The sequence below is a fragment of the Lacibacter sp. H407 genome (assembly GCF_037892605.1).
Taxonomy (GTDB): domain Bacteria; phylum Bacteroidota; class Bacteroidia; order Chitinophagales; family Chitinophagaceae; genus Lacibacter.
In genome coordinates this window covers 2,768,231-2,825,901 of the sequence record NZ_JBBKTU010000001.1, presented here as the reverse complement: position 1 = coordinate 2,825,901, position 57,671 = coordinate 2,768,231, and the positions used below count along the sequence as shown (strand labels likewise).

Below are 57,671 nucleotides of genomic sequence, written 5' to 3'. Positions count from 1 at the left end.
TTTCAACAGACTTTTATCTTTCAGCACAATCGTTTTACAACTGTAAACAGCAAAGTCACCTTGTTTCCATTGCAGTTGCTGCGGCTGCGGAATCAATGCCGCTTTCGGTTGCAGATCGTACACATATGGATAAATGATGTGCTTCCACAAAAGATAGGCATTGCCCATCAGATGCAAGCCATCATTGCTTAACTCGGGTTTCAGTTTTCCGTTTTCGTTACTGAATGGAGTATGCAGATCAACATACTGGTATTGGTGAGCAGCTGCATTCACTTTTAACTGCTCATTTACCTGCTGAATGAGTGCTGTATTTTTTGTGTGGCCGCCAAACTTACCGTACAATTCATTCACCGGTAAAATACTCTGCACATACAATTTTGTTTTGGGCGATTGTTGTTTTATGTAATCAGCGATCAGCAACATATTCTTCAATACACTATCGGCACTGGTACCTCTTGCCAGATCGTTTGTACCAATCAGCAAGAATATTTTTGCTGGCTTTCGGTTTGTTACAACAGGCAAACGATGCAAAACACCGGAAGTAATATCGCCGCTGATGCCCTGGTTCTTCATCCGCAGATCATTGAACAGTTGTGCCCACTCAGAACCATCGGTAATGCTGTTGCCCAAGAAAATAATCTCATCTTTCGTTTGCGGCATCGCTTGAAAAAACGAAACCCGTTGATGATAGTAAGTTGAAAACAAACTATCATGAAGAACCGGAAGCTTTGCCTGTGCACTTGCATTTGAAAACAGCAACAAAATGAATACGGGCAATACAAATCGTTTACACATTCAATGATGTTCTTTTATTTAAAACTGTTAACAGTATAGGTATATGATTTGCCTTTGACGGTTTTAACCTGCAGCTGTTTGTTTCCGTAACGGATTTTACAATTACGTCCCGTCTTCGAGAGAACGGTGCAGGAAATAAGTTTACCTTCTTTCCATTCCATACTCACATCAAAACCACCTCTGGCACATAAGCCTTTAATACTACCGGCACTCCATGCGGCAGGCAGAGCAGGTAACAATTCCATTTCCTCATCATTGCTTTGTAGTAACATTTCTGCAAGTCCGGCTGTTGCACCAAAATTTCCATCGATCTGGAATGGCGGATGTGCACAGAATAAATTCGGATAAGTTCCGCCTCCACTCATTTTAATTCCATCAGCTCCTGCAACAGGTTTTACCAATTGCTTAAACAATTGCAAGGCATGCTCACCATCGTGTAAGCGTGCCCAAAAATTTATTTTCCATGCCATACTCCAACCTGTGCCGGCATCACCACGTTGCAATAATGTTTGTTTCACTGCTTCAGCCAATGCAGGCGTTTTGTTGACTGAAATTTCATCGTAGGGATGCAAGCCGTATAAATGTGATACATGACGATGATTCGGCTCTGCATCTTCCCAATCATTTACCCATTCGTTGAGATCGCCTTTAGCGCCGATTTGATTTGGTGCTAATTGTTTCACTGTTTCATTTAATTCAGTTCGCCATTTTGTATCAACATTCAACACAGAAGATGCAGTGATACAAGCATTGAATAATTCCCTGCATATCTGCATATCCATTGTTGGACCCATGCAGGTATTCCCAACAAAACCATTCGGCATTTTATATGCATGCTCGGGAGAATTAGATGGCGCTGTTACCAACCATCCATGTGTTGGTTCTTTAATTAAAATCGATTGTAAAAACTGTGCAGCACCTTTTAACACAGGATAATATTTTTTTAAGAAAGCAGTGTCCTTGGTGAAACGATAATGTTCCCAGATATGTTCAACCAACCAGGCACCACCTGTTAAGGTCGATCCCCATGCTGCACCTTCGCCGGGTGAAGTAAAGAACCAGGGATTGCTGATCACATGCGCCACCCAACCTTTTGCATTGTAATAGGCTTTTGCGGTTTTTGTTCCATTCTGCACCAATGAAGATGTGAAGCGATGAATCGGTTCGGCCAATGCACCTAAGTTTGTTAATTCAGATGGCCAGTAATTCATCTGTATATTAATATTGAGATGATAATCACCGTTCCAGGGTGTCTGGTATTCTAGTGCCCACAGCCCTTGCAGATTCGCAGGCAACAAACCGGGACGGGAGGAACTGATGAGCAGGTATCTTCCGAAATTAAAATACAACACAGGCAATTGCAGATCTTCTTCACCTTTATTGTAATTGATGAGACGTTGATTTGTACTTGTTGCAGTGGCAATTTTGCTATCCGGCATATTCCAACGGCAACGGTTAAACCATTTTTTATAAGCTGCAGTACTCTTCTGTTGCGCTGTAGCAAAACTCAATGGTTTTGTTTTATCAAGATATTGAAACGCTTTATCAACTACATCTGTTGAAGACAGATCACCAGTCGCATCATTGTAATTGGTAGCCGAAGTAATTTTGATCCAACATTCGGTTGCATTTTCAACCACAAGTTCGTTTCCTTCCTGTTTTATCGTTCCATCTTTCACCACAGGTTGTGCAAACGTTGCAAACTGCATTCCTTTATCACTTGCAGACGGCAACTGCCCAACCATACCAAGCGTATTCTTTTTTGTTTTGAACGTTGCATTTTCCTTCCTGTATAATGAAAGCACCACATTGAGCGATTGCTTTTTAGAAGAAGATAGTTTCACCCAGGTAATATCATTTACAAAATCAACAAAACATTCTTCAGTATAGGTTACACCATTGCGTGTAAACTGCGTGATTGCTTTTGCCTGTTCAATATCCAGCCAGCGCTTGTAATTGGTCACAGATGTTGCACTATCCTTCCAGCTGATGAACAGATCGCCCATGGTTTGATAACAACCATATTTCTCATTTGCTCCTCTGCCACGACCAGACCCCTTTCCTTTTGAGATAAAATTCTTTTGTAGCAGATCCTGCGCAGCTTTATTATCACCGGCCAACAAATAATCCTGGATAGGTTTTAGAAACTGGTATGCATTTTCAATATCTGCATCCTGAGGGCCGCCACTCCATAATGAAATTTCGTTGAGAGCAATACGTTCTTTCTTTGTGTCGCCAAACATCATGGCACCTAAACGTCCGTTACCCAACGGAAGACTTTCGGTGAAATGTGTAGCAGGTGCATCGAAACGAATGGTTACATCATTACGTTGTGCAAATAAAATATGTACACACAACGATAAACAAACAGAAAGCAGATTTTTTTTCACTGGATTTTCAATTTAAATGTTGATGCAGGCAGTTGTTCACCATTCAATAAATTTCCTTTACTGAATGGCTGCCAGCCATAATAAATATAGGCAGGCTTTTGTTTCGATTTCACTAACACCTGTTTATTTGAACTTTCCTTCGAATTCCATCGTTTGAGTAAAAAAATGTTGCCACCGGCAATTAACCGATGGCAACATAGGGAATTAAAAGTAAACTGAATGACAATCTTTTCATTGATGAGAACAATTAAAAAATTGCTGGGTTGAAGCTATTAAATAAAACTGCTCTGCAAATGCTCAACCGTATGCGCTAAATTTGCATCAGCCTGGAGATGCTCATTCAACAATTTCATACAATACCACTCCTGCCTTGGTAAATGAAACGGACCTTTAAATAAATTTCCTTTGGCTGTTTGTGCAATGCTTCCATCACGATGCAGGTAACCAAACCATTCACCGTTTTCTTTATCGTGAAAATGACTGTATGCATAATCATGCACCAGCTTGTGCCACTGTGCATATTTCTCATTGCCGGTCATCGTATAAGCAAGTAATGTTGCAATGATCACTTCGTTGTGTGGCCACCAGAATTTCATATCCTGCCAATATTCCTGTACCGGTTTGTTGTATACATCACGGAAATACAAAATACCGCCATGTTCTTTATCCCATCCACGCTCCCACATATAGTCGAGCATTTTGCAACCAAGTTCAATCAAATGTGGATCGTTGTTGCGATGTTTTGCTTCGTGCAAAATAAACCATGCACCTTCAATTGCATGACCGGGATTGAGTGTGCGTCCATCAATATGATCGATAATGCTGCCATCAGTCGCCACCTGCTCCATCACACATTTTATATCATCTTTTACAAAGTAGGTTTCAATATCACTGATCCATTTGCTGATCCATTCATCGCATCGGTCGTCACCAATGATTTCCCTTAGCTGCTGTGCAGTATTAGTCATGATCATGGGTACGCCAATTCCAATCGATGGACGTGTTCCGCAAAACTTAGATGGCAATTTTTTATCACCACTTGCATAGGCAATACATTCGCCAAATACTCTTCTTGCATTGGCGGCGGCTTCTTCACTGCCACTTGCTTTGGCATAAGCTGCGGCAGCAATTACATAAAATGTTTCGGAAAAGAAGTAACGGCGTTTACGTACCGGCTGCCCATCTCTTGCTACATGAAAGAACATTTGCCCGTCAGTATCGAAGCAATGCTTATTTAAAAACTCATAGCCGAGTTTGGCACCATCCAACCATTCTTGTTTTTGTTCAACAGTGTTATATAAGGTTGATAAGAGCCAAGTTGCTCTTCCTTGTATCCACACCGCTTTATCATCATCAATGAGTGAGCCATCTGCATCACGCATTAATAAAAAGCCACCATGTTCTGCATCGAACGAACGGGGAAACCAGAATGGAACTGTATCGTTCAGTAATTGGTTTGCATAAAAATCACGTAACGCAATTAAATCGTTTGTTGTGTAAGCCATATCTCTGTATTAGTTCAATAGAATTATCAGTTCCACTTTACAACCGTGAAAATGATCTTTGCATAATTATCTTTTTCGTAGAAAACGCCGATCTTCTTTTTAGAAATGCGTACGATATCTGAGTAAGCTGCATTATCTCTTTTACCGGTTGAATCGATGACGATACTTTTCTTCCAGGTAAAACCATCATCATAACTGATACGAAGTGTAAGATTATCCCTGCTTTTTGTATCGGCTGCATTGCAGAACGCTACAATATGTTTGCCTTTCTTCTTACCAACAGTTAAAATACTTCCCTGGCAAACAGGGTCGGGTAAGTTGTTATCGAAATAGACACTATCCCACTTGGCACCACCATCATTGCTGATAGCAATTAATCTTGCACGCACATCACCTTTCTGATTGCGGATATTCATCATTAAACGGTTGCCAGAAATTTCTGTCGCCATTGCTTCGTTACCTCCAACACGTTCAACGGTTTCACTCAGTTGAAATGTTTTACCATGATCATCGGTATAAAAACCATGCGCTTTGTAATCTTCTGCCTGTTTCAAAGGTTCTCCTGCAGAGTGGTTGGCCGCAACAAAAATCCTTCCTTTGTACACACCTGTGCTGAACTGCATCGCATGACCGGGCGTGTTGGCATAACTTCTCCAGTCATCTTTGAAATTATAATCAGCATTGGCAGTTGGTTGCATTGGCCGATGTGTCTGCTTGGTAATATTCACAGCATCGCTCCATGTTGCGCCGCCATCGGTTGATGTTTTGTACCACACTTCACGCAAACCTTTTCCTTTACGCACTTCTCCTTCGTGGTTATTACCGGTGTTGTAAAACAAAAACACTCGTCCCTGCGGATACATTGGATCCGTTAAATCAACAACCGGTGCAGGATTACCTGCCTGAAGGTTATCGTAATTCACTACAGTTTGTATTGCACTCCATGTTTTACCATCATCAGTACTGCGTTTCAATACAATATTGATATCGCCGAAATCGCCGGCATTATTTACACGACCTTCTGCAAATGCAAGCAAGGTTCCATTCTTCAACGTAACGATTGCAGGAATGCGGTAGCTCTTATGTCCATCCTTTCCGGATTCAAATACAGTAACCGGTGCAGTTTGTGCAAACACAATTGTAGTTGTGATCAACAAAACAAACACACTAAAACAAAGTCGTTTCATTTTTCTATTTTATAAACTGAGTAATATTTATTCTTCTGTTACAGTTGTCGCTTTTGGTTTTAAAAACAACAACTGCACAATTAATGCTACCAATACAATACCGGCCAGCATTGCAAAATCTCTTCCCAGGTTTCCTGCATCGGTTGATTTACCTAACCAATCAGTAATAAATGCACCGGCAAACACACCAACCATATTCATTAAACCATATGCTGTTGCCCGATACTTTGAGGAAACAAACTGGCAAAGGATCGGCATGTTGTTCGCATCGAACATGCCAAAGCCAAAACCAAAACAGAATGCTGCACCGATAACACTGAAGAGTGAATCACCAAAACCAACCAACAATAAAGAAGGAATGGTTAAACCCAAGCCAATGGCACTGGTATAAATTCTTCCACGAATATTTTTTTGCACCCAACGATCGGATAAAATACCACCGAAGATGACACCAATAAAAGACGATGCTGCAATGGTGATGGTTGATAAAGGACCCGCTTTCGACATATCGATCTGCAGACTATCGGCAAACAAAGTGGGTAACCAATTCTTTACTCCCCAGCCAGGTAAACTTGGCACTGCGAAATACAATAGGATGATCCAGAAAGAAATATTGCTGAAGAGTAATGCAAGTCCTTTTGTAATGGATGGTTTTTCTGTTTGCGTTGTTTCAACTGTTTTCACTTTTTTCTCCCGGAGAAAAAGCATTAACACCGCTGCATAACAAATACCGATCAAACCAAATGTATGAAACGCTGCTTTCCATGAGAAAGCCGATGCAATGGTTGCACCGAAACCACCTAATGCCTGTCCCATATATAAACCCGTCATGTGAATACCGATGGCGAGTGATCTTGTTTTTTCTCCGTGATAATCGGCAATGAGTGATAAACCTGCAGGTATGTACAAGGCTTCACTAACGCCCATGACTGCTCGAAGCCAATAAAGTTGTGTAAAGTTTTGTGCATAGCCCATTGCTAAGGTTACCGCACTCCAAACAAACAGACTTACTACAATCAACCATTTACGATTGATGCGATCAGCGATGATACCTGCAACCGGACTCATGATGCCATAGATCCATAAAAAGATGGCCATGAGTCGTCCAAAGTTGGCGGCTGTTTGCAGCTCAGCTATATCAAGCATCATCGATGGCTTCATGGTGCTGAGCATTTGCCTGTCCATATAATTGAGCAATGCCACTACCCAAAGCAAACCAACAACGATCCAGGGATATGATTTCGAATTACTCATTTTCCAGTTGTTGGTTTAACTGATAAAATAAGAGGAGAACGAACCCCAGCTTTTGTTTCTCCACTTGGAATGATAAAACAATCATTCCATTGAACAGCTGTTGTGGTAACAGGTGTTTCATACGGCGTCGTTCCAATCACTTGCCAGATGTTGTTTGCAATATCGTATGCCAACATTTCTTTACTGAAACCGGGATGAGCTGCTTGCAGTTTTGCTTTTCCTTCTGTTAAAAGTTGCTTCTCGTTTTCGTCTTTACTGTTGTTGATAGCGGCAATTAATTCTTCGGTGCGATGAAAGGTTGCGCCTTTATCGCCACCAAACAACAAGATTTTATTTTGATAAACAGCACCTGTACCTGCACTTAATGCATACGGCAACTGTTGTTTTTCTGTCCACTGGCTTGTTTGGATATTAAATTCAAAAACGGAGCTGTACAGATCGCTGATACCATTGTTGTTTTTCTTACGACCACCAATAAGAAACAGATCATTTCCTTTTACCAGCAATACAGTATGCGATACTGATTTGGGAAGTTGCGGCAACTGCTTCCATCCTCCTGCTGTGTTGTTAAGATCAAGTACTAAAAACTGATTGCTTGCTTCTTTTGCAGTTTCACCACCTGCTAAATAAACTTTATTATCGATAGCGGTAATTGATGCATTGGTTACTGCAAACGGAAGGTCGGGTAATGATGCTGTTGTAACAGTTGCTTTATTTATTGTAAACAGGTAAACGTTTTTGCTAAGTCCATTTTCATTTTCTCCTCCCGCAAACACAATTCCTTTTGCAGTAGTGTAGCTTGCAGCATACGCAATTGAAAAAGATAATTTTGTTTGCTGCTGTAATACAAAACGGTTTCCCTTTTTTGCATACACATACACATCATCGTAATACTTTTTCTTTCCTCCGTTCCAGGGCATTGCATCGGGAAAGTTTGCACCACCTGCAATAATTAGTTTGTTGCTATATACACCGGCAACCATTCCGGCAAAACCCAAAGCGGTTTGTCCGTTTCCGGTAACAGGAAGCTCAGCTGCAACAGTCCATTGCAGTTTCAGCTCCTGTTTTTTTTGTGCATATATGGCTGCAGTAAAAAACATGAGAGATAATGAAAGTGATATGTGCAAGCGATTCATTCTGTTTTATACATTCACTGCCCGTTGTAAGCGTGATGAGAATTTTGAGAATCCGATCTGCTCGGTATCTTTTTTAAATAATTCAAATTCTGTTGCTGTCATGTTCTTTACAGGCAAGCGAAACTCACCGCAATCAATACCCAGCAATTTCATATAAGCTTTCCCTGTTGCAATACCGCCATACTTACCTAACAATGTAATCATATCGATCGACTTTTGCTGTAATGCATTGGCTGATTTTAATTCGCCATTGTTAAATGCATCGATGAGATCGTAATACAGTGGAGCTGCATAGTTAAAGGTACTGCCTACTGATGCTTTTGTACCCAATGCCAAAGCAGGTAACATATTTTCATCTCTACCCCACAGCATATCGTACTTGCCATCTTTAAAATTCATACAGGAAAGAAAATCCATGAAGTCTTCGTGGGTGTATTTAATACCGGCGAAGTTGGGAATGAGATTGTCCACTGCTTTCAATAATTCGATCATGGAAAAACCTACTCCTGTAAGTACCGGAATATGATAATAATAGAACGGCATATCGGGAACAACCGATGCTACCTCACTGCAGGCTTTTGCCAGCATTTCAACTGAAGCCGGCTTAAAGTAAAAAGGTGCAGTAAATGAAATGGCATCAAGCCCGATTTCTTTTGCATGCAATGCAAGTTCTTTGCAATCGGCTAAACAGGTGCCGCCAAGCAAAGGCATCACAATAAAATCTGCGTCATCTTTTGCTACTGCAGCCCATGCTTCGGCCACTGCTTTCTTTTCATTCAACGATAATGAAACACCTTCACCTGTTGAACCGCAGATAAATGCACCTTTCACCTTATTTGCTTTCAGCATTACATAATAAGATGGAATGACATCAAGGTTTAACGAGCCATCCTTATGCATGGGTGTAAATGGTGCGGCAATCAAACCTTCTAAATATTGTCTGTTCATATGTTCGGTTAAGTCGAAAAAAATAGTAAAGATTTTTTAAAAACCGGAGGCAAGACTACCCCCGGGTAAACTAACTGTTGATTATGAAAATTAACGCTCTTATGTTCCGGGATAACCTGCATTTTGCTCAATGGTTGGATCCTGATTTAATGTTGTTCTGTCTATTGGCCACAACAATTTATATTCCTGTGTTGCTTTTATAAGCACACCAACTAACGGAAGATCGGTTCTGAATGCAAGCGGATCACCTGTTGCATCCTGCATGCGACGCAGATCGTACCAACGTTTTCCTTCTGCCACAAATTCTTTTCCTCTTTCTTCAAAGATGGCAATTTCATTTGCTTCAAAACTTGCGTTTGCGTATACTGGATATGGATTTGTACCATAACCACGCTGACGAACTGCATTGATCTCAACGGAAGGATCCTGTCCCTGCTTATTTTTGATCTCAGCCAAAATCAACATTGCTTCCGCCCAACGATACACCGGCACATCATCTGTAAAACTTCTGTTTGTACCATCCATTGTTCCTAAGAATTTACGAAGGTTTACAAACTTATTTGCTGTTGTTGACGTTGGTGTACGATAAAAATCAAAGAACGTTGATCTTGCACGCAGATCAGTTGCTGTATCGTACTTTGCAAACAGATCATACTTGTATTCGTAACGGATGATGGTACCACCACCGGCAACTTTCAACGGATCCGCAGCAGATGCCCCAGCCTGATCAGATGTTAAAGGTGCTCCTCCTACTGTAACAAAACTGCTCATAGGATCGGTTTGCGCATAGATGAACTGACCATAGTTATTAGCGGCTTCTCCCACCTGGTAACGCATTGCAAAGATCACTTCATTGTTTCCTTTGTTGCTGTATTTAAACACATCAGCAAAAACATTTTGTTTTGATGTGCGTGCAATTACATCTTCCACTGCAGTTCTTGCAGTTGTAAGATCAGCTGTTGTAGTTGTTGGTGCTGCTCCATCGATCTTTACTTTCGCACTCCACAGATACACTTCTGCTTTCAACATTTGTGTTGCTAATAACGACCATAATGATTTACTGAATTTACTTGTATAATTCGCATTGAAATTAGTCACTGATTTCTCTACATCAGCCTTAATAAAATCTAATGTTTCTTTTTCTGTTTTTGTTCTGGCCAGGTACGCCTGTTCTGCAGCTGTTGGAGTACTGGTTAAAACTTTTGGTTCTGTTGCCAATGGCAAACGACCATAGGTACGATACAAATGGAAATAATAAAACGCTCTCAGACCATATGCCTGACCGAGATAATATTTCTTATCAGCTTCAGGTAAAAAATCTGCTTTCTCTACGTTATAGATAAAGAGGTTTACCTGGAAGATGGGGCCATATAATCCTGCCCAACTTGAAAAACCAGGGGCAGACTCACGAAGATCCTGACGGATAATTGCTGCTGAGTTGAGTGATGATGTACCTGTTGCACCGGTGGCATCTTTAAACACTCCGCCACGAAGTTCACCCATATTGAAAAAAGTAAACTGAAAACCACGTAACTGATTGTGCAAACCAACCATTGCACCATCTACCTGTGCAGCTGTTTTCCAAAAGTTTCCGCTGGCATAGTAATCTTCCGGTGCCAGATCTAATTTTTTACAGGCGTTTACAGAAACGATCAACGCCAGCAAGAACAAACCATTTAAAATCTTTTTCATCTGTATAAATATTGAAATGAATTAAAATGTTACCTGTGCACCAAAGATGATAATACGTGGAAGCGGATAACCACCAAAGCCTGCTGCACTGTTAGCAATACTTCCTGATTCAGGAGAGTAGAGCGTTGCTTTACTTAAATAAGCTACGTTTTGCATTGTAACAGATAAATTAACGCCCTGGCTTTTGATAGCACTTGCCCATTTTACGGGTAATGCATAATTGATGTTGATCTCACGTAATGCGAGGTAATCGCCTTTTTTATAGAACATGCTTGATTCACGAAGCACATTGTTTTTGAACAACTGATCGGCCCAATAGTATGTTGGGAATTTTGCATTGGTATTTGTTGGCGACCATGTATCATGCACATCAGTAATGGTGTTGAATGTACCTTGCGCATTACCCATAAACCATGCACGTGGACCATCGTATGCAACAAATCCCAACGCATAATCGAAACGTGCACTTACAGATAATCCTTTCCAACGTGCAGCTGCAGTGAAACCTCCAGTGAAACGGGGAACAGTACGACCCATGTAAACACGGTCACGAAAATCAATCGTATCATTATTGTCAACATCCTTCCATCTTACATCACCCAATGCAATCGGGAAATAACTTGAACGTTGCGCAGGTGTAAGTGCTGCATATTTACCGGTACCTAATAAAATTTTTGCACCATTCAAATCAACACGATTTGCATAAGCATCCAGCTCGGCTTGTGTGCGGAACAATCCATCAGCAACATATGCATAAGCAACATTCGGGTCTTGTCCTTGTTGTATTCCCCCAACCCAGATCATTTTCTTTTGTGAAGGATCCCAAACCTGGAAACCACCCTGCCTGTTATTTTCTAATCCGTTATTTGGCAGTTGCAATACCTTGTTTGCATTGTATGCAAAGTTGGCTGCAAAACTTACATCCAGATCTTTTTTACGTATGATGGAATAGTTTACATCTACTTCCACACCCTGGTTCTGCATACTACCGTTGTTAGTGGTTAAACTGGTAATACCTGAAGTAGCAGGAAGATTAAAGCTGGAAATTTTATTTGAAGTGACACGCTTATAGTAAGCAATCATGAAATCAATTTTACCTAACAGGTTTCCTTCTGCACCCACTTCATAGGTTGAAGAACGTTCCCATAAAAGATCAGGGAAAGGTGGTGTGGAGAAAAGGTAACCGGTTGAAGTGTTATAACGGTTTACACTATAACCACCTTGCAAACCATACGCACTGATGCCGCTTACATTACCGTTTTGTCCATAGCTGGCACGTAGCTTCAAAGCATTGATCCATTTTACATTAAAGAAATCTTCTTTATGCACATTCCAGCCAACAGAAACACCGGGGAATGTACCCCAACGGTTGTTGATGAGTTTTGAATAACCATCGCGACGAACGGTTGCTGTAAGCAAGTACTTCGATTTGTAATCATAAGTAGCACGGCCAAAGAAAGAGAGAATGCGTTGACGTTCGTGATATGAATCAACAGAAGGTTGTGTTGTTGCATCACGACGAACATATTGCAGATCAAGAAAATCATCTGACGGTGCTTGTGAACCTGAAGCCGATACGCCATAAGCATAGGTATCATAATATTCAGAACCAGCCATCAGATCAAGATCATGATCACCAAAGCTTTTATTGTAATCGATCACTGCATTATACGTTTGACTTAATGTGCGGCCAAACGATGCAGCAGACGAACGTGTGCGGTTAATGTTGCCCGGGCTTTGCAGATAATCTTTGTTGAAACTTTCATTATAACCTTCATCATAAAACAGGTTAGCACTTGTTTTCAGCCAAAGATTTTTCAATAAATCAATTTTAAATCCTTGCGACATGGTAAACTTATCGCTGTTGTTATTACGAATAAATTTATCATCATTCACCAATGGATTTCCATCACCAAAATCACGGCCAACCAACAAGTCTCCTTTCTCATTACGGCCACGCATGGTTGGAGGTGCACCCAATGAACGTGACAGATAGTTACCTTCTGAATTGGTAACAGGATCACGCCATTTTGCATTAGCAAAGTTTAAACTGGATGTAGAAGTTAACCATGAACGTATTTTATATTCGCTGTTTAACACAAATGTGTAACGGCGATAAAATGTATTGATCGGTAAACCTTTTTCATCATACATGCCAAAGCCTGCATAATATTTCCCTTTATCATTACCTCCACTCATTGACACATTGTGATCCTGGGTTAAACTATAAGGACGCAATGCATAATCTTTGTAATTAAAGTTGTTGAAGATGAGCGTGTCTGTTCCATTAACAGGATCGATCATTGTTTGCCAACCATCGCCAAGTTTATGACGATTTGTATTATCTAATTTCATGGTGCTCCAAACGCCGAGAGAATTTAAATTACCATCAATAACGTTACCGCTTCCATCGAGAAAACGATTACCTGTACCGAATGGACCGGCGGCCGTTAATTGAGATAAACGTGATGCATCATACACACCTGAAGTTTTCACTGCATTTCTCGACCAGTAGAGATAATCTCTTGCATTTAAAAATTCGAACGGTAGATTCAGTTTGTTAATACCAACTTTAGAACCCACTGTAATTTTTGATGAACCAGCTTTGCCTTTTTTAGTAGTGATAAGAATTACACCGTTGTTGGCACGTGCACCATAAATAGCTGTTGCCGATGCATCTTTCAATACTTCCATTGATTCAATATCTTCCTGGTTTACTTCAAAGAAACCGGCTCGAATTAAACCATCTACCAATACCAACGGTGAACCTGAGCCATTGTAGTTGGTGCCACCACGTAATACAATGTTTGGTACTGCTCCTGGCCGACCTGAAGTTTGTTGTACACGTAAACCGGGAATAGTTCCTGCCAATGCAGAAGCGGGGTTTGAACGCACACCTGTTTGCAACACTTTCGGATCGAGCTTACTTACCGAACCTGTGATCTTCGATTTACGTTGTGTGCCGTAACCCACAACAACAACTTCGTCCATTTTAGAAGCAGACGATTGTAGTTGAATGGTGATACTGTTTGCAGTTTCCACTTTTACTTCCTGCGACACATAGCCCACAGATGAAATAACGAGGATGTCGCCGATAGCAGCCTCGATACTGAAACGGCCTTCAGCATCGGTTTGAGTGCCGGTGTTTTTTGCTTTTACAACAACCGAAGCACCGGAAAGGCCTGCATTATCATCTTTCGATATTACCTGGCCTGAAACTTTGATGGACTGAGCTCCCGCTAAAAAAGAGAGAAGCGAAAAAGTGAACATCAACCCAATCTTTAAAAATACTTTCATACAGCAAGTTTTGTTTTATTTTTGTATTATGTATGACATAATAAAATTGAAAAACTTTTACCATTTGACCAAAAAAAGTTTTGAACTATTTTTAAGTAATTAATAATCAATGTAGAATTTCTGGGAGGACTGACGGATTTTCCTAATTTTGGATAATTAAGTAGTACATAATATGGCAAACGAACTATTGAACGGACACTTTAAAACCATTGAAACCAGCAGCCTGGTAGATAAGGTAGAGGCCAATCTGGTGGGGTTACTTCAACAACAAAAGCTAAAAGTTGGCGACAGTATTCCCAAGGAAATTGAATTGGCTGAAGCGCTGGGAGTAAGCCGTACAGTGATCCGTGAAGCATTACTTCGTTTGCGGATGATGGGTTTAATAGAATCGAAAAAGAAGAAAGGTTCGGTTATTACCAGCCCGGATATTTTCGGGAACCTCAGTAAGAGTATGAATCCACATATACTCGACCCCGGCACGTTGAAAGAAGTATTTGAGATACGTTTGGTCTTGGAAATAGGTATGGCTGATTTTCTCTTTCACCGTATTACAAAAACCGACATAAAAGAGCTCAAACAAATTGTAGCGAACGAGCCGCCTGCAGCACAGGATCATTTATTTAATGTAGAACATGAAATTGCGTTTCATGGAAAGTTGTATGAAATAACAGGCAATGAAACGATGAAGAAGTTCCAGAAGATGTTGTTACCGGTGTTTGATTATGTACACAACAGCGGTTTACTTAAAAAACAAACAGCACTGAAAACATTCGTATCGCATAAAGAGCTGGTGGAGATTTTAGAGAATGGCACGCCTGAACAATTCAGGAATGGTATGCGTAACCACTTAGAAAATCATTTTGCACGAATATTTGATTAAGAAAACGCATTCTGATAATTCATACGAGGGAAATAATAAAAAACGTTGCAATTAATCCACTTTGTATCCGTAACTGCAGTTTGCTTGCAGCAACTGAAATATAAAAAATCTTTACTCCTTTAACTTGCTGCAAAATGCAACACTCTAACAAAACTATCACTCCCCAACCTTCTGTAAATCTCTAATTGACCGACTTATATTTACCTCTACATTACTACTGTCTGAGTGCTGAAATGGGAGAATATAATAGGCATACGTTACACTTGCATATTCAACTTTTTCTCTTGTATTCTACTTCAAACAGAAGAACATTACTAGAAGAAAACTAAAAAAACTGAACTAACCAGTTCGCAAGTCTATCCATCCACTTCTCATTAATGAAATCGTTATACATTCCAAAACCATGTCCTCCTTTTGCATATACATGCATTTCAACTGAAACGTTGTGGTTTAAACAAGCCTTGTAATACAACAGACTATTTTCAACAGATACAATTAGATCATCTGAACAATGAACAAGAAAAGTTGGTGGTGAAGATTGGGTTACAGTATTATTCGATGAATATCTACGGATATCATCTCCTCTTGCATTATTTCCAATAAAACGTTCACGGGAACCGATGTGTGTGATATCATCTTGAAAACTAATAACAGGATAAATAAGAATGGTAAAACGTGGGGGAAATAGGTTTTGTAATCCTTCTTGTTTCTTTGGACTACTTAAAATTGATGAAGCTAATGAAGCTAAATGCCCCCCTGCTGAAAATCCCATAATACCAACCAAAGAAGGATTCATCCCCCATGCAGATGCTTTTTCCTGAACCGTTTTGTATGCAGTAATGAAATCTTTTAAAGGCAAAGGCATATCATCAGCTTCACGAACTTCTCCCGGCAACCGGTATTTCAAAACAAAAACAGTAATACCCAATTTTATTAATGATTGAGCAACCTCTGTTCCTTCATGTTCAATTGCAAGCTTTTCATATCCTCCCCCGGGGCAAATAATAATGGAGAGTCCATTCGCCTTTACTTCGGGCCTGAAAATAATTAACTCGGGTTTGTACGAACCACTAATACATTTAATACCATCAACAACTGTTACAACTTCTGCATCGGTTACAGTATTGTACCGTATATCATTTCCCGCGTCTAAATGAAATATCTCATGGTGGCTGCTGTTCATATAACTAAGGTACTTTGAACGATCAAGGTAGTGACGTTTAATGACTCCTTGCGAAGACTTTCTGAACTATAAGTCTGACTCGAATATATTCAGATGCGATTGAAATTGTTGCTTATCGTTTTAATGCAGTTATCCAATCCGGTATTTTTTTCAACCGAAGTTGTAACTGGCCTTCATAAAGCGAATAAGGAAATACTTTTTTATCCAACCCTTCTAAATAACCTAATTGAGCTTGATTAAACGTAGATCCATTCCCTATAAACCCTGCGATTACTGGCGCAGGAATTTTCCACCAAACATCGTTTAGCGGCCAAAATTGAAAGTTCGTTACAGGTTCATTCGTCTGTTTGTAATTCCAGAACACCAAACCTTTCATGTGATTAGGCATATTAAAAATTGCTCCTCCGCCTCGGTTTTTCATCAGTCCACCCGTTACATTATCAAGCAATGTATTCCGTGGTTGACTGGCATGCGATTCGAAACAAGTAGTAGCCGGATATGTACAATGCCACAACACTGTATTTACAGCTCCATTTGCAGTACCGAAAGAATGCCATTGTGATGCTTCATCAATTAAATTGGCAAGTAAAACATTGGTGGAATGATTGGAGGTAATGGCTTCATGCCCGGCATTTCCTGTAACTACACAATTCATAACAGTAACATTGGCGCTTTGACTAACAATGGCTGCAATGCTGCAATCCGTAAAACGGCAATCCTTCATCCATGAGTTGGTACAGCGGCTGAACATAAATAAATTAAAACCGCTGTCGTGTACCCATGAAGCATGATGTTTAAATTTTTCTTTCCAATTGCCCACAAATGCAATGTCTTCAATGCCTACTTCTTCTGCATGGGCATATTTATCTACAGTCCAAGTGTACTTCACATCAACCTTGTAAGCAAGCGGAGCATGCAATGTGATGGAATTACCCTTTATACGTGTCACCTTGTAATACATGCAAACATCAACACCTTTTTTTACAATAGAAGTCCAGGTTGTATCAACTTTATTAGGTGAAAGTTCAGCATCAATTAAACCGGGAGAATTATTCAATAGCTTAACTGCTACCCAATCTCCTTCCTGCAACTTATCGGCATTATTCAGCTCCAGTGTAAACTCTCCTATCTCTGCTGATCTCACCACCTCGCCAACTCTTGCATCAGCGCCTTTTGAAGTAAACGTAAACATCGGCGGACCAGTCCACATTTGATCGGGGTTACCGGGCAACAACGCATATTTCATAAACAATTCGGTACCACCCGGGCCACTTCCACTCCCACGAAAAATGATCTTACTTCCTTTTGAAAAAATTCCTTTTGCAGCAGAACTATCTTCATTTACTAGAAAACGTCCCTTTGGAAAAAAAATAATACCTGATCCGTTTTTATTAGCTGCATCAATTGCAGCTTGTATTGCTTCCCTGTCTGAAACATCATCATTTGACTTTGCACCAAAATCAACTACATTAAACAGTTTATAGTTTTTAATTCCCGGAATTGCTTTCTCACCGCTTTGATAACCGGCATAAGAAAAATCAGGGAGCAAGGATTTACTTTTATCCAGTTTATATTGTTCGAAAAGTTGTGAGTTGATTGTTTCCTGCGCTTTTGCAAACTGAAATACAATTACAAGCAATCCTGAAAAAAACACATTCTTCCTCATTTCAGTTATTATATTGAACTATTATTGAAGGTACTATGATATCACTTGCATTGCACTCAAAAAGCTTCTTGTTTTCAGTAACGCTGATGTGTTTACTTAATTGTTACTGTAAGCTTACGTGGAACTGAGTTTTCTTTGTTTACATTAATATTGCTTCCTACAAATACCGGATTATAAGTTCCGCTTTTTGAATAAGTATATGTGGTGAATGGAACAGAACTTGCAATGTTTTGAATCACAACACCGGCATCGGGCGTTACACTTTTTAAATTAACCGGACCGGTTACAATCCATGCTTCAACTGCACTTGTTGCAGCCGCAGCAGTCGTTGCTCCTGCAACAATCATCGTTGCTCTTACATCAAGCACCGAAGTAGTACCGGCGGTTCTTTGACCCGCCCATACAGGCAGGTTGGTTGCACTACCATAATTCACGGCAGTTGTTACAGTTGGAACGGAATCGATCACATAAGAAGTACCGTCTGATAAAAAATTCCGCAAAGAAAATCTTGTAAGCGTCCATCTGTTTTGTATTGCACCGGCAGCAGCGTTGTACTTAAATGCAATATAAACGGGCTTATTAAGTGCGGCAAAGTCGGACAGATTAATAGTACCGGAGGCTCTTGCAGTTGTATTTGTTGCAAATAAAGCCCGATCACTAATGTCTGTCCAGCTTGCATTGACAATTGAAGTGGAATCAACCGTTCCGTTAAGATTAGATGAGATCATCAGCTTTAATGTATTCGGTTGCGTTCCGGTATTTATTTGCGAAGTGAAACTTAACAAAGGAGTTCCATTTGCTGTATCTCTGTCTTTGAACTCATATCGTTGTCCGATCTCGCCTGAATAAAAACTTATAAAATCAGGCTTCCCGGTAAAAGTAAAAGTGGTTTTACTTCCAAGATTATAGGACGTACTGTCGGCAGTAACATTAAAGGATACTTCGTCGAGCTTCAAGTCTTTACTGCAGGATTGCAGAAGAAACAGTGATACCAGCACTATGAAATAATTGATGCGCATTTGATAATATTTTATAAGTTTCAAAACTGTATGTTATGCTTTCTTACCAACCGGGATTTTGTGTGAGATTTTTATTGAGCAAAATTTCTGCTGCCGGGATGGGATATAACAAATGCCGTTGATCAACATTTCTCCCGGCAAGACTGCCATAAGCATTACCTCCACCATTTGCAGTAAAATCGGCACTTACTTCTTTCATGCGACTAACAAATTTGTTCCAACGTATCAAATCCAGTCTTCTTAACGATTCAAAACATAACTCACGTGCACGTTCATCTTCGATGAATTGCTGGAACGATGCTTTATTTAGACCGGCTGGTGCATCTGCGTTCACATTGGGTGCAGATAAAGGCACATTAAACGCCCTTCTTCTTACCATATTCACTGCTTCATACGCTTCGGCAGTTGGACCATTTACCTGATTTTCTGCTTCTGCAAGCATCAACAAAACATCGGAATAGCGTAACACAGGAAAGTTGATGGGGGTATAATTTTTATTCTTCGGTGTTATTAACTCAAACGATCTTCTCCACTTACCTGGATAACGTCCATGTCTGTTACTTGCTGGCAACAATGTTTTAACTCCGGTAGTATTGTTAATTGAATGATTTCCGATGGCCCAGTCTCTTCGTAAAGAATCATTGGTTCCATACAAATTATACAAAACTGCTGTTGCTTTTACTTGCCCCCAGCAAAAGCCGCTGTCTTTTTCAAGTGCAGTGCCTGCACCGGGTTGAAAAACGATCCCAATATTGTTTCCAATCCGTCCGTTTTCATTAAACCCATCAGCTCTGTTTCCTTTAAACTCAATTTCCCACATGCTTTCTTTTACATCATAAAGATCCTGCGCATGATTAATAAATATCTGACTGTACGGTGAAGTCTTGCTAAACACTGGATCAAAATTGATATACTTCGGATCAATATACATGTTCAGTGTATGCTGATTTGAGCTTTTTACTTTTTTTGCCCATTCCAATGCCTCTGCATATTTGCTTTGATCATTCAACGGATAACCCGCCATGTGCAGGCATACTCTGGCTAACATTCCCTGTACAACTGTTTTATACACTCTGCTGGCTGTTGTATACATCGGAACAACTTTTGTTTCGGCAGCTTTCATATCAATCAAAATCTGCGCATAGATTTCAGCAACCGATGTACGTGGTAATTGTGCATCGGCGGGAGATGAAATTGGTTCCAAACGCATAGGTACTGCACCAAAACGGGTTACTAACGTAAAATAATAGAACCCTCTTAAAAACAATGCTTCGCCCAGTATGGCTTGCCTTGCCGTGCTATCCATTGAAGCAACATTAATATTCGCAATTAACCTGTTTGCCCTGTCAATACCAGTGTAACAGTTTCTCCACAACTCGGTAATCTGAGGTGTTGTGAAATCGAAATTATATACCATCATGCCGGTTGTTGTATTGGAATTGCCACCCCACGATTCATCGCTGTAATCAAACTGTGTTACCATGGAACTTCCATACATGCCGTTTTCATTTCCTAACGGATCATATAGCCCCGCCAGTGCTGCAGTTAATTTTGATTCACTGCCATAATATTCTTCGGGAGTAAGAGTATCGGTAGGTTTGGTATTCAAAAACTTCTTGCAACCAGCCCAGCTGAGCGCCAATACAGCAACAATTAAAAGATAAATAAGCCTTTTCATGTATCGTATTTTTAAAAAATTAGAAGGATAAGTTTAAACCAAACGTGATTGTTCTTGCACGTGGGTATGTTGAAAAATCAAAGCCGGGTGTAAGAGCCGAATTGTATGCACTTACTTCCGGATCAAGACCGGTGTAGTTTGTCCATGTGATTAAATTTTGCGCAGACACATAAGCTCTGAGACTTCTGATCTTCACTTTCGAAAGCAATCTGCCATTTACATTATAACCCAGTGATACTGTTTTTAAACGCAGATAGGAACCATCTTCAACCATGTATGAAGAATATCCACCTCCACGAAAACCTTTCAAACGTGGAATCTTTGAATCGGGGTTTTCAGGTGTCCAGCGGTCTTTGTAAAAAGCAAACAGGTTTCTGCTTGTGTGTGCCTCATTTGCTCCGAAATAGACAAGATTCGTATTTAAGATATCATTACCGTACGACCACTGGAAGAATATATTCAGATCAAAATCACCGTAGGTAAAATTGTTGGTAAAGCCTCCATAATGAACTGGCAATCCTCTGCCGATGATTGTGTAATCATTTGCATTTACCACTTTATCGCCATTAAGATCTCTGTACTTAATATCGCCCGGTTGAATTCTATCTCTGTTGTTTCCATTGGTAGTAACATTATCCTTTAAAATATATCCACCGGTGCCTGTTCTGTTAAAATCATCGTAGGTATAAACACCATCCCAGATAAATCCATACATCATACCCAGCGGCATTCCGAGTTTTGCAATATAAGCAGGTGTATTTCTCCAGTTCTGATCCCAGTTGATATTACTTAATAATGCTTCCTGATCTTCGGCCAGTTTCAACACCTCACTTTTATTAAAGGAAATATTAAAACTTGAACTCCATGAAAACTTAGCCTTTTGTATGTTCACCGAATTCAATGAAAACTCAAGTCCCTGGTTGCGCACACTACCTACATTTTTAAACACAGTGGTAAAACCGGTAGATGTAGGAAGATCGGCATTCAATAACAGATCCGGAGTTGTTTTTTGATAAACGTCAGCGGTAAAGTTTAATCGCTGATCAAAAAATCCTAAATCAACACCCACATCAATCTGCTGTGTATTTTCCCAACGCAGATCGCTGTTACCTAACTGTACAGCTTCAACTCCCGGTTGATAGTTATTATTGAAAACATAAAGTGGGTTCGTTAACCGCATGAGTGTTAGATAAGCAAAATCGCTTACACGGTTATTTCCTGTTTGCCCATAGCTTACTCTGAATTTACCCTCCGACAAAATTTTGCTGTTCACCAGAAAATTTTCTTTCGAAAAACGCCATGAAAAAGCTCCGGAAGGGAAATAACTCCATCTGTTGTTTGCTGAGAACTTTGACGATCCATCAGCACGGAAAGAAGCAGTAAACAGGTATTTTGATTTGTAACTGTAATTCACTCTTCCCAGATAAGAAGCCATCGACCACAAGGAACTTGTTGCAGAAATCGGCTGTAAAATACCTTCATCCAAACCGCTGAGTCCTAACTCTTCGTTCGGAAGTTGTGTTGCCCGCATTCCATATGCTGAAGATTTTCCCGACTGTGCAGTGAATCCGGCAACAGCATTCAGAGTATGTGATTTTCCAAATGACTTATTCCAGTTCAGTGTATTTTCATTTAACCAGGAACTGTTTTTTGGAAAAGCGATGGAACCATTTACCTGATCCAATGATCGGGGATTGCCATACTGGGTTTGGGAATTATTAAATACTTCATTCTCGCCAATGTTCTGTACAATGCCGCCACTAATCCGCAATTTTAAGCTTGGCATTATTGCATACTCTGCATAAGCATTTACTGTAAAATTCTGCAAACGGTTATTTCGAACGAGATTTTTTTGATTGACTACAGGGTTTACTCGATAGTCAGTTGCCGAATTAATAGTAGGATCAAACAGCATATCATCCGGATCGTCTACATCAGGAGAAACAGGTCTTGCACCCCAGATTGCAACCATCAGATTATGACTGGCACTGAAAACACTTTGACTGGGACTGATACCTGATTGCATCAAATTGCTGTAGTTAGCATTAACGCTGATCTTCAATTTTGAATTGATAGTTTGATCTAAAACGATTCTTCCCTGATAGCGTTTGTATCCGGAGTTTATCAGAATTCCCTGTTGATCGAGGTACGAACCTGAAATGGCATATCTTGTTTGCTTGGTGCCTCCTGTTACAGCCAGGTTGTAGTTGGCCATTGGCGCCTCACGCAAAACCGCATCCTGCCAATCAAAAGCTTTTTCATTTTTATAGTCGTTTATACTTTTTCCGTTAGCAAGATAAATCTGGGTTGGAGTTTGTCCAAAAGAACCAGCAGCAGGAGTAAGTGCAGGATCAGATTCTATTTGATAGCGTACATATTCATAAGCACTTAATAAATCCATTTTCTTTAGTGCTTTTTGAGTACCATATGATACATTCAATGAAATGACCGGCGGGCCTTCTTTTCCTTTCTTTGTTGTGATCATAATAACCCCATTCGCACCACGTGCACCATAAATTGCAGTTGCAGATGCATCTTTCAATACTTCAATGGTTTCAATATCGGCTGGATTGATGGCATTGTTATCTGAATTTTCAATAGGAAATCCATCGATAACATAGAGCGGTGAGTTGTTTTGTGTAATGGAATTATTACCCCTTACAACAATGCTGATACCTGAGCCCGGCTGCCCATCACTCGATTGCACCTGAACACCAGCAGTACGACCGGCAAGTGCTTCATCAAATGAACGCACCGGTGCTTTATTGATATCTTCCATGTTCACTTTTGCAACCGAACCGGTAAGATCTTTTTTCCTCACGGTTCCGTAGCCAACTACAACCACCTCTTCCGATTCTTTTATTCTTGACTGCAGCACAACATCTAAAGTTGAATTTTTACCGGGCGATAATTCTCTGTCTAAATAGCCAACATGCGAAAAAATCAAAAATGCATCCCGGGTGGAAATGGTAATGCGGTATTTACCTTCCGCATTGGTAATAGCGCCGGCTGTTTGTGATCCTTTCACTTTCACTGAAACTCCTTCTACTGGAGCGTTATCAGAACCGGTAACAGTTCCGCTGATTGTAACCTGTTGCGCAAAGGCAAGGGACAGATTCAGCAGCAGAATACATGCAAGCAAGCAACGTCTCATAATGCGTAAATTTTGGATTATTTATTTAAAGCTTTGGTTATTTGATTATAGCGTAGTAACGCCTCCAGATAATAATAATCGGCATAAACAATAGGAACATCCACTTCAGCTCCATGCGGAATACTTCCTACTGAATGTTTGATTAAGAAATTCCCATTCGTGCCGTGCTTGGCAAAATAATCAGGACTGCTGAGTGATTGAAGAGAGGCAACAGCAAACTCTTTATAGTGATTTCCTTTAGTACCAAGATGTTTGCTTAATTCAAATAATGCAGAACTTACAATGGCGGCAGCAGAAGCATCACGGGGAGTATAACTGAATTTTGATGGATCGTATTTCCAGTCGGGCTTATACCCCGCTTCATTCACATTAAAATCCCAATAAGGAATTTTGTCTTTTGGCAAGTTGGGATTATTTATATAAAAATCTGTAAGCTTTTGAGCTAATTGCAAAAAGCGTTTATCGCCAGTTTCACGATAGGTCATTGTGTAGCCGTAAATAGCCCATGCCTGTCCACGTGCCCATGTTGAATTATCAGCATAACCCTGGCAGGTTTGTTTGTTCAATACATTGCCTGTAAGTGTATCATAATTCACAACGTGGTAAGAGCTGTAATCATCACGGAAATGATGTTTCATCGTTGTTTCAGCATGTTTTACAGCAATATTTTTATACAATGGATCGCCGGTAACTTTTGATGCAAAAAATAACAATTCCAGATTCATCATGTTATCAATGATAACAGGATAATACCATTTGGTTGTACCATCCCACGAAAGGCGGTAGTTCCATGATTTTATACAACCCACACGTGGATCAAAACGCTTGCTGAGTGATTTCGCTGATTGGATCAGAATGGCTTTGTATGCTTCGTTTTTAGTTAAACGGTATGCATTACCGTAACTGCAATACATCATAAAACCAAGATCATGATGACTTGTGTTAAACTGATTTGCTTCTAAACTCTCTGTCCACCGAATAGCTGCATTTTTCCACTGATCATCTTTGGTATATTCATACACATACCAGAGATTGCCCGGCCAAAAACCACCGGTCCAGTCGGATATGGGAACATAAGCAGTATTTCCTTTTGCATCTGTTGTTCGTGGATACTTTGTAAGATCAGTGGAGCGCAGCAGCATGTCTGTGTACTGTTCTTCTGCTGTTTTGAAAGCTTGTTCTACTAATACTTTCGCCGGCTTTTTATTTTGACTGAAAGAGAAGGCACAAAGAGTACCGATGACAACAACGGTAACAACAAGTTTAAATGTATATTTTTTTTTCAACTGCATATGGCTAGTATTAACAAATCGTCTGTTTCACCCTAAAATGAATAAACAAATCTGCTGAATACTTTACTAACCAAGAGGGCAGAATTCTCTCTAAAAGGGGGTATATTTTTATCAGAAAGCAGATTATGAGATTTTCCCTCCCCTTTCTGCAAGATATTCTGATGGAGACTTGCCAAAAAACTTCCTGAATTCTTTACTGAAATATTTACGGTCGTTGAATCCTACTTCCCAGGCTATTTCAGAAATATTCATACTATCGTTCACCAGAAGAGAGGCCGCCTTTTTCAGACGCATATGTTTAATAAACTCGCCTATAGGAATATGCACCAAAGCATTAAATTTTTTATAGAGAACAGCCTTACTCATACCCAGCTCTTTTGCTAAAGAAGGCACATTGAAATCAGGTTGTCCGAGATGATCTTCGACAACACTCATCAGCCGTTCCATAAATTTTTTATCTACCGTTCCTACTTCCACATCCAATGGTTCCAGATAAATCTTTTGACTGTAACGTTGTCGCAAAACAGTTTTTAGTTTCAGCAGATTGCTGATATAGTTTTGTAAAACCACAATACTGAAAGGCTTGGTAAGATAGATGTCTGCACCGCTTTCGAGTCCTTCGATGAGTTGATCTTCAGCAGCTTTTGCAGTAAGCATAATAACGGGAATATGACTTGTGCGTTCATCCTGTTTCAGATTTCTGCAAAATTCATTACCGTCCATTTGCGGCATCATTACATCGGTTATGATCAGATCGGGAAGTTCATTCACAGCAAGCTCCCAGCCTTTCACTCCATTCTCAGCTTCGAGTATGGTATAATCTTCTTCCAGACAGGCTTTAATAAATGCCCTGACATCGGGAGTATCCTCAATAATTAAAATACGGACCTGGGACATGGAACTGGTTTAGGCAAACAAATCAATCTAACACAGGATAATCATCTTTCAAATGATTCTTCCCAAGCCGTAAGTTAACAATAAAACGGGTTTCCATATTACCTGTTTGCATGTTCTTTCCGCTTTTGAAACGAAGTGTTCCTTTGTGCAACTCTACCAATTTCTTTGAAAAAGCCAACCCTATACCCGATCCTTCACTTTTTGAGGTGCCGGTATTTGCCTGATAAAAACGGGTGAATATATGTTCCTGATGTTCAAGTGGAATACCACAGCCATTATCGAATATTTCAATATCAACACTTTCCTGTTCTGTTTTTATTACAGCCACCGAAACCTTTCCTGATTCAGGAGCAAATTTCATGGCATTCGCCAGCAAATTCGAAAGTACAATCTCAAGATGATGTGCATCAAAATAGACGAGCAGCTCTTTTTCATCACATATATAATCGTAATGAATATTTTTTTTCTCAGCGGCGCCAATAAATTTATCGAAAACGGATTTTGTAAATTCTGCAATATCTGACCGGGCAATTTTCAATTTGGTATAACCAGCCTCTGCCTTTCGAAAGTCCAGCAAATCATTGGTGAGGGTTAACAGTCGGTCAGCATTACTTTTAATATTCTTCAGCATACTTTGCGCCATCGTATTGCCTGAAAATTTTTTCATTAACATTTCTACAGGGCCAATTACAAGTGTAAGTGGTGTTCTGATTTCATGGGAGATATGTGTAAAAAAATCCAACTTCATTTGATGAAGCTCCTGCTGTTGCTGGTTCAACATATGTTCATATCGGATTTCCCTCTTTAGTGATGCTCTCGAAACAAAAAAGTAAATGATCCCGAATGCAAGCAACGCAACGAATAATGCATATAACGTATAAGCCCACCACGTTTTCCATGGTGGCGGAAGTATTTTTAGTTTGATTTGATAAGGAACCTCATTCCACACGCCATCATTATTTGCTCCTTTGATCATGAGGAAATAAGTGCCCGGCTGCAAATTTGTAAATGATGCATGATGTGCATCAGTATAAACCCAGTCTTTATTAAATCCTTTCAGCAGATAGGCTGACCTGTTTTTTGATGGTTTCACAAAATTCATTACAGCATACTCAATCGAAAACACGTTTTGACTGTAATCAAGAATCAATTCATTTATCTCTGAAATATCAGCTTTTAGAATTCCGGACGAATCATTCGTTTTGACCGGAAGCCCGTTTATACGAAGCTCCGTTAGAACAATGCCGGGGGCCTGCCTGTTCATTTCAACATTGTTTGGATCAAACTCCACCAACCCATTATGAGTACCAAAGAAAATATGGCCTTGTTTGTCTTTGAAAAATGAACGGTAGTTGAATACTTTGCCCGGCAAACCATCATGTGAGTCGTATAAATAAAATTGTTTCCTTAACCGATCAAATCTGTTAAGTCCATTATTTGTACTCACCCATAAATTATTACGGTTATCAACAACGATACCTGCGATTTTATTATCTGCAAGACCTTCAGTGATGGTGTAAGTGGTAAAACTATTTTTATCCGGGTCATAAGCAGAAAGCCCCATGTACGTCCCGATCCAGATGATTCCATTTTGATCTTGTGTAATACATGTAATAAAATCTGATTGTAGTTGATCGGGTTGTTTGCCTTGAAAGAATTGAATGAATTTGGCACCATTTGAGGAGATCATGTTTAATCCCTGACCGGTTCCAATCCAGATGTTATGCATTGAATCTTCAAACATGCAGGTAATTCCCCTGTCAGACAAATTCTTACCCGGATACAACGTTTCAAATTGTTCAGGTTTTCCTTTGGCACCATCATAAATATTTAGACCGTTATCATCTGTTCCGATCCATATCCGGTTTTTATGATCTTGCAGTAAGGATGAAACACTTTCTGAATTGATCGTATTACTTCCTTTGTCAGGCCCAAACTCTTTCCATTTTTTACCGGATGGTTCAAATACGTTAACCCCGCCTCTTGACATGCCTACCCACAAATTTTTCTTATTGTCAAGCAACAGCGCTTTTACAAGGTTAGAAGTTAAAAATGAATTGGGATCTTTTGGATTCGTTGAACGGACGAATATATTTCTCTTCCTGTCATAGTAGTTCAGCCCTTCAGCCTCTGTACCAATCCATAAATTATTATGTTGATCTTCAATGATTGCACTGATAATATTACTACTTACACCTTTACCTTTCGTATCGTTCTGATAAACGATAAACGGAGTTGTAAGAGACTCCACATAGTTTAGTCCGCCAAAATAAGTACCGATCCAGATATTACCTTGTCTGTCTTCAAACAGATCATATATCGAATTAAAGTTTAGCGACCGTGCATCATCAGGATGATGTGCATACGATTCGATTTTTTCAATTTCAGGATAAAACAGGTTTAAGCCTTTCAATGTTCCTATCCAGATTCGTCCGGCCGTATCAATACGGAGTTTACGTATAATGTTACTGAGAAGGCCAACAGGCTTGCTATCTTCGTTGTACTGCTTTACTATCCGGAATTCATGATCGGTTTTAATTAAACCGTTTCCCCTTGTTCCTATCCAGAAGTTTTGATGCTTATCTTTTACTATAGAAACCACAGGAATACCTTGTAAGGCTCTCTTTATTTTTACAGCAGCCCCGTTTACATCCGATTTAAAAAAAACAACAACGCCATCATTTGTACCTGCAATCATCTTACCATTACCCGCTTCAAAAACACATTGTATATTTTTTATACCACTGGTTTTATCATTTTCGAATGGAACAGGGAGGAAACTATAAGACGAATCGTTTTGTACAATTTTATTCAATCCCTCTGCTGTACTTACCCATATATCACCACTACTGTCTTTATCTAAAGAATTGATGTTATTGCTGATAATACTTCTTTTATCAGAAGCGGAATGCTCATAGTAAATAAACGTATCTGTCAGATCGTTATAAAGATATAATCCATTATTTGTACCGATCCATAGTTCATTTTTTCGTCCGGCAAGAGTATTGTTTATTTTTATGCGGGAACCGATACTATTGTCCTTGTAAAACGAACGGTAAATTTTTACGTTTTTCCCGTCATATCGATTTAAACCATCCATTGTTCCTACCCAAAGGAATCCTTTCTGATCTTGCGTAATGGATAATACAGATGGGGAAGAGAGTCCGTTTTCTACAGTAAAGTGTTTGAACGAAAGCTTTTTCTGAGCGCATACCGGCGTACTCCAGAGTATTCCCCAGCATAATACAGCAACAGTTAAAAGCAATCTACCCACAGAACATTTTTTTATCAGCAAGATGACTTCATCTTAACCGAAGTTATGGTTTAAATTTATTTGGCAACAACAGACCTGTAGATCATCATTGAAGTTGTCTTTATTGAATGAATCATGATCAATTTAATTTCAATGTTTGCAAAATAAATTCAATTTGTTTATTGCGTTGCGCCTGCGTAACGGCATGCCCCGTTTCCTTATCAATAAAAAATGTTTTAGGCGCCTTAATACTATTAAACGTAGCGTAAAGAGAAGTAGGCGGTGTGGTTTCATCATTGTAGCCCAACGAGTAAAATCCAGGAATGCTAATGAGTCGGGCAAAATTTACTGCATCGTAGTAACGTGATGTTTCAATTTTCTCTTTGGTTAAATGCTCTTTTTTAGCAAACATGTGCGGCCATCCACCGGCTCTGCCAATTTGATATCCTGTAAGATCACTTAATGCGGGATGTGTACACAAAATTGTTTTCACACGTTTGTCCAATGCTGCTGTTACCAATGCCAATGCACCACCCTGACTTCCTCCCATGACGATCATGTTGCTGCCATCAAATTCTGGTAACGAAAAAATGAAATCGACAGAACGTAAACAACCAAGGTAAACACGCTTGTAATAATACTCATCACGGTTGTCGAGGTTAAACGTTGGATAACCAAGCAACGCACCAAAGCGCAGATTTTCATACACTATCGAATCGAGGTTAACAGGTATTCCGTGAATGCCGATTTCAAAAACAACGATTCCTTTTTCGGCCAGCTTTACATCACCCTTATACGGACGAACACCTGCACCGGGAACCCTGAACACAGCCGGATATTTCCCCGGAGCTTTCGGCATGCTCAGCATTCCATACAAACGCATACCGACTTTATGGTTTTGCATGTTTACCTGGTACACATTTACCTTGTCGTTACTCAGTTGCGGCTGAAGTTCCATGTGCAGATCCATGGGTATCTTTTTGTTGTCTTCAATGGCTTTGGTCCAGAATTCCATAAAATCATTTGGCATAACAGTGGTGGGTTGAATTGACTCAGGGCTTATGGCCGCAGTTGCCATTCCCCTGAATTTTTTTCCCTCATATTCTACCGTTGCCACGCAGCGAAGAAAACCACCTGTTTGCATGGCACCACCGTCAAGTACCAAATCCGAACCAATTAATTGCACTTCCCCTGTTTGTACAGGAGGCATTTTTTCAGGTCCGATTTCGTAACTGAGTTTTGCGCCCTTCATTGGTTTGCCATCCTGTAGTACAGAAATTTTAAACACAACTTTTTCATTGATTTTGTACAGCCAATCACTATGATCAGCTGTCACCTTCACAACAACAGCCTCCGCAGCTGCAGGTTTATCTATACGCTGAACAGCAGCTGTTTCAGATGTATGCCTTGGCGTTTTTGCCTTTGCAACGTTCAGACTTAGTATAACCGCTGTGAACATCCAAACTGAAGTACGGGACAGAAAAGCTTTTTGCATTCGCTTCATCATATGACAGATTTTAAAAATTAACTGGTGAAATATTGATTGTTTTTTGTTCTACTAAAGGATGCATCATTATACAACGATTATCTATTTTCATTTTTTACTTTAACATCTTTAAACATGTACATATTATCGCTAACTCTCAACCTCTTTCCGCTTACCGTTGTCACGTTCCTGAGTATAACTTCCTTGGTTTTTACATAAGGAAACTTCTCTTGATATGTATCACCAGTCATCTTTGGATTGAAGTTTGAAAAAATAGCAGGCCCTTGATAGTCCGTTGGATGTTTCGCATCGTCGACACGTAAGTTTTCGATTGTAATTCGCTCCGGCATATAACAGGTATAACCGAAATCATGCTGACCGGAATAAGATCCGCTGATCAAACTGGCGCTTGAAGCGTTGCCACCTGCAGGAACGAACACACAGTTACGGATGATGAGCTCTCCCTGCCAAGTACTGCCGTAATCGTTACGCAAATTGATAAAGCTTCTACTGTAAACAGTGGAGTTCTCTACAATAAAACTTCCACTACCAATTGCATTGATTCCCTGATGTCCTAACGTTGAGTTGCGGATAGTAGCATTGGCAACACCCTGATGCGCATCAAATCTGGAAAAAGTACAACTGTCGTACAAAATATTTTTACAGAAGTTAGAGCCCATGATTCCCCAATACCTGTTATCGTTGATATCGTTTGTTTGGCGACAGTTTACGATTGAAACATTCAAGGCTCTGGATGGAGATAAGTCGTAACTGCCCATAGAAACCGGAACGCCTGCGTTCCCAATAGTTTGATACACTTTATGACCTGTGAGCAGCGTATTCTGAACCCGTACATTCGAACAGTCTCTGATAGTAATGAAGCCGCCATAAGGTGCTCCATGATCTCCTTCGTCGGTAACACGATGTTCAAGTCCCGTTAGAATTACATTGGAACGTTTGATGATGATTCCCCGGCTGTAATACGTGTACTTTGATTCTGCTTTGTTGGCTATCGTAGTGAAACGTCCGCCGGAGATGGTTAACGTGGTTTCATCAATTGGAAGAGCAGTGATGTCGGTAATTTGATCAAAATCCCAAATGATCGGGGCGTTCATATCAACGTTCCCGTTTTTATCAACCATAAAAATATCCGTTTGTGAAGAACCGTTATTTTGATTTGCACCAAAACGGATATAACGTTTTACGTTTGTATCGGTAACAGTTATTAAACAAGTGCCGGGCAAAGACACATCAATTTTTGTTTGATTTTTTTTAAGTGATGAAATGCCTTTGAGTTTAAATGATTCCTTCACTGAACTAACCATAAAGACATGTGCTTCACGGTTTTCAACATTTGTATCATCTATGATAAATGCTGCCTTACCAAAATCTGTATTTGTTTGAATGATTGCAGTTCGGTTTTTGCCAGCAATATAATAGGTAGCTCCATCATCTGCTTTTACAGAAAGCTGGTATTGATTGGCAAACGCATGTGCAGCAACAATTGCTTCTATATCATCCGTTTTCCCATCACCCTTTGCACCAAAATCGGTGTAACGGACAATTTTATTTGCAATAATATTTTTCCTTTTTTCTTCTGAAGGTACTCCTGCAAACTGCGCCATAGCAGAAAATCCTAACAAAAGCAATGCTGACAGAACGATATATTTACGCATGTTGAGAAACTTTTTTATAAAAACTCAGTGTCTTACAAAACGACTATTCAATCATAATAAAAATTTTTCTTCTGTTGAACGTTTTGCACGCAACAATGCTTCCGGGATGCAAGCACTGCTGCTGCGGAAGCATCTCTTTCCTCGTTAGGTATATCGGGATGTTTCAACATGAACGCCGCTTTTTTTTACCTGTTCAAGATACTGAATGTCTTTAGTAAAACGGTCGCACATAGTAACCTTGTAATTAAAACAGTAGATGAGGTGACTTTTTGCTCTGAAGTTACATGCAGTGGTTTCCGAATTTTTTATTCGGGCTTAGTGCAGGAAGAGTAGAAACCCTTCCGCACATCTGCCTTATTTGTTTGACTAATCTAAAAAACGTTAGAGTTTTACAATCTTCTTTCTGGTTAATTCTAAACCATTTTTAACATGAACAAAATAGATACCTGCTGCCAATCCGCCCAATGAAATTCCCTGATTTGTTTTCACAAGTGCTGCATTCCGCACCAACATTCCCTGCGCATTATAAACTTGTACGTTTGCGTTCTTATCCAGCATATGAACTGTAACAAATAACATATCCTGAACAGGATTAGGAAATACTTTCATGATCTCGATATTCGATTCAGATGTAGTAGTAACCCTTCTGCCTGCTACACCACACTCACCCAGCGCATCGCCATGATTTAAATGTTCCTGTATTGCTTCAGATGAAATACAAATACTGTTATTGTTATGGCAAACTCTTACCTTATTGCCATTGTTACCGCATCGCACATCTACTACATTTATTTGTATCGCTGCAGAAGTTTGGCAACCTTTCAAATCAGTAACAGTTACTGTATAGGTTCCTGCATCTGCAACTGCAATTGACTGCGTTTGTTCTCCGCTGCTCCAACTGTAACGATACTCTCCGGCTCCACCTTGCGGCGTAGCCGTAATGGATAATGATGACGGACCATAACCTAAATAAAGTGTGTTCTTTAAATCCATTGCTGCATTCACTGCAAAAACATCTGCAATAGTTACAGTTAATCGGTTATGAATGGTTACCGTACAAACAGCGGTTGACTGATTACCGTACATATCTGTCACTGTCCATGTAATGGTTGATACACCCTCTTCAAACAAGCCGCTTGCATTTATTCCGTTACCACTTCGTTCAGTAGCACCTGAAATAGTATATTGAATTGTTGAAATACCAACATTATCTGTTGCTGTTAAAACCGGCAACTGGTAGTTCGATCCTTGATAACATACATTTTGCTCTGCAGGTACAATCAATGCCGGTGCTTCATTATCTGTTACAGTTACCAGTTGTATTGCGGTTGTAATATTTCCGGAAACATCTGTTGCCGTCCAGGTAACCTCTGTTACACCCACCGGATAAATTGCCGGAGCATTGTTGGTTACAGACTGAAGAGCATCATTATCGCTGGCTGTTGCTAATCCAAGCGACACATTACTTGCAGTAGCTATGCCCGCATCTGTATGCACGTTAATATTTGCAGGAGCCGTTAAAACCGGAGGTTCAACATCCTTCACAGTTAGTGTTTGTATGGATGTGGCAGCATCATAAAGATCATTGCCTTTTTGGAAAGCTGTAATCGTTGCTGTACCCTTGCCAACAACAACTACGGTGTCGCCTTTTACTAACGCAACAGCGGTGTTAGAACTGCTGTAGCTGACAGGCAGACCTGACGATGCAGTTGCCGTTAAAATAAAAGCTGTATCAGTCGTTGCTTTTTCAGCGATTGGATCAAAGCTGATTGTTTGCTGAGCTAAAACCCGGCTCAACACAATTTCTACCGGTAATCCATCTCTTGTTGTAAATTGTAGGATAGTTTCTCCGTTTGCTGTATCAATTATACTTGCATTCGCATGAGGTTGTGAAACTTCCCAGTTCGTTCCTTTTATAGCGATTTTAATTTGCCTGGTTACAGATGCAGCATCTGATCTGTAATTGTATCCGAGATCAGGATTGTTTACTGCTATCTGAAACGTTTTTTGTGCTGTATCATATTTACTCATGACCAGGCAAGGATAATCAGCACCTGTCAATAATCCATTATTGTTAATGCCGGACAGCGCACTGAAAAAAGCATATGCAAATATCGCATTCGTGTTAGCAGTTGGTTTGTATTCTACAATATGTGCAATGCCGTCCTGGCGGTGTACCGTATATGGTTTGTTGCCTGTACTTATCTGGTTGTTTAAATCAACCATCGTTGTAGCAGTAGCATTCGGCATACAAATGTATTCGTACGATTTGTTTGACGGCGCTGTTCCATGATCAAGAAATCCTTTCGCATAATTTCCTACAGGATTATTGGTAATTGTTTGAGCTGATAATAACTTATCATGTTGTGGTGTTTGCTGATCGGCTTTTGATAGCTTAATTGTACCACTTCCTGCAAACACATAAAACCCGGTGTTGTAATTATCTACAATCCAGTGGTTGGTATTATCGGTATAAGTGTTGTTGTAAGTGCCGGTTGGCAATAAATTATCATCAACTGTTACCTGTTCTTTTGCTGCTGATGTTTTACGTTGATACAACGCTGTCATAGTGGTATTCGCTGCATCGTTGTTACCAATATTGGAGCCCAAACAAATCAACATATTATCAAACGCAAACACTGATTTTTTAAACACAAATGTTGCGTTATGATTTTCAGTTGAATAGACTGTTCCAAATCCCTGGCCTGTTCTTTCCTGAAAATCCATTGCAAACAAACCATACGTTCCTTGAATGGCTTTCAGATAAGATCCGTTCTTATTGATAAAACTTAAAGAACCAACAAATCTTTTCTGTTGCAGTTCGTCGATACGTTGTTTCTCGCCATGCAATTTATTCCAGGGAAGCCTGATAACTGTTGCACCGGGAGTGAAATTCCAATCCCATGTTGTTACATCGTATCCATTTCCTGTAAGTGCATCTCCGGGATAAATGATATTTACTGCACCATAACTTTGATAGCGCCCGAAACGATTTGCATCCGGATAAATTTCTGAACCCAACATATTATTGTTAAAACCCTTGCATACAGCCAACCATCCATCTTTTCTGTATATACCGGCCATGCTGTGGTTAAACTGAAAATAACCTGAGTTAAAAGAAGCTTTTATACTATTACCAAAAGGTGCGTAACCACCCCACACACGATTATAATAGGTTGCTATCACAGGATCTGATGCACCAGTACCCAGTATACTTCCTCCGGCAACTCCCATATTACGCAAACTAAACCGGCTGATGGTGGTGGCAACTTCCTCCGGCTTCCTTCCACCCATCGTTAAAAATCTCGTGGTATTATCATTGGTAAACATGAGCTGAGCCATGATTGCATCCCTTAGTCGCAGGTAGGCAGCATTGTCTATTTGAAAAGAAGTTTCCCTTAAATTGGAAATGATCTCTGCTACGCTGTTTAAATTCGATGTATAGGATGGATATCCGGTCCAGTGATGAAAGCCTGAACCATCTTGTTTTATTCCGGCGTAAGAATTACCTGGTGCATAGCGGGTGAAATTTTCGATGTAACGTTTAAATGCGGTCATATAACGGTAACGCTCATCCGCAGATTCAATCCATTTTATATAAGCCATCGTTACATTTCCGCTGTTGCCCAAATGATCGTCATTAATTCCTACCACATAGTTTGGATCCCAGAAATGCAGAAAATTATCCTGTTGATACAATACGTTTTCAAACAGGCTTTTTACAAATGAGTTCTCCTTAATGCGGGGTATCAAGATAGCAGATCGTGCAAAATCCCGATACACATATTGATTATAATCGATCTCAAATAAGCCTTTACACATTCTGTCCGATACCAGCCACACAGTGTTAAGAGCTTTCGTGAAAACATCGTTATCCTCAGGATGGAACTTGAGGTATTGAGCAAAGGTTTTTAAAAATGATGTTTGACTGTAACTGGTAACAGCTGTTTGAGCTGAGATGCTGTATCCGTCTACTGTTATGTTCAATGCATTGTAACTTGCGATGGCATTGGTAAGTGCAGTCGCAGTTGGTTCAGCTACACCCAAATAAGCATCAGAAAACCGCTGCACAATTGTATTGATCTCTGCTTCGATCGTTGCGTTCGAAGGCAGCAATGGCAAATCAGGTGTTAAACTGATTGGACATGGAGCTGCAGGCACTGGCGATGTAAGCAGTTGATAGTTTACAGCATTTCCTGTGTACGTTACATCACCCGTATAACCGGATGTGTTTAAAATCGTTCCGAAAGTTCCTGCAACAGTTGCAGGTGATGTTGTTTGTACAAATATAAGAGATGGCTGTTCCGGTGTGCTGTATGCGTTAATAAAATCAACCTTTAATGTTGTTGATGTTCCGATACTGATATTTCCTGTTGCATTTACCTGATCGTAAGTTGTTCCTGCAGTAGTTCCCCCGGCCTGCACACGTAAGCTTCCGTTATTGGCTAATGAAAAATTTCCGTTCACCTGCAGTATCCTGGTAGCATTATCGCCTGAGGCTGTTCCAAAGGTTAAAGCGTTAACTGTGAGATTTCCATTGACAGTAACAGGTCCCGCTGCAGTGGATAAATACCCGCTGTTAATGTTCAATTGATTCAACACTGCTGCTGTAGGATCAAATGTAATGATGGTGGCTGCGTTGCTTGGAAGCGTTGCACTTGTTCCTGAAATGGTAAGATTGGAATTGGCATGCCCTTTTAATAAACGGGTTGTGCTGTTTCCGCTTTTTATAGAAGAAGCCTGTAAGTTATATCCGGCAAGATCTAAAGTGCAACTTGCAGTATTAAAAACAAGTGGACTGTAGAACTTACAATTTCCAGCCAAGGAACGGTAACTGCCATTCAGCTGCAGACCGACACTAATGTTGGCTGTATTGGTAACACCTGATGAAAGCTGCGTTAAGCTGATGGTTTTGTTTGTCCCACCCAGGTATACACCCCGGGTACTGTTCACATGATGAATAGCAGTAGTGCCTGTAACATCTCCGTTTGCATTGAAGAAATTAGTTCCTGATGTAGCCTGTAATGTTCGAATGGTACCATTCCATGTTAGCAGACCCGTAATTGTAAATGTAGAGGACCATGCATTGTTGTTGTGAACAATGGTTCCTCCTGCATTTATAGTTAAAGCAGCAATTGTCATGGGGACGCTATTCGTAATGGTGGCGGTGCCCCCATTCAATATAAGAAGATTGTCAGTTGCTGTAATAGTAACAGTTGTTAAACCGGTTATTCCATTGGGATTGGTCGTCCAGTTGGCGGAAGCCGTTCCATTACCGGTGAGCGTAGCACTTGCTGAAGCTGTGTAGTAATCAGCAGCTGCTGCATACTGTACTGCACACAGAAGCATTACAAAAAAGAGGAGATTTTTTTTCATCAGAAACAATCGTTTTTTAAAAGTGAAAACTTTTTACGTGGTAAATCTGATAAAAAGAAGAATGCCTTTAGGGATGAATCTGTCTTAGTTTAGGGGGAAAAATGTATTAAGATTGGTTGAACCGATCTACAATCGCCCCTTATCTCCATAATTTATACAATATTTTAAAGACCGTGCCACACTGAAATATCGGTTGTATATTTCTCTTACTTAAAAATCGTCTAAAGCGAAATGAAAAATATAACGCAAAGGATTTCTGCAAAGAAAAAGCTTTGATGATTCACTTAGAATTGCCAATCGTGATGTTTGGAGTTCACATTTGATATTCCCAAAGATTAATCTAACTACAATTACCATCGGCAATCGAATCTTATATTCCAAGCTGATAAAGTTTTATCCGATAAATACCAGGGCAACCAACACGCTGCTGCTCTAAACCAACTTCCAAATTAGTATTCAAAACAGGAAGAGGTGCTAATATTTGTTTGAATACCCTTTTCCCGTTTTCAATACCAACAGAATAGCTTCGTCCGGTTACAAACAAAAAGGAATTGTGCCATGTTTCATCGCCATTCAAATAGCGGCTGGGCACCCAACGTTCATTGTAAAATCCTCCTTCCTGCACTTCGCCGATAACTGCTTTTTTGGTTTTGTCGAGCGTTTCAAAATTTACTTTCATGTTTATACCGGCAACCAAAAATTCATCTTTACCTGTTTGTATGATGATGCCGTATGCATTCTTTCCTTTGTTTGTAAACTCAACATTGCATTTATACTGACCAATAAGTAGGCTGGCAGTATCCTCATTTCCTTCTCTCAGCACTCCTTTCATTTTTCCACTTCCCTGATATTGTGTGATGATTGGCAATAACTCGTCTTTCAGCAGCTTAAAACTTAACGAGTATGCATTATCTGCTATTAATGATTCAATACCAAATGGGCCGAAGCCAAGTGCATCATGTGTGGCAAGTGCATAATATGCCTTTCCGGGATTACTTCTTTCACATTCAGGAATAAATAATGGATTCTTTTTTGAATGACGTGAATACATATCACACACTTCTTTAAAATTCGGCAGATAAATATCAGGTGCTATAAAATCAATGTCAGGTGCTGCTGCTTTGTAAATATCCATCACTCTTGATACAGGGCCGCCGTTCGGGTATTTACCGGGCAACTCATCAGGGTATTGTACAAGCCATGCATTCACATACATTGGGAGCGGTAGTATTCTTTTGCCTTGCTTACACACTTCATTCATGTACTTCGCATACTGCCACGACATAAAATAATTCTGAGCTGCATAATTTCTTTCACCAAACAATTCACCCCAATTACCTTTTTGTTTTTTTCCGTTTTCATCCCACGATGCTTTCAACTCCGGTTCTAAGTTGTGATGATTTACCAAGAGATAACTAATTAATTCCTGTGGCACTTGCTCCCTATATTTTTTTATGGCAACCTCATTATAGTCCATTTCGGAAAAAGCGCCCACTTCATTTTCAGGTTGCATCATGATGATAGCACGGTTCACATCTTTCTCCTTAATATATTTCATCAGTTTTACAAACGCCCTCGTGTCAGCCATCATGGCTTCTTCACAAAAAGGAGAAATCGCTGTCATACTTTCACCTGCTTTATTTCGGATACGAAAGAAACGTTTCGTGTCTTTCTTAATCCAAAGGGGTACATAAGAAGATTCGCCGTTCTTCCAGGTAGCAAACCAGATCAAAATAACTTTCAGTTGCTTCTCATTCGCATTTTTCAGGATAAAGTCAATCAGCGAATAATCAAATTTTCCTTCAGACAGCTCAAACTGCTCCCAAGCAACAGAAGCAATGACGGTGTTCACATGCATATCTTTTGCATTTTGCATGGCCTGCCTGAAATATTCGGGAGCAGATGAGGTAGAATTATGAAGCTCTCCTGCTACCATCAAAAAAGGTTTGCCGTTCACAATGAATTGTGTATGATTTTCCAGGGTTCGCAAATACGGTAGCTGTGGCGACTTCGTTTTAGTTGTATTTGTTTGAGCGGTTGCTGTAAACACACAAATGAAAAACAAACATCCGAACATGATAATCCTCTTAGTAAAAGCCTTCATATAATTTTTTGAGATTTCAGTTATAAATAAGGAGCAGAAAAACCCAGCTTTCGCATACCGGCTTTTACTTCAGGACAAGAAGTGAACAAATCCCAAATAAGTCCGGATCGATAGTTCTCTATTGCTATCATAACAGGAAGTTGATTATATACTAATTCCTGCGGACCAATCCAAACCGGATTCGTATTCAAATTGAACGCATCTGCAAACCCATAATCCTTCCACAGTAAATCACCGAGCTTGTAATAAAAATATTTCAGTGCCGCCATTGATTCATTGGGTGTAAAAGCAAAAGAAGATAATGCTGCAGTTGGAGCAATCACGCCAACATCATTTGCAGGTTCACAGGAAGTATAGCCAGCGTTTGTTGAACTCGCTGTTAGTCCCCAACACGAATCACTATAGCCAACATAGTTTTTAGGATTCTCTATACAATAAGCTCGGTTTATCAACGAATGATTTTTTGTTTGCAATTCATAGTTGGCATAGGTATCGTTTAATCCCGTTGGCTTAATACACAAAAACGAATATTGCGATAAAAATAAAGGCCCGCCAAAAGAGCTTCCCAATGGCAGGATTAAACCATAATACTGCTGTCCATTTTTAAACCCTCCATTATTAGCAAAACCATCATCATACACTTGTTTGGAAATTGTATGTGTTGCAGAAGATGCAGCCATTACATACGTGATTAGTGTTTCATTCCAACCCCGTATCATAAAAGTAATATCCCAACTATGATTCGGACTCCACAACCAATACAACGCATTTTGATTATCCTTTTTAAACCAGGTCCATTCAACGTTATTGAACAAAGTATTTATATCACTACGCAGCGAGCTTTCATTTACATCTGTGCCGCTAAAATATTGCCTCGCTGTGAGCAGACCCATCATTAAGAAAGAAGTTTCAACAAGATCGGCACCATCATCTTTTGGCGACCATACTATTACTTCGCCTGTGGTTCCGTTTATACGATGAGGAAATGCACCATGAAACGTTTTTGCTTTTGTCTGTAAGAAGCCAACAATTTTCTGCATCCTCGCCAACCCCTCCGATCGTGTAATAAAATTTCTATTCACAGCAATCGGAATTGTAAGAATGCCGAAACCTGTACCACCAATTGAACAATCATCTAATTCCGCCGTGTTTGTTTTATCTCTGGCTAATCCTGAAACAGGATGGCCGTACTCCCAGAAATAGTTAAACGTTCTTCTTTGAACAGTATCAAGCAATGCTTGATCCGAAATAATCGGGAATTTATCGGAAGGATCAATTCCTGTTCGCAACGACAGTAAAAAAGACGACGAGAATGAACCTCCTTTGATTGATTTTAATCCGGTAGAAATGACAACAGAATAACGGGACAAAAAAGCCAATGGCGATAGCGGCTGAATAATCAACGCAGAATCACCATTGGCAAAACCGATACTAACCGGCACATTTGAAGATGTAGTTACCAGTTTCCATGTTACAGCATTCGCAACTGTACTTCTATCGATTTTTTCCGAGAAGCTCAACAGAAGAACAGCTTTGTTGGTTTGTAATTGAACAGATGATGCGCTGACAACCTGATCATTTACTTTTTTAACCAACAGATTTATGTTTAACGCCGGCACAACCGGATTGCTGGCATTGCTACTACTCTTGCTACATGAACTGCCAAATAACAGCACTGTACTTATAAAAAATATATTCAGCATGGATTTATTCATCTGTTCAATTCATCATCTTCAGAAGCATTTTTACAATCTTCCTTTTCCTTGTAATCCGATCATAGCCTGTATTTGAGGCTGTGTAAGTGCTGTGTTATAAATTCTTACTTCATCGAGCTTACCATCATATCCTTTGATGGATTTGCCCCATGTTTGGTCAGATGTTACACCTGTATCTGTATTACCTCCAAAAATAATTTTCGTTGGAGGATTATTGAATCGCAGATTCGAAAAGCTATTTTGAACTTGTGGGTATGTATTGCTACCGCCCGGATCTTTCCATCCGTCACTTTCCCACTGAGCACTGTTTTTATAAATATTAAATGTTTTCGTAGCGGCATGGTAGGTGAATGTCCAGTTTACCCAATTACCATATACCGATGCGGTCCATAAGTTATTAAACCAATTCTCAGGACCCTCCCACCAATTTCCTGTACCTGATACACTTCTTACATGATAACCAAATTGAGAAACTGCGCCATTATTACGATCTGAACCGGGATATTTTAAGAAATTAAAATTTCCGCAGAACGGAGCATTCCAACTTTGGTAGTTTGCAGGATTGGTGATGGTAATAATATTCACCCAATTATCATCTGTTGTTGTATTACTCGGATAATACATCCAAAAACTCAACGTAAAACTGCCATTTAATTTCGCAATTTGAGTTGATATATCTGCCACAGCATATCCATTTGCTGCACCTTGCAATGCACTTCCAAGATAACCCGTACCAAAACTTGTGTTGGTACCCGTTGCCGTTGTATTCGACACACTATCTTTCAAATTACCTTCAAAGTTCCAATAGGCTATGAGGCTTTGGGGTTCTATTTCACTCACATATGAATAACCATTTACCAGAAACAACGGAGCGTAATCATTTGCGTTGTATTTTTTATAACACGACGCTGAAAAAAAACTGATTGTTATTACAGTAAAAATTGCCTTTAAGAAATTATAATTATTTGGTTTCATGATTTTACTTTTTTGATAATTAATAGTTTTAAACATCTACAGTTTAATTGTATCCCTGATTCTGGGTTAGCTTACCTCCGCTCAAAAGAATTTCGTTATAAGGTATCGGCCACAACTCATTTTTGTTTGCTATCCATCCTTTCGGGCCAAAAACAGTTGCCGCTCTTCCCTGCCGAATCACATCGAAATAACGGTCATTCTCCATTGCTAATTCTAATCTTCTTTCATTCCAGATTGCAGTTCGTAACCCTGCCTGATCTGTTGCTGTTGTTGCAGATAAACCGGCTCTTGTTCTTACCTGGTTCAATCTTGTTGTTGCTAAAGCTGCATTACCCAATTCGTTATTTGCTTCTGCATTCATCAACAGCACATCGGCATATCGTATCGCCATAATGTTTTTCTGGCAGCCTCTTGGATAACCCGAAACGTAATAACTTGATGGCACATAACTTTTTTGATTATACCGTGAATTGTTATTGCCACTTTGAATAATATTATCACCACCAACAGTTTCCGGGACCATAATGATCGTTGCATTCATACGATTATTATCACTTGCTAAAGCAAAAGCGCTCACCAAATCCTGACTTGGTACATTCCAACCCCATCCATTTTGATTTTCCGGCGTTTGGCATTCTGAATTTTGTGACCATGGAAATGATGCGCCGCTTTCTGCACCAATGATCAAGTCCGATTGTATTTCAAAAACTGATTCCGGATTCAGCTCATTTGCAATCAGGAATAAATTGGAATAATTAGTAAACAAACTGTATGCACCGGAACTAATTACTTTATCAGTATAAGACTTCACTTCATTCCATTTTGAAGGATTGCCTTTTGCCTGATACATGGCAACTTTTGCATATAGTGCCTGCGTTGCTCCTTTCGTTGCTCTTCCAATATCAGTTGGTGAAGTGTAGGTAACCGGAAGAACAGATTCAGCATCCATTAAATCTTTTTCAATGGCAGCCCACACTTCTGCAGCCGACGATCTTGCACGGTTAAACTCCGCCGGCAGTTTGGGAACTTTTAAATGTAACGGCACTCCACCATATGCTCTAACTAAACGGAAATAGCAATATGCCCTGATGAATTTTGCCTCTGCCAAATACCTTGCTTTCAGATTTGCATCAACAGTACTCATCGTATCAACATTATCCAACACCTGGTTACATAAGTTGATCTCTGTATAAAGTCCGGCCCAGAACGAACCCACAAATTGATTAGAAGATGTTACACCGAAATTATCAAACTGATACATCTCAGGTATATCACTTTGTTTTGCACCCGGATCAGCATCATCTGATCCCAAACTTTCAATGGCAACAGAAGCAATTCCAACTTGCCCGGCACTTCTCAGATTTCCATAAATAGCATTTACAGCAGCATTGGCATCATCTGTTGTTTTCCAAAACTTTTCTACGCTTATTTGACCTTGGGGCTCAACCTCTAAAAAGTTTTTTGAGCATCCGCTCACTGCAATCAATAAGATAACAGGTATAAATCTTGTGTTTATAATTAAGTGATAAATTTTCATACAGTAATTTTTAAAGTGTCAACGTAATACCAAAATTGTAATAGGCCGATAGCGGATACACACCCGCATCAATTCCTGCATTGATTGGGCTATTTCCTGCCGCAGTTACCTCTGGAGAAAATCCTTTATACCTGAAAAAGTTAAATGGATTTTGTATGGCTGTGAATACCCGCAGGTTATTGATCTTCCACTTTCGCAATGAATGAAAACTATAGCCGGCGTTGATATTGCGGATGCGTATGTAACTGCCATCTTCCACCCAAAACGTATTGGGATGCGTATTCATGCCGTGCAATAAATTAGCAGATGGATAGCTTGTTGATGTACCCGGACCACGCCAATGCTTTGCATAGAATTCTTCGGTGAAGTTTTCAATCCCATATCTCTTCCCCATATTGGCATTATAAATCTGCACACCAGCTACTCCCTGCAGATCTACAGAGAGATCAAAATTGTCGTAATTGAATCCAATACTTACACCAAACAAATGTTTTGGATTTGGATTACCCATGAAAATTTTATCGTTATCATCAATTACGCCATCCTTATTTTGATCTTCGAATTTTAAATCGCCTGCAATAGCGGTTTTACTTTGTGCTGAATTTTGCACTTCCGTAATTGTTTGAAATACACCTACTGCTTTATAGCCGTAGAACATACCAATGGGCTGACCTACACTTGTTCTTGTAAGTGGAATTTGCGATGGATTGCTGTAATAGCCACCAAACAAAGCATTCGCTCCGGAGTTTACTGCACTTACTTTATTTTCATTATAAGCATAGTTCCCTGTGATTGAATAATTGATATGTCTGCCGATCTTGGATCTCCATCCCACATTTACTTCAACACCACTGTTTCTGATCGTTGCCTGGTTCGCATTAATACCTCCACCTAATCCGCTAGATGTTAAAATAGGAACCGTAAAGATTGCATCACGAGTATCACGGTTGTAGTAATCAAACTCAACTGATAATCTCGAACCCAACAACGTTGCTTCTACACCAATATCTGTGCTTACACCTTTTTCCCAATACAGGTAAGGAGGCACAATCGATATTACACTTCTTGATTGATACGCTGCTCCGTTCCACACCGCATAACCAAGTGTAGATGCAGTGAGGGTTGTAATATTTCCCGGCACATTTTCATTGCCGTTAATACCCCAGCTTGCCCGCAATTTCAAGACATTGAACAATTGTTGTTGTTGCATGAACTTTTCTTTGCTGATGACCCATGCAGCTCCAACAGAAGGAAAATATCCCCAACGGTAGTCACCCGTATATTTTGACGAACCATCAGCACGGTATGTAAGATTCAACAGATACTTACCATCATACCCATAACTCACTCTTCCGAAATAAGATGATCCGGTTGCAAGTGAACCTCCGTCATTTGCAACGGTTGGATATGCAGTGGAGTTTGATCCCAAACTCAAATACAGTTGTCCATCATAGTCATTCGGTACATTTCTGGCGGTGGCCGAAATCCAGTACCCGTTATCTCTTCTGGCCGATTGTGCAACCAATACTTTCAGGTAATGCTTTTTACGGAATGTGTTCTCATAAAAAAGCATGTTTTCCAATTGCCAGTTCTTCGTATCAGATCTTGATACATACAACGATGAGATATCATTCAATTGATTGGTGGTTGCTTTATACACCGGAACATAATTACGCTGCTCCCCTCTGTTCAATTCAAAATTGAAACTGCTTCTGAAACTGAAATGTCCGGGTAATTTAATATCGGCATAGGTGTTTCCAACAAGTAAAAAACTTTGTGAACGCTGGTTATTGTAATCAAGCGTTACCTGCGGATTTGCAATGGAGTTCAGCGAATAATCGGTGGGATCTCCATAAAATCCATCTTTGTATCTCACGGGAACCACAGGTGGGGCAGCGTATGCTTGTCGGAATATATCTCCACTAACGTCATTTGATTTATTCATTGTTCCGAATAAATTGTATCCAATCTTCAGAAAAGAAGCAGCTTTAAATTCATTTTGCAGTTTTGCGGTAATGCGTTGATAGTTTTGCGTTTCTACTATTCCTTCCTGATTCAAATAAGAAAGTGAATAATTATAGGTCACATTCTCAGTACCGCCTCTGAACGAAAGTTGATGATTAGTTATGAGCGCCTGTCTGAATAATTGATGAAACCAATTTGTACCATTGCGATCACTTACACCGGGATTATAAATTGCGTTAGGTCCATAGAGTTCATTGCCGCCATTCAGCATACTTACTTCATTCGCCATTGTAGCATACTGATAGGCATTGGCCATCTTCAGTTCATTGGTGATTTTTTGCCATCCTGCACTACCTGTGTAACTGATGGTTGGCGCACCCGATTTTCCTTTAATAGTTGTAATCACCACTACACCGTTGGCAGATCGGTTACCGTAGATCGCACCAGCAGATGCATCTTTTAAAATGCTGATACTTTCAATATCTGAAGAGTTTAAGAAACCGATATCAGTTGTCCATACACCATCAACAACAAACAATGGATTTAAACCACCATTGATAGATCCAACGCCCCTGATTCGTATTTGCGGTGAAGATCCCGGTGATCCGTCATTCGTAATTTGCACACCCGCAACCTTGCCTTGCAATCCGCTGATGGGATTTACTGAAGGTTGCTTTGCAATCTCTGATCCTTTAATTACCGATACAGGTGCCGTGATATCAATTTTTTTCTGCGAGCCATATCCTATCACCACAACTTCCTGCTGTACACTTGCGACATTTAAAAGTTGTACCGTTAAATATGTTTTACCATTTGTGTTCACTTCCTTTGTTTCTCTGCCAACGAAAGAAAACACAAGGATGGTGGTTTCACTTTCAGGTATATCAATTGCAAACTCGCCTGCAGCATTTGTTGTAACACCTTTCCCTGTTCCTTTGATAAGAACAGTTACTCCTTCCAAGGCTGTACCGGCTTCGTCCGTAACCTTTCCATTGACAAGATTTACAGGTGGTGCCGGCCCGGCAATATTGCCGTTGCTGGTTTCATTGATCTGCACTGTTTTTTTGAGAATGGTGATTGTTCTGTTTTCCATCACCCATGTTAATGGCTGGCTTTTGAAAATTGCAGCAAGTGCTTCTTCAAGCGAAACATTTTTCAACTGAATCGTTACCGGTTTTGCTTCCCGAAGCAAAGCAACATCGTAAAAAAACACATGACCGGTCTGTTTTTCAATAACTGTAAAAATCTCCTTTAAGGAAACATTTTTACCGGAAAAATTCACCGTTTGAGAATTTCCTGAAGCGGAAACCTGAAGAAAGGCAATCGTCAAAAAAATAACCGTTAATCTCATAGCAAGCCTCGTTTGATGAGTAAAGAAATGCCTACTCAAACTAATTAATTGCATAGTTTTGCATTGTTTGTGTTTAAGAATAAGTGATCGTCAATTATTATTTGTTCAGGCAACTCAAACATTCATTAAAATGTTCGTAGCATTTTAATGGCGACCCGGCTAAACTTTAGTCGGGTTTTTTTTGAGTATACCAAAGGCATTATTTCATAATGATCAGTTTTTGTTTTTCAATCCTGTAATTCACATTATTAGTCTTTAAAATTCTCAGCGTTTGCGACAGGTTCAAATCCCGTTGCATCTTACCTCCGAATTCTCTTTGCGGCACGGGCCCTTCATATACGATATCGATATCATACCAACGGGAAAGTTGACGTAACAGCATTGGCAGATCAGCGCCATCAAAATTGAAAATGCCATTCTTCCATGCCATCACCTGTTCGATGTTGGCATTTTTATTTACAGAGAGTTGCCCGTTTTTCTTTAACTGTACCTGTTCACCGGGTACGATTAACTTGCTGTCACGGGTTTCAAGTCCTGTAACACGAACGCTGCCTTCAAGTAATGTTGTATTAACAGTCGGCTCATCTGTATAAGAATTGATATTGAAATGTGTGCCTAATACTTCTACTTCTGCCTTTCCATCCACACTTACTTTAAAAGGCATGGCAGCATTTTTAGCTACTTCAAAGTATGCTTCGCCGCTCAACTCTATTCTTCGTTCTTTGCCGATAAATGTTGTTGGATAACGAATAGAACTCAATGAATTCAACCACACTTTACTTCCATCCGGCAACATCAATTGATACTGCCCTCCACGTGGAATGCTTAGTGTATTGTAAAGTACTTTTGAAGATTCATTCGTTGCGATGTCATACGCAAGCTGTCCATTGCCGGTTTTTAAAATCGTCGCTCCGCCTTGTTGTGCAACAACGCCATTGGATGTACTGTCCAACACAATTGTACTCCCATCATCAAGCGTCAACAGCGCTTTATTGCCGCCGGGCAATCGATCATTTGAAATGGATTTCTTCTCTTCCGTTTTTACTGTATCATTAGATGGAGTTTTGTTTAACCACAACCATCCGCCAACTGCTAAAAACAACGTTATTATTGCAGCCGCTGCCACACGCAGCCACACACTGCGCTTTCTGTTACCATTATCGTCTATTGAAATAACTGGTGCTTTGCCTGTTTGTAAAATTGTATGTAATACTGCTTCGGCGGCATCATCCGGCATGGCATAACGGGGTTCCCGTTCCTGCATCATCTTATCTATTAATTGCTGCACAGCCTCATCATTCTCCGGTTGTTGAAGCAATTGCATGAGTTGCACCTTTTCTTCTTCAGTGCAGTTTTTATCCGCATAACGTTGGAGTAAATATTCGAGAGATGGGAGCATAAAATAAGCAATACGTTTGGTTAACCTGTTGGCAACAGGCAAATGGTTATATAATAAGAGACGATCCTGAAAACAACTTGGGTGAGTAGGACGGAAAAAATATTTTTAACCGGTATTGGGGTCAATAACCCTACCGTGCCTTCATAAACATCAAAACAAGCAATGGCAATAAGGTATCAATATGACTAAGACAGTAAGCCCGTATAGCCCGCATAGCCTGGGCAAGATGTGTTTTTACTGTTTCCTCCGACAGCTGAAGCTCAGCCGCTACTTCGTGACGCTTATACCCTTTTTCCTTCATCAGTGTATACACCTGTTTTTGCTTTGGAGGCAACCTTTCTACTGCACGTTTTAATATCTCGTCATATTCCTTTTGGACAAGCTTGTTCTCCGTGTCTGAATGATAAACGGGTGCACTCTGCACAACTTTAAGTTCGAGATTCTGCTTGCGGGCAATATTCTTCAATGCAGAAAAAACATAATTACGAGTAATGGTAAAAAGATAGGCTTTGAAATGGGTTACATCTTCCAGTGTTTCTCTACGAAGCCAAATCTTTAAAAAAGTATCCTGTACAATTTCCTCTGCAAGAACTGTGGATTCGGTCAGCTCGTACGCAATCGAATAAATCTTATTGCGGTAATTATTGAACAAAGTGGCAAACGCAACTTCATCACCGCTTGCAATAAGTCGCAGCAATTCTTGCTCACTATGTTGTGGAGTACCGGGCAAAGCAGTTTGTTTTTGGAATTCAAAACTAATGAAACCGAATGAGCAATTTTAAAGTAAAATTCAGATCAGGATCTGACTTTTATCTATTGGGAATAGATGGAGTATAAATAAAAGGTCTGAGAAAATGTTGATTTTTTTCATAATGGCTGTTTGAAGGTTGATAATCATTTTTACAGACTTTTATCTCTTGCTTGTAAAACAGATAATGAAAATCAACACGTACAAGCAAGTGCTGTAACTGAAACGTATTAATAATAGCCTGTTTGACAATACTTAAACCCTCATGAAAAATTATTTTATCTATCGAATACGTTTGCGTAATGATTTTCGATAGATATAAATTTTTAAGCAGACAATCATAATTGTTAAACACAAAGTAACCGGTGGTGCTTCCTGTACAAATAAATTCACTCTAACTTATTATTAAGTGAATTCAATAAACCCCAACCAAGGACCTTCAACATTATATATTTGCAAATAACAAATCACTTCTCAAAAAAAGAAAAGAGAGAACTACAAAAACGCCGGCTTCATCTATACATTAATCTCACTATTACATTTATGTAGTACACGCCGGAAAATTTGTTAGCTTAGTGTAACACCTTTCAACCACGAGCAACATAGAAAAGATACATGGAACAAATCCGCCAGGTAATACAACAGATGATCAGCATTTCAGAAAATGAGCTAAACGATTTTCTTGATCAAACCATTACCCGAACGTTTAAAAAACAGGAAATTGTCAGCAGACCAAATGCTATCCCAAATGAAATCTTTTTTATCAACAAAGGCCTGATCAGAGTAATTGTAGCCGACAATGATGGAACTGAACACACGATCCATTTTGCCCTGGAAAACCAATTCATCGCCGACTATTCTTGCTTTATGCAAAAGCAACCATCGCTTTACACATTGCAGGCAGTTGAGGAAACAGAAGTTGTTGTATTGCCACGCTCTGCAATTGAGTGGGGTTATAAAAACTTAAAAGACGGTGAGAAAATGGGGCGATTAATCGCTGAATTCTATTTCATTTACCAGGACGATCGAATCAAAAACCAATATGCACGAACGCCAAAACAGCGTTACGACAGCATAACAGAAGTATTCCCTGATATTCACAACCGTGTGCCGCAGCATATGATTGCTTCTTACCTCGGCATCACTGCTGTACATTTGAGCCGCTTGAAAAAAAACGAGCATCAAAAAAACAAACCTTAACGAAATACCTGATTTATTACAAGGCTGCACTATCTCTTTTTTATCGGGCAAACCTTTTTAGGATATCTGTGTTGTTTTAAATTACCTGAACGGGTATAAATAAGAGTGATCACCTGACAGTTACACTATTACCGATAAAACATAAAAGTTAGACTAACTACTAAAAATGATTGAAGCATTAAAACAACATATCGTAAAACGGCTTGGAAATGATGTAGAGAATCTGGAACTGGTGTTAAGTAAGTTTAAGATCATTGAAACAAAAAGAAATGAGCAATTGCTTAAAACCGGTGAAGTATGCAGGTATGTTTATTTTATTGCCCAAGGTTGTCTGCAGTTGTATGTTCATGATGAAGAAATGAACGAAACTACCCGTGATATTGTGATTGAAGATAACTGGTGCAGCGAATTGATCAGCTTTAGCAGCGGTCAACCGGCAACAGAAAATATCCGGGCTGTAGAACCATCCTGTCTTCTGGCAATAAGCAGAGAAGGTTTTCAGGAAATGATGCAGACGGTTCCGCAATTTGATAAAGTATATAAGCAAATCCTGGAATCCTCGTACGCCAACTCCGTCTACCGAATTAATACATTTGTTTCACTTTCTGCATTGGAACGCATCAAATGGCTCATGCAAAACCGGCCTGCTTTAATGACAAGAATCTCCAGCAAACTCATTGCGTCTTACCTCGGCATCAACAAAGATGTTTACAGCAGGCTGAAAGCAAAATTGTAAAACATCGACTTTTGTCATCGTTCAAATTATTTGTGCTTTGCACTTTTGTGTCATCATTCACAATTAAATTTTACAACTATGACAGAGTATCTGTTATTATTCCGAAATGCAAGCGCAGCAAATAACTACCTCGCTACAACAGAAGACATGGCAGAAGATATGCCCAGGTGGCAATCATGGATCGGCAACATTGCCATGCAGGGAAAATTAGTAACCACTGCTCCTATTCTTTATGATGCGTCAATCATCAAAAGCGGCGGTGTAATAAAAGGCCAACCGCACAAGGAAGCAAACTCCGTTTTAGTTTCAGGCTTTCTGATCTGTAAAGCTGAGAGTATTGAAGAAGCAGAGGAATGGAGCCAATCCTGCCCTATTCTTAAGTATCCGGAAAGCTCTGTTGAGGTAAGACCGCTGGTTCCATTTCCAACCAATTAAACAGTAGCATCATGGATAAACTATTAAACGCCGGTCGATATATTTTTCCGCTCTCGTTTTTACTTTACGTTGGATTACACTTTGGCAAGCCTGATGTTGGTGCTTCATTTGTACCCGACTATATTCCATTGCCCTACTTTTGGAATTATTTTACGCTTGTATGTATTCTGCTATTTATTTTGAGCGCTGTTGTTGGCAAATACGATAAACTGGCTTACTGTTTAATGGCGCTTTATGTGTTATTGATGGCATTTTTAGTTCATTTACCAAGAGCAATGGGACAGGAATTTGATGCAGGTACAATGGCAGCGAGTATAGACAGAGAAAAAGAACTGGAAATGATAAACTTTTTCAGAAACATTATGGTAACCGGCGCTTTACTGGCATTTGCTAAATTTGTTGCAAAGGACAAGAGAATAACCGGGTAGAGTTCATGGTTAACTTAGCCAAATTATCAGGCAATGTAATGACTGAATTAGAAAAATACATACAAACTTATTTTGGCGTAAGCACTGATGACATAACCGCCATCAGTGCTTTCTTTCAGCCCGAATCAATTGCTAAAGGAGACTACTTTCTTAAAACCGGCCGACAATGCGATCGATTAGGCTTTGTACAATCCGGTATCATACGGGAATTTGTTTTTGTTGAAGACAAGGAAGTTACCAAATGGATTTCCACCAAAGGATATTTCGTAGTAGATCTGTCTGGTTTTATTTTCAATCAACCGGCCCGTTGGAATATTCAGGCTTTAACAGATTGTGAATTATATGTAATTGAAAACTCCGACTATCAAAAAATTGCACAGGTAATTCCCCGCTGGGCTGAGTTAGAAAAACTCTTTATTGCAAAATGCTTTACTGTTTTAGAAGACAGAATTGTAACCCACCTTTCACTTACAGCCGAGGAACGCTATCATCAACTATTCAATTTTAATAAGGAATTGTTTAATCAGGTTCCCTTACAATATCTTGCTTCAATGCTTGGCATGACGGCAGAAACCTTCAGCCGAATCAGGAAGAAACATTCAAAAAAAAGTTCTTGACTTTTGTCAAGAGCAGACGTTGATTTAGTGATGATTTTTGTATCATAATAAAACAAATGATATGAAAAATGTAAACAGGAATGCACCGGTAAAGTGCAGCAGATCCATCAGCATCAATGCAGACAGTAAAAAAGTATGGGATATTTTAACCGATATTAATAACTGGGCAACCTGGCAAAGCGAAATCAAAAATCCGAAACTCAATGGCGAATTAAAACCCGCAACCACATTTGACTGGAAAACCGGAGGTGCTAAAATTCATTCTACTCTGCATACAGTTATTTCTGAAAAAGAATTTGGCTGGACAGGTAAAACGTTTGGTATGGTTGCAATTCACAACTGGGTACTTAGTGTTAAAGGTAGCAGAACAATAGTGTCTGTAGATGAAAGTATGGAAGGGTTCTTAGCATCGCTTTTCAAAAAAGCATTTAACAGAAATCTGGAGAAGGCAATGTTATATTGGCTTGAGCAGTTAAAAAAAGAGGCAGAAAAGAAAGTATAAACATTTGTTATCGTTTAAGATTACTCTCAGTTGCATTTTTACACAGTAAAATTTAAACGATCATTAAATGCAACTTTCATCAAACGAAAAAACCAGATTAAAAAACAAGTACGGTCAATGGGCCGTTGTTACAGGTGCATCATCAGGGATTGGGCTGGAGTTGGCAACGAAATTGGCAGAAGCAGGTTTTAATTTAATTATAAATGCAAGGAATCTTGAGAAACTGAAAACAGTTGAAAGAGAGTTGAAGTCAAAACATCCTGTTGAAATAAAAGTGGTTGATGCAGATGTTTCAGAAACAGCAGGAATTGATAAAATTATCCAGTCAACGCAGGGATTGAATGTTGGCTTGCTGATCACTTCAGCAGGATACGGTACTTCAGGTTTATTCCTTACTACATCACTACATGCAGAAATCAATATGCTGCGAGTAAACTGTGAAGCAGTACTTTCTTTAACTCATTACTTCAGTCAAATATTTAAACAACAGCAAAGAGGTGGCATTGTTTTCTTAAGTTCATTGGTTGCCTTTCAGGGCGTGCCCTACTCCGCAAACTATGCTGCAAGCAAAGCTTATGTACAATCTTTTGCTGAAGCTTTGGCAGTGGAGTTAAAACCATTTGGAATTGATATTTTAGCAGCAGCACCTGGTCCTGTAGACAGTGGATTTGGTCAACGGGCTAATATGCAAATGGGCAAAGCTTTACAACCATCCGTACTTGGCGTTCCAATTCTGAAAGCACTCGGACGACAAACCAATGTAGTTCCCGGGCTTCTTTCAAAAATTTTAGTTTATTCACTACGAACAGTTCCCCGTTGGGCTAAAATTAAGATTATGCAGAAAGTTATGGGAGGCTTTACTCAGCACCAACGGGTATAAAACAGAAGCCTTCTTTAGTTACAGCTTCTTACTTTGATGGAGAAATACTTGAACAAGGCAGAACATGGCCAGTAGCCAGGTTTAGCAGCCTCACCATTAGATAAAAGCTATGCCAGGCAATTTGAACAGTAATGGCAAAGTATTCTTTTGCCATTTTAAGAAAACGTTCTATGTGCCGATGAAAAATTATTTCTTTTTTACTTTTACTATCGGCGTCTTAGCTTTTTTTGCTACCTTCTTTTTCTTTGCAACCACTTTTTTGACCTTCTTCCCTGCCTGCTTTTTCAACTTTTCGATCTGCTCCGCCAATACAGTGCTGTACTTATCAATTTTCCTTTCGAGTTTTTTACTATCGATTCCTTTCGCATAATTTTTCAATGCCGATTTGATCTCAACAGCAAGTTTCAGAAACGAATGTTTCTCTCCTTTTTTATCTGTAGCCATAATGAGTTAACAATTTGTTTACGCAAATTTAATATTCGCTTTTCACTCCCTATGTTAATTCTGCTTTCACAGTTTAAACCAACACATAGATGATATTAAACCCAAAAAATTATCTACAGCTGAAATCATGTTGCATAAAGATAACTGCAAAAATAAAGCAGTGATATAAACCGGTCGATCCAATGCTTCTCCTGCCAGCAAGGTTTCCCTGTGAAGATTCAGCTTATGCAGTTTGTATTTTTAATATTTATGTTTACAAGTTCAACATTATCTCCTATTTGGATGTTCAACCAAAGAATAACAAAAATGAGGGCTTTTGAAAAAGAATTCTATTTATAACTTTAACACTATCAACAAAACACCAAGAATCATAATTAGATGAAGAAAACGATACCTACTTATAATATTAATAACCTTTCAGGCGAGACTGTAACAAGTACTGACGTCTTTTTCACAGAACATCAGGTTGCCAATCCTGGCTCATCTATAAACGTTCCCTACCGCAGTAATTACTATGGCATTGGATTGTGTGTTGCCGGAAAAGCTACATTAAAAGCGAACCTCGAAACCTATACGGTAGAAAAAAACTGCATTGTCAGCATGTCGCCCCCTGTGATAAAGCAATGGATGAACATGTCTGCTGATTATAAAACGTTGGCTGTTTTTTTTACAAGAGATTTCTTTTTGAAACATAACTCTACCCGAAATTACCCCGAGAGCTTCTCTTTTTTTGAGCCAAACGCAAAACATGTTTCAACCTTCAATCACGATCAGACTGTAATTGTAAAAACATTACTAAACAATATACGTCTCAAATTAGCGGAGCAGCATCCTTACAAAAATGAAATCACCAGAAATCTTGTTGAAGTTTTACTCTTTGAAATTGCCGCAGTGTACAACAAAGAAAACTTCAGCTCAACTTATAAAAAAACCAGAAGTGAACAACTCACTTTTGAATTCAAGGAATCAGTTTGTCTCCACTTTGCCAGTGAACGAAGTGTACAATTTTATGCCGACAAACTTTTTGTAACACCTAAACACTTAACAGAAGTGATAAAAGAACAAACAGGAAAATCAGCTAAGGAATGGATTGATGAGCTGGTGATTCTTGAGGCCAAAGTTCTGTTACAAAATCCTTCGTTAACCATTGCCAATATTGCAGACAGCTTAACATTTACCGACCAGGCTGTATTTGGTAAATTCTTTAAAAATTTAACCGGATCATCTCCACTGGCATACAGGCAGAGCCTGTAATTTTTCAACAATCCGACTTTTTAACGAATCATTCCTCCTTTTTGACCTTTTGCAGAGTTTAAATGAGATGCAATTTGCATCATCATTTAAATCAACTACAATGTCAACAAAAACAAAAAACATTATCAATTGGGTATTAGCCGGATTGGTTGCTTTCATTTTCATTGGAAGCGCTGTAAGCAAGTTAACAGCAAATGCAGAAGCATTAGAAGCCGCTGCAAAATTTGGATTAAACGCCACTACATATAAGATACTCGGAGTAATTGAACTTATTGCAGTTGGCCTGTTTCTCTATCCCCGCACTGGAATTTTAGGGACATTATTATTGGCGGCCTATATGGGTGGCGCTATCAGTACTCATGTAGAATTTGCTCAGCCGCTAATAGCTCCAGTTTTTATCTCCGCTTTTTTGTGGACTACGGCAGCAATCCGTTTCCCCGAATTATCAAAAAGATTAGTAACTAATAAAATTTAAATGTATGAAAGCAGTAAAACTTCTTGTTAGTGCGGCAATCATTTCGATTGGCTTTACAAGTTGCGAAAACAATAAACTTCCTGATGAAACAATTACATCACTTCAACTGGTAAAAGATGAATTGGAAATAAGAGCACTGGCAGAAAAATTCAGCGATGCTGCCAACAGAAAGGATGGAGACCTGTTTCAATCACTCTGGGCCAAAGATGCGGTTTGGAAAATCGGCCCACCCATCAACGTAGAATTTAAAGGAAAAGAAACTATGGGTGCATCAGTAACAAAGATGCTTGGCCTTTGGGATTTTTTTGTTCAGCTATCAGGCCCTGCTGTTATTACCGTTAACGGAGATAACGCAACAGCAAGATTCTACGTAAACGAAATTGCCCGTAAAGCCGATGATAAATCCGGTAACTATAACTTATCAATGTATGAAGATGAATTGATCAAAGAAAACGGCAAATGGGTGTTTTTGAAAAGAACCTATCACACCATTTACCAGGAAGCCCCGGACTACAAAGGACTCATTCAACAACTGCCTCCGTTAAAATAACGCATAATGAAAAAAGCAGTTTTTGTTGTAGGGTTTCTTTGTAACTACAGTTTGCTCATTGGACAAACACAACATAATCCAATCAACATACTCCGGTACAATGATGATTTTAATTCTGTAAAATCTGATTCTGCAAAAGAAGGATTCAACAAATTAAAGCATATTCCACTGGGGAGTAAAGCCAATATTTCATTCGGGGGAGAATTAAGGGAGCAATATCAATACTTCCGCAACCTGAATTTTGGAGATGTACCGCCAGCCACTGTAAAGAGTTCAGTTGGTCAGCTTTGGCACAGAGTGATGATGCACAGTAATATCGAAATTGGGAAAAAGCTTAGAGTATTTGTGCAGATGAATTCTACATTTCGTTTTTTTAATCCGAACCCGGTTACGCCTGAAATTGATGAAAACAGACTAAGCCTGCATCAGGCATTTATTGACTATAACTTTCATAAAAACTGGATGCTGAGAATTGGACGACAGGAAATGGGATATGGCAACAACCGGCTTCTGACATTCAGGGAAGGGCCTAATACACGATTAACTTTTGATGCTGCTATCCTGAAATACAAAACAGCAAAACGAAAAATTG

The 57,671-nt window shown here is 39.6% G+C and carries 40 protein-coding genes (2 of these 40 running past the window's edge); 12 read left to right on the top strand and 28 right to left on the bottom strand.

The window, feature by feature from the left end; all coding sequences use genetic code 11:
• From WG989_RS12205 to WG989_RS12165, 9 genes are all read right to left on the bottom strand, one after another.
• Positions 1 to 795 carry the 5' end (the start) of a family 20 glycosylhydrolase gene (locus tag WG989_RS12205; protein ID WP_340429743.1) on the bottom strand. It extends 1,791 nt beyond the left edge of the window, so only the first 795 of its 2,586 coding nucleotides appear in the window; its start codon is at positions 793 to 795; the stop codon falls past the left edge of the window.
• A 14-nt stretch (positions 796 to 809) separates the two neighbouring features.
• Positions 810 to 3,185, bottom strand: coding sequence for a glycosyl hydrolase family 95 catalytic domain-containing protein (locus tag WG989_RS12200; RefSeq protein WP_340429742.1), 2,376 nt, complete (start codon positions 3,183 to 3,185; stop codon positions 810 to 812).
• Positions 3,186 to 3,457: 272 nt separating this feature from the next.
• Positions 3,458 to 4,690: an AGE family epimerase/isomerase gene (locus WG989_RS12195; RefSeq protein WP_340429741.1), complete on the bottom strand. Its 1,233-nt coding sequence runs from the start codon at positions 4,688 to 4,690 to the stop codon at positions 3,458 to 3,460.
• 26 nt (positions 4,691 to 4,716) lie between these two features.
• Positions 4,717 to 5,877: a sialidase family protein gene (locus WG989_RS12190; protein WP_340429740.1), complete on the bottom strand. Its 1,161-nt coding sequence runs from the start codon at positions 5,875 to 5,877 to the stop codon at positions 4,717 to 4,719.
• A 27-nt stretch (positions 5,878 to 5,904) separates the two neighbouring features.
• Positions 5,905 to 7,131: an MFS transporter gene (locus WG989_RS12185; RefSeq protein ID WP_340429739.1), complete on the bottom strand. Its 1,227-nt coding sequence runs from the start codon at positions 7,129 to 7,131 to the stop codon at positions 5,905 to 5,907.
• Positions 7,128 to 8,267: a Kelch repeat-containing protein gene (locus tag WG989_RS12180; protein WP_340429738.1), complete on the bottom strand. Its 1,140-nt coding sequence runs from the start codon at positions 8,265 to 8,267 to the stop codon at positions 7,128 to 7,130. Before WG989_RS12180 ends, WG989_RS12185 begins: the two co-directional genes overlap by 4 nt.
• A gap of 6 nt (positions 8,268 to 8,273) precedes the next feature.
• A complete protein-coding gene (locus WG989_RS12175; protein ID WP_340429737.1) occupies positions 8,274 to 9,215 on the bottom strand; it encodes a dihydrodipicolinate synthase family protein in 942 nt (313 codons plus the stop codon).
• Positions 9,216 to 9,314: 99 nt separating this feature from the next.
• Complete coding sequence (locus WG989_RS12170) at positions 9,315 to 10,907, bottom strand: RagB/SusD family nutrient uptake outer membrane protein (protein ID WP_340429736.1); 1,593 nt, start codon at positions 10,905 to 10,907, stop codon at positions 9,315 to 9,317.
• A gap of 21 nt (positions 10,908 to 10,928) precedes the next feature.
• On the bottom strand, positions 10,929 to 14,204 hold the full coding sequence (locus tag WG989_RS12165; RefSeq protein WP_340429734.1) for a SusC/RagA family TonB-linked outer membrane protein: 3,276 nt from the start codon (positions 14,202 to 14,204) through the stop codon (positions 10,929 to 10,931).
• A gap of 172 nt (positions 14,205 to 14,376) precedes the next feature.
• Here WG989_RS12165 and WG989_RS12160 point away from each other — a divergent pair, with 172 nt between their 5' ends.
• Positions 14,377 to 15,084 carry a FadR/GntR family transcriptional regulator gene (locus WG989_RS12160; RefSeq protein ID WP_340429733.1) on the top strand — a complete coding sequence of 236 codons (708 nt, stop codon included), beginning with the start codon at positions 14,377 to 14,379 and terminating at the stop codon, positions 15,082 to 15,084.
• 325 nt (positions 15,085 to 15,409) lie between these two features.
• On the opposite strand, the gene WG989_RS12155 is transcribed toward WG989_RS12160, so the two are convergent.
• The 18 genes from WG989_RS12155 to WG989_RS12070 all read right to left on the bottom strand — a co-directional run bounded on the left by WG989_RS12155 (position 15,410) and on the right by WG989_RS12070 (position 49,540).
• Entirely contained in the window at positions 15,410 to 16,267 is an 858-nt protein-coding gene (locus WG989_RS12155; RefSeq protein WP_340429731.1) for an alpha/beta hydrolase, read from the bottom strand.
• 112 nt (positions 16,268 to 16,379) lie between these two features.
• Complete coding sequence (locus WG989_RS12150) at positions 16,380 to 17,933, bottom strand: DUF4955 domain-containing protein (RefSeq protein WP_340429730.1); 1,554 nt, start codon at positions 17,931 to 17,933, stop codon at positions 16,380 to 16,382.
• A 92-nt stretch (positions 17,934 to 18,025) separates the two neighbouring features.
• Positions 18,026 to 18,976, bottom strand: coding sequence for a DUF5017 domain-containing protein (locus tag WG989_RS12145; RefSeq protein WP_340429729.1), 951 nt, complete (start codon positions 18,974 to 18,976; stop codon positions 18,026 to 18,028).
• A 19-nt stretch (positions 18,977 to 18,995) separates the two neighbouring features.
• Positions 18,996 to 20,630 (bottom strand): RagB/SusD family nutrient uptake outer membrane protein, encoded by a 1,635-nt coding sequence (locus WG989_RS12140; RefSeq protein ID WP_340429727.1) that lies wholly within the window; start codon positions 20,628 to 20,630, stop codon positions 18,996 to 18,998.
• A gap of 19 nt (positions 20,631 to 20,649) precedes the next feature.
• A complete protein-coding gene (locus WG989_RS12135) occupies positions 20,650 to 23,784 on the bottom strand; it encodes a SusC/RagA family TonB-linked outer membrane protein (protein WP_340429726.1) in 3,135 nt (1,044 codons plus the stop codon).
• Between the two features lie 17 nt (positions 23,785 to 23,801).
• Complete coding sequence (locus WG989_RS12130) at positions 23,802 to 25,076, bottom strand: glycoside hydrolase family 88 protein (protein WP_340429724.1); 1,275 nt, start codon at positions 25,074 to 25,076, stop codon at positions 23,802 to 23,804.
• A 123-nt stretch (positions 25,077 to 25,199) separates the two neighbouring features.
• Positions 25,200 to 25,973 carry a response regulator transcription factor gene (locus WG989_RS12125; protein ID WP_340429722.1) on the bottom strand — a complete coding sequence of 258 codons (774 nt, stop codon included), beginning with the start codon at positions 25,971 to 25,973 and terminating at the stop codon, positions 25,200 to 25,202.
• A 22-nt stretch (positions 25,974 to 25,995) separates the two neighbouring features.
• Positions 25,996 to 29,247 (bottom strand): ligand-binding sensor domain-containing protein, encoded by a 3,252-nt coding sequence (locus tag WG989_RS12120; protein WP_340429720.1) that lies wholly within the window; start codon positions 29,245 to 29,247, stop codon positions 25,996 to 25,998.
• Positions 29,248 to 29,365: 118 nt separating this feature from the next.
• The gene (locus WG989_RS12115) at positions 29,366 to 30,733 is read right to left on the bottom strand and encodes an acetylxylan esterase (RefSeq protein ID WP_340429719.1); all 1,368 of its coding nucleotides are present in this window, start codon (positions 30,731 to 30,733) and stop codon (positions 29,366 to 29,368) included.
• 77 nt (positions 30,734 to 30,810) lie between these two features.
• A complete protein-coding gene (locus WG989_RS12110; RefSeq protein ID WP_340429718.1) occupies positions 30,811 to 32,388 on the bottom strand; it encodes a pectate lyase family protein in 1,578 nt (525 codons plus the stop codon).
• Between the two features lie 381 nt (positions 32,389 to 32,769).
• Positions 32,770 to 37,764 (bottom strand): polysaccharide lyase family 8 super-sandwich domain-containing protein, encoded by a 4,995-nt coding sequence (locus WG989_RS12105; RefSeq protein WP_340429717.1) that lies wholly within the window; start codon positions 37,762 to 37,764, stop codon positions 32,770 to 32,772.
• A gap of 370 nt (positions 37,765 to 38,134) precedes the next feature.
• Positions 38,135 to 39,754, bottom strand: coding sequence for a GH35 family beta-galactosidase (locus WG989_RS12100; RefSeq protein WP_340429715.1), 1,620 nt, complete (start codon positions 39,752 to 39,754; stop codon positions 38,135 to 38,137).
• 134 nt (positions 39,755 to 39,888) lie between these two features.
• Entirely contained in the window at positions 39,889 to 41,463 is a 1,575-nt protein-coding gene (locus WG989_RS12095; RefSeq protein WP_340429714.1) for a glucoamylase family protein, read from the bottom strand.
• Between the two features lie 150 nt (positions 41,464 to 41,613).
• Positions 41,614 to 42,558, bottom strand: coding sequence for a LamG-like jellyroll fold domain-containing protein (locus WG989_RS12090; protein ID WP_340429712.1), 945 nt, complete (start codon positions 42,556 to 42,558; stop codon positions 41,614 to 41,616).
• Between the two features lie 43 nt (positions 42,559 to 42,601).
• The gene (locus WG989_RS12085) at positions 42,602 to 44,095 is read right to left on the bottom strand and encodes a RagB/SusD family nutrient uptake outer membrane protein (protein WP_340429711.1); all 1,494 of its coding nucleotides are present in this window, start codon (positions 44,093 to 44,095) and stop codon (positions 42,602 to 42,604) included.
• A 10-nt stretch (positions 44,096 to 44,105) separates the two neighbouring features.
• A complete protein-coding gene (locus tag WG989_RS12080) occupies positions 44,106 to 47,411 on the bottom strand; it encodes a TonB-dependent receptor (protein ID WP_340429709.1) in 3,306 nt (1,101 codons plus the stop codon).
• 199 nt (positions 47,412 to 47,610) lie between these two features.
• Complete coding sequence (locus WG989_RS12075) at positions 47,611 to 48,810, bottom strand: FecR domain-containing protein (protein WP_340429707.1); 1,200 nt, start codon at positions 48,808 to 48,810, stop codon at positions 47,611 to 47,613.
• 130 nt (positions 48,811 to 48,940) lie between these two features.
• Entirely contained in the window at positions 48,941 to 49,540 is a 600-nt protein-coding gene (locus WG989_RS12070) for an RNA polymerase sigma factor (RefSeq protein WP_340429705.1), read from the bottom strand.
• Between the two features lie 633 nt (positions 49,541 to 50,173).
• Between WG989_RS12070 and WG989_RS12065 the strand changes: the two genes are divergently transcribed.
• The 7 genes from WG989_RS12065 (at position 50,174) to WG989_RS12035 (ending at position 54,356) form a co-directional block, all read left to right on the top strand.
• Positions 50,174 to 50,758, top strand: a complete 585-nt coding sequence (locus tag WG989_RS12065) for a Crp/Fnr family transcriptional regulator (RefSeq protein WP_340429703.1) — start codon at positions 50,174 to 50,176, stop codon at positions 50,756 to 50,758.
• A 166-nt stretch (positions 50,759 to 50,924) separates the two neighbouring features.
• Positions 50,925 to 51,494, top strand: coding sequence for a Crp/Fnr family transcriptional regulator (locus tag WG989_RS12060; RefSeq protein ID WP_340429702.1), 570 nt, complete (start codon positions 50,925 to 50,927; stop codon positions 51,492 to 51,494).
• A 78-nt stretch (positions 51,495 to 51,572) separates the two neighbouring features.
• On the top strand, positions 51,573 to 51,929 hold the full coding sequence (locus tag WG989_RS12055) for a YciI family protein (protein WP_340429700.1): 357 nt from the start codon (positions 51,573 to 51,575) through the stop codon (positions 51,927 to 51,929).
• An 11-nt stretch (positions 51,930 to 51,940) separates the two neighbouring features.
• Entirely contained in the window at positions 51,941 to 52,357 is a 417-nt protein-coding gene (locus tag WG989_RS12050; RefSeq protein WP_340429698.1) for a hypothetical protein, read from the top strand.
• A 5-nt stretch (positions 52,358 to 52,362) separates the two neighbouring features.
• Positions 52,363 to 52,974, top strand: a complete 612-nt coding sequence (locus WG989_RS12045; RefSeq protein ID WP_340429697.1) for a Crp/Fnr family transcriptional regulator — start codon at positions 52,363 to 52,365, stop codon at positions 52,972 to 52,974.
• A 61-nt stretch (positions 52,975 to 53,035) separates the two neighbouring features.
• Positions 53,036 to 53,476 carry an SRPBCC family protein gene (locus WG989_RS12040; RefSeq protein ID WP_340429695.1) on the top strand — a complete coding sequence of 147 codons (441 nt, stop codon included), beginning with the start codon at positions 53,036 to 53,038 and terminating at the stop codon, positions 53,474 to 53,476.
• A 67-nt stretch (positions 53,477 to 53,543) separates the two neighbouring features.
• The gene (locus tag WG989_RS12035) at positions 53,544 to 54,356 is read left to right on the top strand and encodes an SDR family NAD(P)-dependent oxidoreductase (RefSeq protein WP_340429694.1); all 813 of its coding nucleotides are present in this window, start codon (positions 53,544 to 53,546) and stop codon (positions 54,354 to 54,356) included.
• A gap of 186 nt (positions 54,357 to 54,542) precedes the next feature.
• Here the strand turns inward: WG989_RS12035 and WG989_RS12030 are convergent, their stop codons facing one another.
• Positions 54,543 to 54,800 (bottom strand): hypothetical protein, encoded by a 258-nt coding sequence (locus WG989_RS12030; RefSeq protein WP_340429693.1) that lies wholly within the window; start codon positions 54,798 to 54,800, stop codon positions 54,543 to 54,545.
• A 378-nt stretch (positions 54,801 to 55,178) separates the two neighbouring features.
• Between WG989_RS12030 and WG989_RS12025 the strand changes: the two genes are divergently transcribed.
• From WG989_RS12025 to WG989_RS12010, 4 genes are all read left to right on the top strand, one after another.
• On the top strand, positions 55,179 to 56,054 hold the full coding sequence (locus tag WG989_RS12025) for a helix-turn-helix domain-containing protein (protein WP_340429691.1): 876 nt from the start codon (positions 55,179 to 55,181) through the stop codon (positions 56,052 to 56,054).
• Positions 56,055 to 56,154: 100 nt separating this feature from the next.
• Entirely contained in the window at positions 56,155 to 56,529 is a 375-nt protein-coding gene (locus WG989_RS12020; protein ID WP_340429690.1) for a DoxX family protein, read from the top strand.
• 4 nt (positions 56,530 to 56,533) lie between these two features.
• Entirely contained in the window at positions 56,534 to 57,079 is a 546-nt protein-coding gene (locus WG989_RS12015; protein ID WP_340429689.1) for a nuclear transport factor 2 family protein, read from the top strand.
• A 6-nt stretch (positions 57,080 to 57,085) separates the two neighbouring features.
• Positions 57,086 to 57,671, top strand: the 5' end (the start) of a protein-coding gene (locus WG989_RS12010; protein WP_340429688.1) for an alginate export family protein. The gene runs 794 nt beyond the window's last position; 586 of the gene's 1,380 nt are visible here — the first part of the coding sequence; its start codon is at positions 57,086 to 57,088; its stop codon lies beyond the right edge, outside the window.

Coding starts and splice junctions, on each gene's coding strand:
- WG989_RS12115 (WP_340429719.1), bottom strand. CDS start 30,733: ATGATGAAGCGAATGCAAAAAGCTTTTCTGTCCCGTACTTCAGTTTGG.
- WG989_RS12130 (WP_340429724.1), bottom strand. CDS start 25,076: ATGCAGTTGAAAAAAAAATATACATTTAAACTTGTTGTTACCGTTGTT.
- WG989_RS12175 (WP_340429737.1), bottom strand. CDS start 9,215: ATGAACAGACAATATTTAGAAGGTTTGATTGCCGCACCATTTACACCC.
- WG989_RS12170 (WP_340429736.1), bottom strand. CDS start 10,907: ATGAAAAAGATTTTAAATGGTTTGTTCTTGCTGGCGTTGATCGTTTCT.
- WG989_RS12025 (WP_340429691.1), top strand. CDS start 55,179: ATGAAGAAAACGATACCTACTTATAATATTAATAACCTTTCAGGCGAG.
- WG989_RS12090 (WP_340429712.1), bottom strand. CDS start 42,558: ATGAAACCAAATAATTATAATTTCTTAAAGGCAATTTTTACTGTAATA.
- WG989_RS12020 (WP_340429690.1), top strand. CDS start 56,155: ATGTCAACAAAAACAAAAAACATTATCAATTGGGTATTAGCCGGATTG.
- WG989_RS12080 (WP_340429709.1), bottom strand. CDS start 47,411: ATGAGATTAACGGTTATTTTTTTGACGATTGCCTTTCTTCAGGTTTCC.
- WG989_RS12190 (WP_340429740.1), bottom strand. CDS start 5,877: ATGAAACGACTTTGTTTTAGTGTGTTTGTTTTGTTGATCACAACTACA.
- WG989_RS12015 (WP_340429689.1), top strand. CDS start 56,534: ATGAAAGCAGTAAAACTTCTTGTTAGTGCGGCAATCATTTCGATTGGC.
- WG989_RS12075 (WP_340429707.1), bottom strand. CDS start 48,810: ATGCTCCCATCTCTCGAATATTTACTCCAACGTTATGCGGATAAAAAC.
- WG989_RS12165 (WP_340429734.1), bottom strand. CDS start 14,204: ATGAAAGTATTTTTAAAGATTGGGTTGATGTTCACTTTTTCGCTTCTC.
- WG989_RS12125 (WP_340429722.1), bottom strand. CDS start 25,973: ATGTCCCAGGTCCGTATTTTAATTATTGAGGATACTCCCGATGTCAGG.
- WG989_RS12110 (WP_340429718.1), bottom strand. CDS start 32,388: ATGCGTAAATATATCGTTCTGTCAGCATTGCTTTTGTTAGGATTTTCT.
- WG989_RS12135 (WP_340429726.1), bottom strand. CDS start 23,784: ATGAGACGTTGCTTGCTTGCATGTATTCTGCTGCTGAATCTGTCCCTT.
- WG989_RS12105 (WP_340429717.1), bottom strand. CDS start 37,764: ATGAAAAAAAATCTCCTCTTTTTTGTAATGCTTCTGTGTGCAGTACAG.
- WG989_RS12195 (WP_340429741.1), bottom strand. CDS start 4,690: ATGGCTTACACAACAAACGATTTAATTGCGTTACGTGATTTTTATGCA.
- WG989_RS12045 (WP_340429697.1), top strand. CDS start 52,363: ATGGTTAACTTAGCCAAATTATCAGGCAATGTAATGACTGAATTAGAA.
- WG989_RS12060 (WP_340429702.1), top strand. CDS start 50,925: ATGATTGAAGCATTAAAACAACATATCGTAAAACGGCTTGGAAATGAT.
- WG989_RS12180 (WP_340429738.1), bottom strand. CDS start 8,267: ATGAATCGCTTGCACATATCACTTTCATTATCTCTCATGTTTTTTACT.
- WG989_RS12160 (WP_340429733.1), top strand. CDS start 14,377: ATGGCAAACGAACTATTGAACGGACACTTTAAAACCATTGAAACCAGC.
- WG989_RS12155 (WP_340429731.1), bottom strand. CDS start 16,267: ATGAACAGCAGCCACCATGAGATATTTCATTTAGACGCGGGAAATGAT.
- WG989_RS12085 (WP_340429711.1), bottom strand. CDS start 44,095: ATGAAAATTTATCACTTAATTATAAACACAAGATTTATACCTGTTATC.
- WG989_RS12035 (WP_340429694.1), top strand. CDS start 53,544: ATGCAACTTTCATCAAACGAAAAAACCAGATTAAAAAACAAGTACGGT.
- WG989_RS12065 (WP_340429703.1), top strand. CDS start 50,174: ATGGAACAAATCCGCCAGGTAATACAACAGATGATCAGCATTTCAGAA.
- WG989_RS12185 (WP_340429739.1), bottom strand. CDS start 7,131: ATGAGTAATTCGAAATCATATCCCTGGATCGTTGTTGGTTTGCTTTGG.
- WG989_RS12050 (WP_340429698.1), top strand. CDS start 51,941: ATGGATAAACTATTAAACGCCGGTCGATATATTTTTCCGCTCTCGTTT.
- WG989_RS12150 (WP_340429730.1), bottom strand. CDS start 17,933: ATGAGGAAGAATGTGTTTTTTTCAGGATTGCTTGTAATTGTATTTCAG.
- WG989_RS12055 (WP_340429700.1), top strand. CDS start 51,573: ATGACAGAGTATCTGTTATTATTCCGAAATGCAAGCGCAGCAAATAAC.
- WG989_RS12030 (WP_340429693.1), bottom strand. CDS start 54,800: ATGGCTACAGATAAAAAAGGAGAGAAACATTCGTTTCTGAAACTTGCT.
- WG989_RS12040 (WP_340429695.1), top strand. CDS start 53,036: ATGAAAAATGTAAACAGGAATGCACCGGTAAAGTGCAGCAGATCCATC.
- WG989_RS12140 (WP_340429727.1), bottom strand. CDS start 20,630: ATGAAAAGGCTTATTTATCTTTTAATTGTTGCTGTATTGGCGCTCAGC.